We start from the raw sequence: 43,970 nt of genomic DNA, 5'->3' as shown, positions 1-43,970 counted from the left end.
CTCCCTTCTGTCCGCTCGACTTGCATGTATTAGGCACGCCGCCAGCGTTCGTCCTGAGCCAGGATCAAACTCTCCGAAAAAGTACAAAACCGAAGTTTTGTTTTTCGTCAGCGTTTGACTGACTACCTATGATGTATCATAGGATTTTTTTATAAAAACTCGAATTAACAGGTACGTTTTGTCTTGTTTAGTTTTCAAAGAACTTGTTTGTCACTCTCTCAAAGCGACCACTTAAATATATCATATATCTCTATCAATAGTCAACATTTTTCTTGAAAAACATTTTATTTTTTTAAGAAGTTTTTGTTATGAAAGAGATAAAAAATAGAGCCTCTTTTTGCTCCTTTGAAAGATTAACACATATCTATGAAAAAAGCATTATAAACTTCAAAAAAAATCATGTTTTTTCAAAAAAAAATAAAGCCGGTGAAAAACCGGCTTTATCTTTACTCAGATTGCTCTTGATCTGACTCTACATTTTCTACGTTTTCTTCACTATTCTCTTCATCGTCTTCCGGTGATTGTTCTACTAATGCCACTGTAGCGACATGTTCATCATCACCTAGACGGATCAGGCGGACACCTTGAGTGACTCGGCCTGTTGTGGAAATATCTGAAACGGCCATACGGATGATGACACCACTACCTGTAATAATCATCAAGTCTTCTTCAGCTTCAGCGTTAGTCGCCTTCACTGCAACAAGCGGACCGTTGTTGTCAGTGATCTTGCACGTTTTCAGACCTTTACCACCACGGCTTTGGACACGATATTCTTTTTCAGGCGTTAATTTACCATAACCTTTTTCAGTTACGATCAATACGTTTGCATCTGGCTCAAGGATTTCCATTCCAACGACGATGTCATCCTCAGAAAGTGTGATCCCTTTAACTCCAGCTGCTGTACGTCCCATTTCACGAACATCTGTCTCATCGAAACGAATGAGCATTCCTTTTTTCGTTCCGATGATGATTTGTTTTTCACCATTGGTTAAACGAACAGCCATCAATTCATCTTCATCACGCAGGCTGAGTGCAATCAAACCGTTGTTTCGGATGTTTGCAAATTGAGACAATGACGTTCGTTTCGATACACCGTGTCTTGTTGTAAAGAAGAGATACGAATCTTCATCAAATTCGCTGACTGGAATAATGGCGTTTATCCACTCTCCCTTTTCTACTTCAAGAAGGTTAATAATCGGAATCCCTTTCGCTGTTCGTCCGAACTCAGGGATCTCATAGCCCTTCGCTCGATAAACCTTCCCTTTATTAGAGAAGAAGAGAATCGTATCGTGCGTAGATGTTGAGATCAGCTGTTCAACGAAATCATCTTCGTTGGTTCCCATTCCTTGTACACCTTTACCGCCTCTTTTTTGACTGCGGTATGTTGATGCAGGCAGGCGCTTAATATAACCATTATGAGTCAGTGTGATCACAATATTTTCAACAGGAATCAAATCTTCGTCTTCGATTGTTTCTATACCCGCTGTCACAATTTCTGTGCGGCGCGTATCATTGAAGCGTTCTTTGATTTCTGTTAATTCTTCTCTAATGATTTCTAGAACTTTCTCATTGTCTGCTAGAATGGCTTTCAATTCAGCAATCAAGTCAACAAGCCCTTTGTATTCATCTTCTATTTTCTCTCTTTCTAAACCAGTCAAACGCTGGAGTCGCATATCGAGAATGGCCTGTGCTTGTTTTTCAGACAAGCTATAGTTTTCCATCAAACCATTTCTTGCAATTTCAGCAGTTTGAGAGCCTCTAATTAAGGCAATGACCTCATCTAAGTGATCAAGCGCAATTCTTAAGCCTTCTAAAATATGAGCTCTTGCTTCTGCTTTACGCAATTCATACGCCGTTCTTCGACGAATGATCACTTTCTGATGCTCAAGGTAATATTCAAGACATTGTTTGAGAGACAACACTTTCGGCTGTCCATCAACAAGTGCAAGCAAGTTAATACCGAAGGACGTTTGAAGTGTCGTTTGTTTATAAAGATTGTTTAATAGAACATGGACGTTTGCGTCTCTTCGTAGTTCAATGACAATTCTCATTCCATTACGGTCAGATTCATCACGAAGATCTGTAATGCCATCAATCTTTTTATCACGAACAAGATCAGCGATTTTTTCGATCAAACGAGCTTTATTAACCTGATAAGGAATCTCGTTGATGACAATGCGCTGCTTACCACTAGATGTTTCTTCGATGTTTGACTTTGCACGTAATGTAATAGAGCCGCGTCCTGTTTCATACGCTTTACGAATACCGCTTCGGCCAATGATTTGTCCTGCAGTTGGAAAGTCTGGACCTGGAATGATGTCCATTAGTTCCTGTGTCGTCATTTCAGGATTTTGACTAATTGCCAATACCCCATCAATCACTTCACCTAGTTGGTGTGGCGGGATATTCGTTGCCATCCCTACAGCGATTCCTGTTGCCCCGTTCACTAATAAGTTCGGGAACCTAGCAGGCATAACGACTGGCTCTCTTTCACTGCCATCGTAGTTATCTTGATAATCAATGGTGTCCTTTGTGATATCACGCAGGATCTCCATCGAAATTTTAGAAAGACGTGCCTCGGTATAACGCATGGCTGCTGCACCGTCTCCATCGACAGAACCAAAGTTCCCGTGCCCTTCAACCAGCATATTACGATAGTTGAAATCTTGCGCCATCCGAACCATCGCTTCATATACAGCGCTATCACCGTGAGGGTGGTACTTACCGATAACTTCCCCAACGATACGTGCAGATTTCTTAAATGGTTTATCACTTGTCATACCTAGGTCATTCATCGCATACAAAATTCTTCGATGCACGGGCTTCAATCCGTCTCGCACATCTGGTAATGCACGCGAAACAATAACACTCATTGCATAATCTAAAAAGGACGTACGCATTTCATGGCTAATATTCACTTCGCGTACATTTGGTGTATGTTGTTCACTCACTATAAGAACCTCCCTTTACGTATCACATGAAATAAATTATGTGGGAGTAAAATATGTATTTATCTTCACAAGACTATTCTCCATTATATCAATAATCTTGCCTTTATACACATTTATTTACTAGAAAATCAACGAAACGCAGAAAACCAGGACATTCGTTTCACGCCCCTGTTTCTTGAAAAACAACCTTATTCCAAACAAGAAATAAGGTTGCTCTCAAGGGGGATACCTATCTAAATATCAAGATTTTTTACGTATTGTGCATTTTCTTCGATAAAGTTACGTCTCGGCTCTACTTTATCTCCCATTAGCATTTCAAAAGTCTCATCAGCATCGATTGCATCCTCAAGTGTCACTTGAAGAAGTGTTCTCGCATCAGGATCCATTGTTGTTTCCCAAAGCTGAGTAGCATTCATCTCTCCAAGACCTTTATAACGCTGAAGTCCAGGTTTCGGTGTTTGAGGCAGTGTTTTTAACAGTTCATCTAGCTGTTTATCGTTATACACGTATTCAACACGTTTTCCTTGCTGCACTTTATATAAAGGCGGCTGTGCAATATACACATAACCGTTTTCAATGATTTCACGCATGTAGCGATAGAAGAATGTTAGGAGTAGCGTCCGTATATGCGCTCCATCAACATCAGCATCAGTCATGATCACAATTTTGTGATAACGTGCTTTCTCTAAAGTGAAGTCTTCTCCGATTCCAGTCCCTAGCGCTGTAATCATTGAACGAACCTCGTTGTTAGATAAAATTTTATCTAGTCGGGCTTTTTCAACGTTTAGGATCTTCCCTCTTAACGGTAAGATCGCTTGGAAATGTCGATCACGACCTTGCTTAGCAGATCCGCCCGCAGAATCTCCCTCTACGATATAAAGCTCAGAGATGGAAGGATCTTTAGAAGAACAGTCTGCCAGTTTCCCAGGCAAGCTAGAGACTTCCAGTGCACTTTTACGTCTTGTCAGCTCACGTGCCTTTTTGGCAGCCATTCTTGCACGAGCTGCCATCACACCTTTCTCCACAATTTTCTTTGCAGCATCAGGGTTCTCTAAGAGGAATTTCTCAAGTGCTTCGGAGAAGAGGGAGTCGGTAATGGTTCTTGCTTCTGAGTTACCGAGCTTTGTCTTCGTTTGTCCTTCGAATTGAGGGTCTGGATGTTTGATAGAGATAATGGCTGTTAAGCCTTCTCGTACATCTTCACCGCTCAAATTCGAGTCTCCATCTTTGAATACGCCATTTTTACGAGCATAATCATTGATGACACGCGTCAGACCGGTTTTAAAGCCAGCTTCGTGTGATCCGCCTTCATATGTGTTGATGTTATTGGCGAAAGAATAAATATTGCTTGTATAGGAATCGTTGTATTGCAGTGCAACTTCAACGGTGATTCCGTCTTTTTCACCCTCGATGTAAACTGGTTCTTCATGAACGACTTCCTTCGAGCGATTCAAATGTTCTACATAGCTCTTAATACCGCCTTCATAGCAGTATTCGTTTCTTCGCTCTTTGCCTTCACGTAAGTCTTCAATGATGATGTTGACGCCTTTTGTTAAGAAAGCTAACTCACGTACACGGTTAGCAAGTGTGTCGTAATCAAATTCAATGGTTTCAGTGAAAATTTCTGGATCTGGCACAAAATGAGTGGTTGTCCCTGTTACATCTGTTTCACCAATGATCTCTAAATCTCCAACTGGAACACCGCGTTTGAATTGTTGATAATGAATTTTTCCATCACGGTATACAGTCACGTCTAAGGTCGTAGATAACGCATTAACAACAGATGCCCCTACACCATGCAGACCGCCAGATACTTTATAACCGCTGCCGTCAAATTTACCACCAGCGTGAAGAACCGTCATAATGACTTCTACAGCAGGACGTCCCATTTTTTCGTGAATCCCAACAGGAATTCCGCGGCCGTTATCTTTCACTGTGATGCTATTATCTTTTTCAATTTGCACTGTAATGTCTGTACAATAACCAGCTAAAGCCTCATCAATACTGTTGTCGACAATTTCCCATACAAGATGGTGAAGTCCTTTTGCACTGGTTGACCCAATGTACATTCCTGGACGTTTTCTAACCGCTTCTAGTCCTTCGAGCACCTGTATCTGATTTTCATCATAACTATTATGTTGCTGTTCCATTGCCACGTACATTCACCTACACTTTTCTTAAACGATATATTTATATGAATTGAGCTTTTAGACTTCAATTTCAATCACAAATGAAGCACGTTTTTTGAGCGTGCTTGAGGAAAGAGGAGAGTAATACACGGATTCAGTTGTGACGACGATGGATTTAGGTGTCCCTTGTGACAACGAAATGATTTGTTCTTCTTGTTTTTGAAGAAATTCCTCTACAACAGAAGATGACCTCATTTTGTAATCAACAATTGCGACAATCTCTCGTGTAGAAACAACACAATCATCACCTAAATGAATATACAAGACTCACACCTCATTTATCAGTCAATTACTTTTCCACTGGCTACTCTGAAAATTTCCGCTTCTTTCAGGGTGGCGTGATCGATGCCTTCAACACTCGTAGTGGTGACAAAGGTCTGTACACGTCCCTGAATGGTATGGAGCAAATGAGACTGTCTGTAATCATCAAGTTCAGATAAAACATCATCGAGTAGAAGAATTGGGTATTCACCGATTTCTTCATGAATCAGATCAATTTCTGCCAGCTTTAGTGAAAGAGCTGTTGTTCTTTGCTGCCCTTGAGAGCCATATGTCTGAACATCCCGACCATTCACAAAGAAAAGAAGATCATCTCTGTGAGGCCCCCATAGCGTCACCCCTCGGTCTATTTCTCTGTCTCTTAGTTTCTGAAACGATTCTTCATAGCTATTTTTTATTTTCGACAAGTCTGACGCTTCTGATACCTCTATGGCCGTCTGGTATTGGAGCGTGAGCGTTTCCAGCTCTCTTGAAATCCCAAAATGCAGCGGCTGCGCCCATTTTTCGAGCTGTTTCGTAAAAGTCAGTCGTCTTTTGACAACCTTCGCTGCCGCATCAATCAACTGCTCTGTTAAAATCTCCAGCATCGCTTGATCCGTTTGCTTTCTTGTTTGCAATTGTTTCAAGTAATGATTTCGCTGAGTGAGGATTTTTTGATAGAGCGATAAATCATGCAAGTAGACAGCAGACACTTGTCCAATCTCCATGTCGAGGAATCTTCTGCGGATTTGCGGGCTACCTTTCACAAGGCTGAGATCCTCTGGTGCAAACATGATGGTGTTCAAGGCACCAACATAATGACTGAGTTTCTGTTGTTCAATGTGATTGACCTTGCCCTTTTTTCCTTTTTTTGAGATCACGAGCTGCATGGGGAGTGGACCATTTTTTTTGATGACTCTACCTTCTATTTTAGCATAGTCTTCGTCCCATCGGATAAGTTCTTTATCATTTGACGTACGATGAGACTTTGCCATCGACAATACATAGATCGCTTCCATCAGGTTCGTTTTACCTTGGGCGTTCTCACCAATCATCACATTCACCTTATTGTCGAATTGAAGCTCGGTGTGTTCATAGTTTCGGTATGAAGTTAACGCCAGACTTTGAATGTACATGTATTGTCACCCGTTTCTAATTCACAACTTGAAATGTGCCGTGACCTTCTATCTCGACAACATCACCTGGGTATAATTTGCGTCCCCGTCTATTATCTGGCTCTTGATTGATGAACACCTCATGTTCACTTAAAAACCACTTCGCCATTCCACCAGATTGAATGACTTCGGCTAATTTCAAAAACTGCCCTAATGTAATCATTTCTGTTTCAATCGTTATCAGATTAGGCATTGTATCGACCTCTTTCAATATCACTAATATCTAATTGTACTAAAAAACAAGACAAGAAGGAAAGGGGGAAAGCGAACTGGGATGAAAGAAAGCTGAGGAAACGAGGAAAAAAGCTGCTGTGCGCTCACACAGCAGCCATTTTAGACCAAATTAATACGTTCTAACTGGAAGAATCAATTGCAAAATGGAATCATCATTTGGCGTGCGTAATAGGAATGGTCTCATTGCGCCAGTGAAACTGACATGAATCTCTGTTCCCTCTAATACTTTTAAAGCATCAAGCATATATTTCGGACTGAAAGAGATTTTGAGATCCTCCCCTTTAATGTCATCTGCTTGCACCGTTTCAACTACTTTACCGATTTCAGGCGAATTAGAAGAAATTTCAAGGCTTTGCGCAGGATCAGCAGAAAGCTTCACAACGTTGTTACGCCCTTCTCTTGCTAAAAGTGACGCGCGATCAATCGCTTGAAGGAATTCTTTCGTATTCACCACTACATCCGTTTTACTTTCTTGCGGAATGAGGCGAGCTGTATCTGGGTAATTACCATCCAGCAATCTTGAGAAGAACAGCACGTTCTGTGCTTTAAAGAGAACCTGTGTCTCCGTAATGACGATGCTCACAAGATCTTGTCCATCATCAAGAATTTTACTTAGCTCTGTTAAACTCTTTCCAGGAATGACCACATTGTACGAGCTTTCCTCGTTAATATCCAACTTCGCTTTTCTTAAAGCAAGACGATGACTATCCGTTGCTGTGCATATTAATTCACCTTTTTCAACCTTCCAGTTTACACCTGTCAAGATAGGTCGTGTTTCTGAGGTGGACACTGCGAAAACCGTTTGACGGATAAGGTTTTTAAGCAAATCTGTTGGAATTTGAAAAGCATGATGCTCTTCAATTTGTGGCAGATGCGGATATTCTTCAGCATCTAAGCCGTTTAAATTAAATTCTGCTGAACCAGAGCGGATGATGGTCAGATGATTTTGTTCTACCTCAATTTCGACAGTAGACATAGGCAGTTTCTTAACGATTTCGCTAAAGAAGCGGGCTTGCAGCACAATACTTCCTGGTCGATCAATTGTAATGACTTCTAAATCTCCATCTCTTTGAGGAATAAAAGATTCGATTGAGATATCAGAATCGCTCCCTGTGAGAGAAACCCCTTCGTCAGATGCAACAATTTTAATCCCTGTCAAAATAGGAATCGTTGTTCTAGAGGATACGGCCTTTAATACATCTTGGACACTTTCAACAAGACGATCTTTTTGAATCGTGAATTTCATAGTGGTCCTCCTAATTTTTCTTAATGACATGTATATATATTTATTTAATAAAAATCGTAGAAGTACTAGTAGGGCTTGTGAATATGTGGATAAGTCAGTAGAAAGAAAGGAAAGACAGCCTATCCACATGTGGACAGACTGTGTATGACTATGCTCTAGTTATTCACATTTTCCCGTACTTATCTTATCAGCTTGATTATTTTAGTTGTTCTTTGATCTCTTTGACATGCTGCTGAAGCTGTTCATCTTCAACGATTAATTTTGAAATTTTCTCATGAGCATGAATGACGGTCGTATGATCTCGTCCGCCAAATTCTTCTCCGATTTTAGGTAGAGAGGAATCTGTCATTTCTCTAGAGAGATACATCGCAATTTGTCTTGGATAAGCAACTGATTTCGTACGTTTCTTCGCTTTGAAATCTTCTAATCGAATATTAAATTGCTGCCCTACAATTCTTTGAATATCTTTAATTGTAATCACCTTAGGTTTCGATGAAGGAATGATGTCCTTTAGGGCTTCAGCTGCTAGATCAGCATTGATGTCTTTATTGATTAAAGAAGAGTAAGCAACAACACGAATCAAAGCACCTTCCAGTTCCCGAATGTTGCTGTCGATTTGATTGGCAATATAAAGCATGACTTCATTCGGAATGTCTAAACCTTCTGCTTTTGCTTTTTTACGTAAGATCGCAATACGCGTTTCTAGATCTGGCGGGGTAATGTCTGTAATTAAGCCCCATTCGAATCGAGAGCGTAATCTGTCTTCAAGTGTCGGAATTTCCTTTGGCGGACGGTCACTAGAAATGACGATTTGCTTACTTTCTTCGTGAAGTGTGTTGAATGTATGGAAAAACTCTTCTTGTGTTTGTTCTTTTCCTGCTAAAAATTGAATATCATCTATCAAAAGCACATCTACATTCCGATAGCGATTACGGAAATCGACTGCTTTGTTGTCCCGGATTGAGTTGATAAATTCATTTGTGAATTTTTCAGATGATAGATAGACCACTTTGGCTGATGGATTATGGTCGATGACGTAATGACCGATCGCATGCATTAAGTGAGTCTTTCCTAAACCAACGCCCCCATAAATAAAAAGCGGGTTATATGCTTTTGCTGGTGCTTCTGCGACTGCAAGTGAAGCGGCATGAGCAAAACGGTTGCCTGAACCAATAACAAAAGTATCAAATGTATATTTTGGATTCAGCATATTTTGTGGAATTTCAACGGGTTCTTCTTTCGACATTTTTTTGATTGGAGATTTTGGCATGGCTTCCTCTTCGTCCTGATTTTGAGGAATAATAAATTTGATGCTGAGCTCTTCGCCTGTCAGTTCATAGATGGTATCTGCAATTAAGTGAAGGTATCTTGACTCGAGCCAGTCTCTTGCAAATTCATTAGGTGCAGTAATAGTCAGCGTATCTCCTTGAAGAGAATGGGCTTTAGTGGACTTCATCCATGTTTCAAAACTAGGTTTGCTCAATTTTGTCTCTATTTTTTGAAGTGCTTTATTCCACAGATCCAAAATATTTTCCATAAGGCTTCTCCCCCCTCCTTTTCTTTTTAAAATGACCAGTATCAAACTGTTATAGAACACGAAAAAGAGCAAATGGTCATCACCATTCGTGCACATACTTTGTTGAAAACAATTAATATAGTAGAAAAACGTCTTTTCGACAAATTACACAGGTTGTGGATAAACAATTCAACAAGCTGTGTAATAACTTTCCACAGGTTATCCACAAATTGTGGATAAGATAAATAGGCCAGATAAGTAATTAAGAGTTAAAACACAAATATAATATCAAAATAAACAAGATGGTGCAATGGGTGTCACAAACTTATCCACACACTTTACATCCTGTTGAAAAATAATTATCCACATAGGTTATTTGTGTGAAAAAAATGTCGATAATGGATGTGGATAGTCAAAATATGCCGGAAAAATATCCACAACCTTGTTTTGAAGGTTTTTTTGAAGGAAAAAAAGAATAAAATGCTGGAAACTAAAAAAGAAGGTTTCTTCACTTGATAACTTGTGTTATGCTTATAAGGTTGATAATAAGAGTTTTATCATTGATATTGACAATCGATGGGTTACACAAATATAATGAGTTAGACTGTCTTAAACAGCTATTCCTCAGGGAGGTGTCATAAATGAAAAGAACGTTTCAACCAAATAACCGTAAGCGTAGTAAAGTTCATGGCTTCCGCAGCCGTATGAGTTCTAAAAACGGACGTCTAGTTTTAAAGCGACGCCGCAGCAAAGGTAGAAAAAAATTATCAGCTTAGGCCACTGAATAATGTCAGTGGTCTTTTTTACATAAAATCGTAAATGAACTGTCAGTTTTTATCGGAGTGGAAGAAAACATGAAGAAGCGAAACAGGCTAAAAAAAAATGAAGAGTTTCAAACAGTGTTCAAAAAAGGTCAATCAATGGCTAATCGCCAATTCGTCATTTATCAGCTGGACCAACCAAATCAAGAAGAACTGCGTTTAGGATTGTCTGTCAGTAAGAAGATAGGTAATGCAGTGATAAGAAACCGGATTAAACGACTAATCCGTCAGGTGTTCTTAGAGGAAGGTCATAAGCTAAAGCAAGAAAAAGACTACATTGTTATCGCACGAAAACCAGCAAGCGAATTGACCTTTGAAGAAACAAAGAAGTCTCTCCAGCATTTATTTAGAAAATCCGCTGTTTATCAACAACAACCGAAAAAGTCTTCGTAATAGAAACTTTCGTTGAATCAATTTTTAAAAGCGCTTCCTTCATCTAGTGAATTAAAATGAAACCACCACTTTGTAATGAAAAAATGTTACCATACTGATTAGGTGAGTCACTTTCGTAATCAATTCCAACTTAAATAAAGTTTGAAGTAATGGGAGGAATCTTGTTGAAAAGGCGATTATTACTAATATTTAGCTTGATTGGCGTGTTGGTTCTATTGGCAGGATGTACACAAATCAATGAACCAATCACATCAGATAGTAAGGGATTCTGGAATTCTTACATTGTATACCCGCTATCTCAATTAATCACTTATATGGCAAACTTAACTGGTGAAAACTATGGTGTAGCGATTATTATTGTAACTCTTTTGATTCGTTTGCTCATTTTACCATTAATGATTAAACAGTTAAGAAGTACAAAAGCAATGCAAGCACTTCAGCCAGAACTAAAGAAGCTTCGTGAAAAATATAGCTCAAAAGACCAGAAAACACAGCAGCAGCTTCAACAGGAAACAATGGCTCTTTTCCAAAAGAATGGTGTAAATCCATTAGCAGGGTGTTTCCCAATCTTAATTCAAATGCCAATCTTAATTGGTTTTTATCATGCGATCATGAGAACAGCTGAAATCAAGAAGCATACTTTCTTATGGTTTGACTTAGGCAGTCCAGATCCATTATTCCTGCTACCGATTATTGCAGGTGTAGCTACTTTTATCCAGCAGAAGCTAATGATGGCTGGAAATCCTTCGGACAACCCTCAAATGGCGATTATGCTTTGGGTGATGCCAATTATGATCATTGTATTTGCAATCAGTTTCCCAGCGGCACTTTCACTGTACTGGGTTGTAGGTAACATTTTCATGATCATTCAAACTTTGGTCATTAAAACACCTCAAGTAAAAGTTGATACAAAAGAAAAAGCTGGCGGGAACAAAAAATGAAGGAAATAACTGCTGTCGGTCGCACAGTCGAAGAAGCAGTAGATTCCGGACTGAAACAAATTCAACTACTACAAGAAGAAGTAGATATCACAATAGTAGATGAAGGAAACAAAGGGTTTTTAGGATTATTTGGTAAAAGACAAGCTGTTGTCAAGTTAGTAGAAAAGCGAGATGCGCTCAAATTAGCAACACAGTATTTAGATAAAATTGTTAAATCAATTGATCCTAAAGCAAATATTGTTTCGAAAAAAGAAACGAAAAAGATTTCTTTTCACATTAATGGAGACAAAACTTCATTAATGATTGGAAAAAGAGGACAAACACTGTACTCTTTAGAAACCTTGGTGCAGTTAGTGTTTAATCGTTATTCTGATCAGTATCATCATATTACAATTGATATTGGAGATTATAGGAAGAAACGACAAGAAGCACTTGAACAATATGCAATCAAAACGGCAAACCGTGTTTTAAAAACGAAGAGAAAGGTTCATTTAGAACCGATGCCTTCGAATGAACGAAAAGTCGTTCATGATACGATTGCAGCATTTTCTAAAGAACTTGCCACGGCATCCGAAGATACAGGCAGCAAGCGTCATGTTGTGGTGATGTATAAAAAATAGCAGAAAGGCTAAGATTCAGCAAAGCTGGATTTTAGTCTTTTTTTATTGAAAAATTACCTTTTAATAGTAGATTCCTCCTTTATTTCTAAAAAGTTAGTGTGTTATTTAGATCGAAAACGTCATTTTCCCTTAGTTGCAAAGGGAGAAGGGCGTTTTAATTTATTGGATTTAGGTGTAAGATGTGAAGACAAGTTTAGAACGTCGTTATTCACATGTGGATAAGTTAAGTGTTAAAATAGACAGGGTGCAAAACTGTGGATAATTAAATGTGGGCTACTTTCGCTTCGCATGCATTTATGGTATCTTTAAATTTTGGATTAAGCGTTTTTGATATAGAGATGGACAACGTCCATTTAATTGATATAAGACTGTCTATTGAATAGAGAAAGAGGTGAATGAGCGGTGGATACAATTGCAGCAATTTCTACACCAATGGGTGAAGGGGCAATTGCCATTATACGTTTAAGCGGGCCTGATGCAGTTCAGATTGCTGATCGCATGTATAAGGGGCCTAAGGAGAAAAAACTTGTATCAGTGGATTCTCATACCATTCATTATGGTCATATTGTAGATTCAAGTACCGAGCAAGTGATAGAAGAGGTCATGGTGTCTGTATTAAGAGCGCCAAAAACATTTACGAGAGAAGACGTTATTGAGATCAACTGCCATGGCGGAATTGTCACGGTCAATAAAGTCTTGCAGCTTGCTTTAAAAGAAGGAGCGAGATTAGCGGAGCCAGGTGAGTTTACAAAACGTGCTTTCCTAAATGGAAGAATCGACTTGTCACAAGCAGAAGCCGTAATGGACTTGATTCGTGCAAAGACTGACCGTGCGATGAATGTCGCAATGACTCAAATGGAGGGACGTCTCTCCGGTTTGATTAAACGTCTTCGTGGTGAGATATTGGAGACACTTGCCCATGTAGAAGTGAATATTGATTATCCAGAGTATGACGATGTGGAAGAAATGACACATCGAGTCTTAGTTGAAAAGGCGACATCTGTGAAAAAGGAAATTGAATCGCTTCTAACGACTTCACAGCAGGGGAAAATCCTACGTGAGGGTTTATCTACTGTTATTATTGGAAGGCCAAATGTTGGGAAGTCTTCCTTATTAAATAGTCTTGTTCAGGAAACAAAGGCGATTGTGACCGATATTCCTGGAACAACCAGAGATGTCATCGAGGAATATGTGAATGTAAGAGGAGTACCGCTCCGTTTAGTAGATACTGCGGGTATACGTGAGACTGAAGACATTGTTGAGCGTATTGGGGTCGAACGATCAAGACAGGTCTTAAAAGAAGCTGACCTGATTTTACTTGTGCTCAATTATAGTGAAGAGTTATCTGAGGAAGATATTAAGCTATTTGAAGCTGTCTCGGGTATGGATATTATTGTGATTGTCAATAAGACTGATCTTGAGCCTAAACTTGATGTAGAAAAAGTAAAAGAGTTAGCGAAAGATCGTCCAGTCGTGACAACATCTTTATTACAAGAAAAAGGGATTGATGAGCTTGAAATGGCCATTCAATCTTTATTCTTCACTGGCTCAATTGAAAGTGGAGATTTAACGTATGTAAGCAATACTAGGCATATTGCGCTCCTTCAAGAAGCAAAACAATCGATTGAGGATGCTCTAGAAGGAATTGAAATGGATGTACCGATCGACATTGTTCAAATAGATTTAACACGCTGCTGGGAGCAGCTAGGTGAAATTATTGGGGATGCTGTTCATGAAAGCTTAATCGATCAGTTATTCTCTCAATTCTGTTTAGGAAAGTAAAGGGAGGAACAAAAGAAATGGGTTATGAAGCTGGCCAATATGATGTAATCGTCGTCGGTGCCGGTCATGCTGGTGTTGAGGCTGCTCTTGCTTCTGCAAGACAGGGCGCCAAAACACTTGTATTGACCATCAATCTCGATATGGTTGCTTTTATGCCATGTAATCCGTCCGTAGGAGGTCCCGCTAAAGGGATTGTCGTCAGAGAAATTGATGCGCTAGGCGGAGAAATGGCACGAAATATAGATAAGACGCATATTCAAATGCGTATGCTGAATACTGGGAAAGGACCTGCTGTCCGTGCGTTAAGAGCGCAAGCAGATAAGTTTCAATATCAGCACGAAATGAAAAAAACAATGGAAAATGAACCAAACCTAACAATGTTGCAAGGGATGGTAGACCATTTAATTGTAGAAGATGATGAATGTAAAGGTGTTGTGACTCAAACAGGTGCAAATTATCGCGCGAAGTCTGTTGTTCTAACGACTGGTACTTTCTTAAAAGGCCGCATTATTTTAGGGGATCTTTCTTATTCAAGCGGTCCTAATAATCAGCAGCCTTCCATTAAATTGTCGGATCATCTAGCAGAATTAGGATTCGATTTGGTTCGCTTTAAAACTGGGACACCACCTCGAGTAAACAGCCACTCGATTGATTATAGTAAGACGGAAATTCAACCAGGTGACGATGTGCCACGTGCGTTTTCTTATGAAACTGTGGAATATATTACAGATCAATTACCATGCTGGTTAACATACACGAGTTTAGAAACTCATCAAATTATTGATGAGAATCTTCACCGTTCTCCTATGTATTCAGGTATGATTAAAGGAACAGGTCCTAGATACTGCCCGTCCATTGAGGATAAGGTGGTTCGTTTTAATGATAAACCGAGACATCAAATTTTCTTAGAGCCAGAAGGCCGTAATACGCAAGAAGTGTATGTTCAAGGTTTATCTACAAGTCTGCCAGAGGATGTACAGCAGCGAATGCTGTCAACCATTCCAGGGCTTGAAAATGTACAAATGATGCGAGCGGGTTATGCCATTGAGTATGATGCGATTGTGCCTACACAATTGTGGCCGACACTTGAGACGAAGAAAATTTCTGGATTATATACAGCTGGCCAAATTAATGGTACCTCTGGTTATGAGGAAGCTGCAGGTCAAGGAATTATGGCAGGTATCAATGCAGGAAGAAAAGCATTGGGTAAAGAAGAAGTCATTTTAAGCCGATCTGATGCATATATCGGTGTTCTCATTGATGATCTTGTCACGAAGGGTACAAATGAACCTTACCGTCTTTTAACTTCTCGTGCAGAGTACCGCTTACTTCTGCGTCATGACAATGCTGATTTAAGATTAACGGAACTTGGATATAACATTGGTCTAATTTCTGAAGAGAGATTCCAAGCATTCACACAGAAAAAAGAGGCTATTGAAGCAGAGAAAAAACGTTTATATTCTGTCATTATTAAACCTACAGCAGAGACACAGGAATATATCCGTTCTCTTGGTGGAAGTGAATTGAAGGACGGTATTCGCGCTAGTGATCTGATGAAGCGTCCAGAGATGAACTATGAATCTGTTGTGAAACTAGCTCCTGCTGACACACCGCTTCCTGCTGATGTGTGTGAACAGGTAGAGATTCAAATTAAATATGAAGGTTATATTGAAAAGTCGCTCCAACAAGTTGAAAAGCTGAAAAAGATGGAAAACAAAAAGATTCCGGATCGAATCGATTATGATGCCATCAAAGGGATTGCAACTGAAGCGAAGCAAAAGCTAAAAGAAGTCCGACCGCTTTCTGTTGCACAGGCTTCTCGTATTTCAGGCGTTAACCCTGCTGATATTTCTATCCTTTTAGTATATTTGGAGCAGGGACGTATTGCGAAGATAGCAGAGTAGAAAGGATGTCGGCATGAACATTGAACAATTTACAGCAGCACTAGAGGAGAAAGGGATCACTCTTTCTCCAGTGCAGCTTGAACAATTTGAAACTTACTTCCATATGCTTGTAGAATGGAACGAGAAGATGAATTTAACGTCCATTACAGAAAAGGAAGAAGTATATTTAAAGCATTTTTATGACTCGATATCAGCAGCATTTTTTATTGATTTTCACAATGTGACAACAATTTGTGATATTGGAGCTGGTGCTGGTTTTCCAAGCATTCCTCTTAAAATTTGTTTCCCTCATCTACATGTGACCATTGTTGATTCTCTCCAGAAACGCATTACGTTTCTCAATGAGTTAGCAAAAGGGTTAAACTTACAAGATACTACTTTTTATCATGATCGTGCGGAGACCTTTGGACAACGTAAAGATCAACGTGAAAGCTATGACCTTGTCACCGCTAGAGCAGTTGCGCGCTTATCTGTCTTGAGCGAACTATGCCTGCCTCTTGTGAAAAAGGAAGGTTTGTTTGTTGCATTAAAAGCATCTGCTGCAGATGAAGAGATGCAAGCAGGAAAAAAAGCCGTTACTGTCCTCGGAGGAGAGGTTGTTGAAAAGCATTCCTTTGTTCTTCCTTTAGAAGAAAGCGAACGGAACATCATTGTCATTGAAAAGAAAAAACAAACACCAAAAAAATATCCTAGAAAACCAGGAACACCTAATAAATCACCAATAGAGGGTTGATCATGTAAAAGGTCGGTTTTTCTTCAATATTTATGATTTTACAGAAGGAAAAAACATGAGAAAATAGAATTATAAAAAGGTAGTTTTTAAAGGTGGTGTAGGTTCATGAAGCATTCACTCTCACGCTTCTTCGGGCTTGGTGACAAAGAACATCCTGAGCGTGATACCGAAATAGAGGCAGAGATTGCTGAGCATGAAACATTAAAGGAAGAGATACAGGAGCTCCCGGTCGACACAATTATGCCTAACCGTTTTCAGCCACGCACCATTTTTTCAGAAGAAAAGATACAAGAGCTGGCCACAACCATTCATACCCATGGCATTATTCAACCGATTGTTGTTAGACCAACAGAAGAAGAAGGAAAATATGAACTGATCGCCGGCGAAAGACGTTGGAGAGCGGTACAAACTCTTCAATGGGAGAAGATCCCCGCTATTATAAAAGATTTTACTGATACGGAAACGGCATCTGTGGCATTGATTGAAAATTTGCAAAGAGAAGAGCTGTCTGCAATTGAAGAGGCTCATGCTTATGCACGTCTTTTAGAGCTTCATGATTTAACGCAAGAAGCGCTTGCTCAGCGTTTAGGTAAGGGACAATCGACTGTTGCAAACAAACTAAGACTTTTAAAGTTGCCTGAAGAGGTACAGCAAGCCATTTTGGAGAAAAAAATCTCAGAGAGACATGCCCGTTCACTTGTACCTCTAAAGCTGCCAGAATTACAGATCACGTTGTTGCAGGAAATCATCGAAAAGCAGCTGAATGTGAAACAGACTGAAGAGCGTGTAGTGAAGATGCTTGAACAAAAAACAGATCGCAAACCGAAGCCGAAACGTAAGGCGTTTAGCCGAGATACGCGAATTGCGATGAATACCATTCGTCAGTCTCTCCACATGGTAGAAGACAGCGGACTTAAAATAAATACCGAGGAAGAAGAATTTGAGGAATATATCCAATTAACGATTCGAATTCCTAAATAGAAAGAAGCTGATGAGCATTACTCGTCAGCTTTTTTGTCTTTCTCTCCCTTCAATTCATGATATTTACTTATTATTAATTAATTGGTAAAATATGATTTTCATAGTAGAAGGGAGGTGACATATAACTGATGAAAATGAAAAAGACTGTTTTTGCTATTATCTGTTATTTACTAATCTCTTTTTCTCTTTTTTCAAATGAAACGACTGTGTTTGCTGTGAGCACGTCAACAAATCATGATACTCATTCAGCGGAAGAAACGATTACGAAAGAAGAACTGAGTACTCTGAAGAAACAAGGTGTGGTTTCGACAGATGTAACGGTTCAACAATTAAATCAAGAGCAAGCGTCTCAGGACGATGCGATCGATGTGATCACAGCTGATGATGATTTGGAGAACTATGGTTTAAGGCAAAACAAACAGGATGAAATGGTAACGGATGAAAGGCCGAATACCATTCGCCATCTTTTTGGTAAACCGTATCCTGGAACCGATATTATGCCTCAAAAAGGGGATATATTGGTGACGAGCACTGGTGCTTTGAATGGTTTAATTGGTCATGCAGGCATCGTCATTAATGAGAAAAGCTATGCATCCATTCCTGGGTTCCGGCAGCATCCAAATATTGATTCGATTCAAAGCTGGTTTCGCTATAGTGCCAATACAAAGGTGATTCGGATTAATCATCAGGAAAAGGCAGATTTAGCAGGGGATTGGGCGCATGATTACGTGAAAGACCATCCGAAGGCTCGATATTCGATCACTATGTCTATTCAATCCTTGGACCCTACTTATTGTTCAAAGATTGTATGGCAGGCTTATGCGAAAACCGGGGACGCTGTTGGACATGCCACATTTACCATTAAAGCACCCTATGGGTTTTTGAAAAAGAAGAACTATAAAACAGTGACACCTAAAGTCATTGTAAGTGAAGGCCGAAAAATTGGCGGGCTAAACTTTTGATTGTATCTCCCTCACTTTTATGAAAGTGGGGGTTTTTTGTCTCGTTATTTTCTTCAAAAGATTTATTAATATATCTTTAAAGCGTATTTTTATGCATCTATTCATGTACGGAAACACAGATTCATTCACGAATTTATAATGGGGGAACAAAAAAAGCAAACGTTTCATACTTTTTTTGATAGAATAGGAAGTATGAATGAATGAGAAACTTGTTAAGTTGAAAGTGGGTGACATCGTGGGGAAAATCATAGCGATTACCAACCAGAAGGGCGGCGTTGGGAAGACGACAACTTCTGTTAATTTGGGTGCGTGTTTAGCATACATAGGAAAACGAGTGTTGTTAGTTGATATTGATCCGCAGGGAAATGCCACGAGTGGTATTGGGATTGAGAAGGCCGACGTAGAGAAGTGCGTGTACGATATTTTAGTAGACGATGCAGATGTACTTGATGTGATTAAGACGACAGAGGTCGAAAATCTTGATGTCATTCCTGCGACGATACAGCTTGCAGGGGCGGAAATTGAGCTTGTGCCTACGATCTCACGTGAAGTGAGGCTGAAAAGAGCACTTGAATCTGTGAAGCAAAATTATGATTATATGATTATTGACTGCCCGCCATCGCTTGGATTACTGACGATTAATGCGTTAACTGCATCCGATTCTGTTTTAATACCGGTTCAGTGTGAATATTATGCGCTTGAAGGATTGAGTCAATTGTTGAATACGGTTCGTCTTGTGCAGAAACATCTAAATACCGACCTTGCCATTGAAGGTGTCTTACTGACAATGCTGGATGCAAGAACAAACCTTGGAATCCAAGTCATCGAAGAAGTAAAAAAATACTTTAGAGATAAAGTCTATCAGACCGTGATTCCGAGAAATGTGAGACTAAGTGAAGCGCCTAGTCATGGGAAACCTATTATCTTGTATGATCCACGTTCAAGAGGTGCAGATGTCTATTTAGACTTAGCAAAGGAAGTGGATGCGAATGGCTAAAGGTCTTGGGAAGGGTATTAATGCGCTATTTAACAATGTGGATGCCAATGAAGAAACTGTCGAAGAAATTAAGTTGAAGGATTTGCGTCCGAACCCTTATCAGCCGAGGAAAACGTTTGATGATGATGCATTGTCTGATCTCAAGGAATCGATTCAGCAGCACGGTGTTTTACAGCCGATTATTGTTCGCAAATCGATTAAAGGATATGACATTGTCGCAGGAGAACGCCGTTTCCGTGCAGCACAACAAGCTGGTTTGACAACGATTCCTGCGATCGTCAGAGAATTTTCAGAAACACTGATGAGGGAGATCGCTCTTTTAGAAAACTTACAGCGCGAGGATTTATCTCCATTAGAGGAAGCGGAAGCCTATGCCTCCTTACTAGATCACTTAAGTGTGACTCAGGAGGAATTAGCCAAGCGATTAGGCAAAAGCAGACCGCATATTGCGAACCACCTTCGTTTATTAACATTACCGGATGAAGTACAGAAGCTGATTGCAGATGGAACATTATCCATGGGACATGGACGCACGCTGCTTAGTTTGAAAAACAAAAAGAAGCTGGCGCCATTGGTAAAGAAGGTCGTGGACGAAGGATTAAATGTCCGTCAGGTTGAGAAACTTGTTCAGCAATTAAATGAAAATGTTCCACGTGAAACAAAGAAAAAAGAAGCACCAAAGGATCGCATGTTGAAAGAAAGAGAATCTTTCTTACAAAATTACTTTGGTACTTCAGTGACGATCAAGAAACAGAAGAAAAAAGGGAAAATTGAGATTGAATTTCTCTCAAATGAAGATTTAGAAAGAATCCTTGAATTGCTTTCTACGAGAGAATCATCGGAATGACCATCTTGATATGAGATGGTCTTTTTTATATTCTTCCCGTGATATTTTGAATAGGGGTAAAGAGAGAACGGCTTTTTTCTCTCGTCCAATCCATTTGATCAATGTGGGATAGACTTTCAGAAAGTGTATTGGCCATAGACATTACAAGATGAAGACGTGTGTTTTGGAGAACGAAGTATTCCATAAAACCGCTCACGTTGACGATTCCATTAATATGAATATTGCCTACTTCTGGCAGCTCTTTTTGCACACCTGCACCGGGCTTTAACGGTCCTTCTCCAATTTGAAACGATCCTACACTTTTCACTCTACCTAAACAGGCATCAACGGCTACGATAAATGGATGTTTATGAGCTTGTTCAATTTCAGCGAGCTTTTCCTTTAAATTGACCGCATGCACTGGGTCAGAGAGAGTGCCGTATACATGCAGCTTTTTTAAATCAAGGCTTGAAAGCTTTGTTCCTACAAGTGGACCTAGAGAGTCACCGGTTGAGCGGTCTGTTCCTATGCAGACGATGGCAACGGGTCTTTTTCCTGCTTTCTGAAGATGCGAGAATAAAATACTTTTAAGCTGCTGAATGGCATTTGTATCCGTATGGGACACGTATTCTTTCACCCTATTTCTTAAAAAAAGACCGTTCTTGCTATTCATAGGTCTCACTTCCTTGTCATAGTAGTTAGTAACAGTATACGGAAACAAGCTTAATTCTATACCTATGAGGTGATGATTGTGTGGAAGGCTGGTTCAAGGTGGACGCTTTTAATTTTAGGAAGCTTGATAGGAGCGGGATATGCCTCCGGTCAAGAAATTTGGCAGTTTTTTGGCCTTGATAGCGGACTAGCCATTCTACTGTTTACGCTCATGTTTATGCTGTCTACCTATGTGGTGTTAAAAATCAGTTATGAGGTGCGTGCCGATCATTTTGTGCCGGTGTTAGAGCGTCTTGTAGGTCCTTGGCTGGCCAAGGTGTATGATATTTTAATTGTTCTTTATCTATTCACGACAACAACAGTCATGATTGCCGGTGGCGGGGTGACACTTGAGATGTATCATGTGCCATTTTGGGTTGGAATCGGTGCATTTTGTTTATTCTCATTTATGATTTTTTTCTGGGATGTGAAAGGGCTCTTATCTGTGAATGCCTTCATTATACCAATTTTGGTGGCGGGGCTCATCTATGCGTTTGTTTTTTATTATATGAATCATGATCATATGTGGAGAATTGATTTTGGCCAGCAATACAATTGGCCTGCTAGTATCGTCTTTGCTTCTTTGAATATATTATCTGTTGTGGCGGTGCTATCTTCAGTGGGGAAAGAAATGAAGGGGCTTGGAGAGGCCAAAGTTGCGAGTATATTAAGCGGTTTGATTTTTGGTGTCATTTCTTATGTGTATAACGAAATACTAGTTGATATTTCTGGGAGTCTTTCAGCAGAAGGGATTCCTTTGTTTACAGTATTAGAGGGGGCACCAACATCATTGTTTGTGTTTATGACCATTGTTCTTTGTTTAGCGATTTATACAACAACCGCTGCGGGATTATTTGGTTTATCCAGCCGCATGCTCTCTTTTGTACGAATGCCCCGCTGGTTCATTGTATTCATCATGCTTCTTTTGATGGCACCTTTAACCTCTCTTGGATTTGCTGATTTAATTGCTTTCTTGTATCCGATTTACAGCTTGCTCAATCTTTATTTGCTTGTCTGTTTAATGCTGTATCCGATTTTAAGTAAAAAGATATTTTTCCGTTCTAAAAATTATACTGATAAAATAAAATAAACACCTCTCTTTCAAAGAGAAGTGCTTATTTTATCCGAATGGAATCAATCGCTTCCTTGATATCGTCATATACAGGCATGTGCTGAAGACGCTGCATGCGTTCCTCTATTTCTGAGATGGCTTGTCCCTTTAAATGCTGGGATACGTGTTGTTTGACAATGGTTGTCTGGTTCATCATGTCTTCTGTTTTGGATAATTGGTACTCCAAGTGCATGCGTGTGTTTGCCAATTCATCGTGAAGCCGCATTTTCAGCAATCGCTTTAAATCTTTTCGTTGTCCTTCTCTGCGCATGGCCTGAATAGCGGCAATTTCTTCAGGTGATTGCGATTGTGTTTGTGGTGCAGATTGACTTTCGAATACAGACATGGAGCGGCGGGCACTCACATTTTGCAAGAAACGCTGGGCGTCACTAGGAGGTTTATTTTGATTGATCATATGTCGACTCCTTTCTTAACGAATACCCATTTGCATCGCAAGGCGTCTATCTGCCTTTGCATAGTCATCACCCATTGTGTACATATGTCTTGAAAGGGTGGAAAGTTCTTGTTCGTAGTCTCTCAAGGTGTACAAGGCATTCAGTTGTTTTTCATGAGAATAAAAGGATGATTGCGGCTGCTCCATCCTTACCTCCTCTAATAGTGCTTCTACATCGCTATGGGTTAATAAATCATAGTGACCAAAGCCGACAAGTCCTTTCAGCTCTTGTTTTACATGATGGACGGCATCTTTGACACTATCATCAATTCCATCTATTTTCTCAAATACAGTGTGTACTTCATGTTCAATAATACTTTGTAGATCATAAGATGAATTTTTTAGTAAATGGGATTTTATGATAATTTCAAGCCCGTTTTGTGCATATGCACGGCCTGAATGGATTTCTTGTAAAAGCATCGCTGTAAAACTTGTATTGTGATCAAGCTGTTCATCTAAAATACGAGCGGTTCCATTAGAATGGAATGAATACCCATTTACTTTAAATTCTCCTGAAACGAGAGCTAAAAATGCATTTGTATCAAACGATTCGTTCCACTCTATATTCATTGATGCAAAAGCTGATCTTAAAAAGGTGTCAATTTCTCTTGGTTTATATTTTATGGATTCTTGGACCGATCCCTGCTCCCGGGGCGGTACGGTGTACTTGACTTGTCCAACTCCATGATCATGGCGATTGAGTAAACCTACATAATGATTGGGTTGAATATATTCCGTGAGAACATGGGTATATTTTCCTTCTACTGCTTTTTGCTGAATGGAAGGTGCAAGGCTGCTCCATATATTTGGGCTATCGAATGTGATGGCTTTTTTGACAGCTGGCTGTTCTGTCGCTATGTAAGCACAAACAGCACCGGCAAGCGCTTGTCCAGTGAGATAGATGGCTGCATTTGGGTGCTTCTGACAGATGTCCTCGATGTATTCCTTCCCTTTAAAAAAGACATGATCTTGCTTTCCGGCTAAGGATTTTCTTTCAATGGGGTAGGCATAATCCGTTTTTAACAAGGATTGGGTAGCCGTTTGAACATCTTGTGCCGATGTCACCGTCATTTGTTTTGGCAGAGGACAGTGAAACGCGACAATGAACTCATCTGACTGTTCCTGCTGCATCGTTAAACCATATAATTGATGATCTATTTTTAGAAAATCGTTGACAGTGAGCGTATGCTGACCTACTTCTATCGTATGGTTCTGCTGGTAATTCTCTGCGTTTCCAGCGTGATCGGATATGATTTTATAATCTTTGTCGGTTAATCTATCCTTTCGATTGACCATCGTACCTGCTCCCTCACATAACATTTATGCAGATATCATAAATCAAAAAATATGGAAAAACCACAGCGTTCTACCAATAAAAACCTTTTGACCTACAGTGTTTGTGACAATATTGAAAAAAAGTGGAGTTTAAGTAACTATTGGTCACAAATAAAATGATCTAAAAGAAGGGTTTTTTCTATAAAAAAGAACGGGATTGATACATGACTGCGGCTCTTTATTTTGTGCATTGCTCTCTATCGTCGTTTTTTTGTACAATAGATTTAATGAAGTGAGCAAGAGAGGTGAATGCTGATGGCAGACAAAGCATTTGGGTTACATGACGTCGTTGAAATGAAAAAACCCCATCCATGTGGCGCCAATCGGTGGAAAGTCATTCGTTTGGGCATGGATATTCGTATTAAATGCGAAGGGTGTGGGCACAGCGTGATGATCCCAAGAAGAGATTTTGAACGAAAAATGAAGAAAATTCTCGTCAAGCATGAGGAGCCAACTGCTTAAGTAGGCCTCATGCTTTTTTGATGAAATTTGTCTTTTGTTCAGAGAAACAGATGCAATTTCTCATTTTAAAGCTCCGATTTAGTCTTTTTGGTAATGTTTCTTCTATTGAAAATGCATGATGGTTAGCTTGTCTTTTCATGTAAACCTACTTATAATTGCTCTAGGTTCATATTACGCAGTATAACGAGCACGTTTCATATAGAGGAGATGAAAGAATGGCTTTAACAGCTGGTATTGTTGGCTTACCTAACGTCGGGAAGTCAACGCTATTTAATGCAATTACACAGGCTGGAGCGGAGTCTGCTAACTATCCGTTCTGTACCATTGATCCAAACGTCGGAATTGTAGAAGTTCCAGACGAGCGTTTGCAAAAACTGACAGAATTAGTGCAGCCAAAAAAGACAGTTCCGACTGCTTTCGAATTCACTGATATTGCTGGTATTGTGAAAGGTGCATCTAAAGGAGAAGGTTTAGGAAATAAATTCCTTTCTCACATTCGTCAAGTAGATGCGATCTGTCACGTGGTGAGAGCTTTTGCTGATGATAACATTACACATGTGTCAGGTAAGGTTGACCCAGTGTCAGATATTGAAACGATTAATTTAGAATTGATTTTGGCTGATCTAGAAACGGTTGAAAAGCGTTTAACTCGTGTGAGTAAGCTTGCGAAACAAAAAGATAAGGAAGCGGTAGCTGAATTTGATATTTTGGAAAAGCTGAAGGACGCATTTGAAGCTGGAAAATCTGCAAGATCGGTTGAATTTACAGATGAGCAGCAGAAGCTTGTGAAGCAGCTTCATTTACTCACGTCAAAACCTATTCTGTATGTAGCAAATGTGAGTGAGGACGAAGTAGCAGATCAGGACGGAAACGAATATGTACAGCAAATTCGTGAGTTTGCATCTGGCGAAAACGCTGAAGTCATCGTCGTTTGTGCGAAGATTGAGTCTGAAATTGCAGAGCTTGAAGGAGAAGAAAAGCAAATGTTCCTTGAAGAGCTTGGCATTAAAGAATCAGGTCTAGATCAGCTGATTAAAGCGTCTTATTCACTTCTAGGTTTAGCTACGTATTTCACAGCAGGTGAGCAAGAAGTACGTGCTTGGACATTTAAAAAAGGAATGAAGGCGCCGGAATGTGCTGGAATCATTCATACGGACTTCGAGCGAGGGTTTATTCGTGCTGAAACGGTGGCTTATGAAGATTTACTAGCTGGCGGAAGTATGTCTGCTGCAAAAGAAGCAGGAAAAGTTCGTTTAGAAGGTAAAGAATATATAGTGAAAGATGGAGACGTCATTCATTTCCGTTTTAACGTATAGGTTCTTGTCATAGGCCAAGTAATTTGTTATAATATACAATTGTGAGTAATATAATTTATTGCTCCTTGCCCGTATAGGGCCGCTTAGACCAAAAGGAGGTGCAATCAGATGAGAAAGTACGAAGTTATGTACATCATCCGCCCAACAGTTGACGATGAGGCTAAAAAAGCAGTTATCGACCGTTTTAATAACGTGTTAACTTCTAACGGTGCGGAGATCACTGGAACAAAGGATTGGGGTAAACGTCGTCTTGCATACGAAATCAACGATTTCCGTGAAGGCTTCTACCAAATCGTAAACGTTCAATCTGACGCTGCAGCAGTTCAAGAATTTGACCGCTTAGCTAAGATCAGTGACGATATCATTCGCCACATTGTTGTTAAAGAAGAAGAATAAATCATTGAAATATATATTTAAAGGTGGTCTTTCAATATGCTAAACCGTGTTGTATTGGTCGGAAGACTAACAAAAGACCCTGAGCTTCGCTACACGCCTAATGGTGCGGCTGTAGCCACGTTTACTCTAGCTGTGAATCGTACGTTTACGAATCAATCTGGAGAGCGTGAAGCCGATTTCATTAACTGTGTTACTTGGAGAAGACAAGCCGAGAACGTGGCTAATTTCTTGAAAAAAGGAAGTCTTGCCGGTGTAGACGGTCGCTTGCAGACAAGAAACTATGAAAACCAGCAAGGACAGCGTGTCTTCGTGACAGAAGTTCAAGCTGAAAGTGTTCAATTTCTTGAGCCTAAAAGCGGCGGTGCTGGTTCAGGTGGATACAGCGGCGGTGGCAATAGCGGAGGCCAGTATTATGGCGGTAGCCAAAATGATCAGAATCCATTTGGAAATGAACCAAGTCAAAATCCATATGGCAATCAAAACAACCAAAATCGTAATCAGGGAAATAGCTTCAATGATGACCCATTTGCGAATGATGGTAAACCGATTGACATCTCCGATGATGATTTGCCATTCTAATTGATCTGAAAAAAATGACCAAAGGAAAGGTGTGAAAACAAATGGCAGGTGGACGCAGAGGCGGTCGTGCGAAACGTCGTAAAGTATGTTTCTTTACTTCTAACGGAATCACGCACATCGATTACAAAGATGTTGATCTTCTTAGAAAGTTTGTTTCTGAGCGTGGTAAAATTTTACCTCGTCGTGTAACAGGAACTAGCGCTAAGTATCAACGTAAATTGACATTAGCGATTAAAAAATCACGTCAAATGGCATTACTTCCATACGTTACTGGTGAGTAAGTCGTTGACTTAAAAGCGAAGGGCCTTGAGCTCTTCGCTTTTTTTATTTGTCTCACTTTTATGAGAAAGCCGTTTCTGGCAGTCTAACTAGGGGAAGTATGTAAAAAGAGAGTCAACGTGACAGTTTGTTCTATACAAATACTAGGTCAATCTGTCATATTGGTATTTTAAAATATACTTGCAGTCAGGGCGTGGGAAGATGATTGAATTTAAGAATGTATCGATGCAATTTTCTGATGACCGCTATGCCGTTCAATCTGTTGATTTGGAGATTCAAAAAGGTGAATTTTTTGTATTGATTGGACCTAGTGGAAGCGGGAAAACGACGACTTTGAAAATGATCAATCGTCTCATCTCTTCTACAGAAGGTGAGATTTACATAAAGGGTCGAACCATCAGCGATTATGATATTTATGAGCTGCGCTGGGATATTGGTTATGTGCTTCAGCAAATTGCGCTGTTCCCTCATATGACCATAGAAGAGAATATTGCTATAGTGCCAGAGCTGAAACAATGGAAGCGGACTGAGACGAATCAGCGTGTTGATGAGTTGATGTTCATGGTGGGGCTTGAGCCTTCTACCTATCGACATCGAAAGCCAGCAGAGCTTTCAGGAGGACAGCAGCAGCGAGTCGGCGTAGCACGGGCACTTGCTGCTGATCCTGAGATTGTCCTGATGGATGAACCTTTTAGTGCGTTAGATCCACTGACGAGAGAGAAATTACAAGATGATCTGCTTGAGTTACAGCGCCGTATTCAAAAGACCATCGTTTTTGTGACACATGATATGCAGGAAGCCATGAAGCTTGGAGATCGGATATGTGTGATGAATGAAGGAAAAGTGGTGCAGGTTGGACGCCCAGAGGAATTGATTCAGCATCCAGTTAATCCATTTGTGCGGGAGTTTGTTTCAGGAGCTGCCCGTCATGTAGACCATCAAGCATTTGAGCTGACAACTATTTCTCAGCCCATGCCTCAAGAAGATCTGTTAGGCGATGAGGTGGTCTCCATCCATGCGACGCTAGAAGAGGTTCTATCTCGACTGGTAGAGCATGAAGAGCTTGTTGTTGAGAAGGATGGGGAACGGATCGGGCTCATCACTCGTCAAGCGGTGATTCAGTATTTAGCCGGTACTTCTGCTGAGAGGGGCGAGACACATGAATGAATGGATCAGTGTGCTATGGGCTCGAAAAGATCAGCTCGGACACGCCTTACTTGAGCATATTCAAATTTCCTTCATTGCGTTATTTCTAGCGATTTTGATTGCCATTCCTTTAGGGATTTATTTAACGAGAGTCCCTAAGATAGCAGAGTGGATCATTGGGGTGACGGCTGTCTTGCAGACAATTCCGTCTTTGGCGCTGCTTGGACTGCTGATTCCTCTCGTTGGGATTGGTCAAGTGCCCGCAATTATCGCTCTTGTCGTCTATGCTCTTCTTCCTATTTTAAGAAACACATATACAGGCATTCGTGAGGTCGATCCGTCGCTCCGAGAAGCGGCGCTCGCTATGGGGATGAATCACCGCAAACGCTTATTAAAAGTAGAACTCCCTCTTGCTATGCCTGTGATCATGGCAGGTATCCGAACAGGGATGGTTCTTATTGTAGGGACAGCCACTCTTGCAGCTCTTATTGGGGCAGGTGGATTAGGGAGTCTGATTCTGCTTGGAATTGATCGAAATGATATGTCTTTGATCATCATTGGTGCTATTCCAGCTGCATTACTTGCGCTCTTATTTGATGTGGTCTTGCGGACACTTGAGAAAATCTCCTTTAAAAAAACCGTGATCTCTGTAACGGTCTTTGCTGTAATAGCAGGAGCAGTTGTCGCTGCCCCATTGCTGTTTCAACAAGAAAAGAAAGAGATCACCATTGGAGGGAAGCTGGGGTCAGAGCCTGAAATTTTGATCTCTATGTATAAGCTTTTAATTGAGCAGGATACAGATATCCAAGTCAATCTTAAGCCTGGTCTTGGTAAGACGTCCTTTGTTTTTCAGGCACTGCGGTCTGGTGATATTGACATCTATCCTGAATTTACAGGGACAGCGATTTCTGAATTTCTGAAAGAAACAGCGAAAAGCACGGATAAGGAAAAAGTGTATGAGCAAGCGCGCCAAGGTTTGGCGTCATCCTTTCAGCTTCAGCTTCTTCAGCCGATGGCTTATAACAATACATATGCTTTAGCCGTGCCTCAATCACTAGCGGATCAATATGATTTATCAAAGATTTCAGATCTGGGTCAAATCAAGAATCGTATACGTGCTGGCTTTACTTTAGAGTTTTCTGATCGTCAGGATGGATATTTAGGCATTCAAAAAGCTTATCAGTTTTCTTTTGACGATGTGGTCACGATGGAACCGAAACTTCGATATCGAGCCATTCAAAAAGGGAATATTCAGTTGGTCGATGCGTATTCGACAGACAGTGAATTGAGACAATACAAGTTGAAAGTGCTGGATGACGACAAGCATGTTTTCCCGCCCTATCAAGGAGCGCCCTTGCTAAGACAGGAGACATTAAAAGAGTATCCTGAGATTGAGGCCTCTCTCAACAAGCTCGCTGGTCAAATCACAGATGATGAGATGAGAGAAATGAATTACGAAGTCAATGTGAAGGGGAAAGATGCATTTCAAGTAGCCGAAGCCTATTTAAAAAAGAAAAAATTGCTTCAATAATCAAGGGAAAGCAGGTCTGCTATAACAAAGCGGCCTGCTTTTGAAAAGAAAAAAACAAAAATCATTGACATCTATTTCAAAAAAGAATATCCTTAATTCGAGATAAATATATTTTTTGGTCATATATCTCGAATTCGAGATAATATAAAAGCGTCAGTCAAGACATAATGAGTAGGGACATGTTACGTCATGAAGAGGAGGTCATTAGAAGTGAAGAAAACAGAAGGAATTCACCATATCACAGCAATTGTTGGTCATCCTCAGGAGAACGTTGATTTTTATGCAGGTGTTTTAGGTCTTCGTCTCGTGAAAAAGACCGTCAATTTTGATGATCCCGGCACATACCATTTATATTTTGGAAATGAAGGAGGTTCTCCAGGTACCATTATTACGTTTTTCCCTTGGCCAGGTGCACAAAAGGGACAAATTGGAGCAGGTCAAGTAGGTGTGACAACATATGTCGTACCGACCGGTGCCTTCTCTTTTTGGAAGGAACGCCTTGAGCAGTTTGACGTTTCTTATGAAATGATTGAACGCTTTGGTGAGGCCTTTCTCTCATTTGAAGATCCGCACGGTTTATTGATAGAACTTGTAGAGCGTGAAGAAGGAAAACAGAATGACTGGACATTTAATGGGGTGACACCAGAAGTAGCAATTAAAGGGTTTGGCGGAGCTGTTTTATTAACTTCACAGCCTGAGCAAACGATGCAGCTGCTAGAGCAAACGATGGGACTTGAAAAAGTCGGCACGGAAGGAGATTATGTGAGATTCCGTTCGTTTGGAGAAATCGGCAATGTCATTGATGTGAACAAGACACCTGTTGCACGAGGACGTATGGGCGTGGGTGTTGTACATCATATTGCGTGGAGAGCAACAGATGATCAGGATCAATTGGATTGGCAAAGACATGTTGCGCAAAGCGGATATCAAGTGACGCCTGTGCAAGATCGAAATTATTTCAATGCGATTTATTTTAGAGAGCTTGGCGGCATATTATTTGAGATTGCGACCGATCCTCCAGGGTTTGCACATGATGAATCTGTGGAAACGATGGGTGAAGCGTTGAAACTGCCACCGCAATATGAGGCTCAGCGTAGTCAAATTGAACAAATCGTGCTGCCGATTGAGGTAAGAGAAATCAAAGGGAAAGGAGATTCATGATGAAGCATCTTTTTCAAAAAGGAAAGAATGAACAAAAACCTGTCCTTCTCATGCTGCATGGAACTGGCGGGACAGAGCAAGACTTATTGCCGCTTGCAGAAGTGGTAGACCCTGAAGCATCTGTTCTTAGTGTGAGAGGAAATGTATCAGAAAACGGCATGCCGCGTTTTTTCAGGCGTTTGGCAGAGGGTGTTTTTGATGAGCAAGATTTAATTGAGCGTACAGAGGAATTATATACATTTATCGGGGAAGCAGCAGATAAGTATGGATTTGATCGTCACAATGTGGTAGCCATCGGCTATTCAAACGGGGCGAATATTGCTGGAAGTCTGTTATTCCATTACGGAGATGCGCTGAAAGGAGCGATCCTGCATCATCCTATGGTCCCAAGACGAGGGGTTTTATTACCTTCATTAGCGGGGAAACAAGTCTTTATAGCAGCTGGTGAAAATGATCCAATGTGCCGTCCTGAGGAATCTCAGGAACTGGAGCAACTGCTTCAGGAGGCGGGAGCATCCGTAACGCTTCATTGGGAAAATCGTGGACATCAGCTAACAAGAGAAGAAGTCGATGCTGCGGCATTGTGGTATCGTCGTCAATTTAAATAAGGTGGGGAATACAGGTGGGATTTTTACAAAAGCTTTTTGGGCAAACCAAACAAAAGGAGATGGAACAAGTGGAAAACGTAAAACTAGCGATTATTTATTATAGTTCAACAGGTACAAACTATCAGATGGCGAAATGGGCGGAGGCTGGAGCGAAAGAAGCTGGTGCTGAAGTCAAAATTTTAAAGGTTCCTGAATTGGCACCAGAAGCAGTTGTTGCATCAAATCCAGCATGGAAAGCACATTTAGATGAAACAAAAGATGTCCCTGAGGTTCAGTTAAGTGACTTAGAGTGGGCGGATGCCATTATTTTCAGCATGCCGACACGTTTCGGTAACTTACCGGCTCAAATGAAACAATTCTTAGACACAACAGGCGGTTTATGGTTCCAAGGGAAACTAGCAAACAAAGCAGTGAGTGCGATGACATCTGCACAAAACCCAAATGGCGGACAGGAGCAGACGGTTCTGAGCCTGTATACAACGATGTTCCACTGGGGAGCCATTATTGCCGCTCCTGGCTACACGGATGATTCCCTATACGGCGCAGGGGGTAACCCTTATGGTGTGAGTGTGACTGTTGACCAAAATGGAAAGATCCAAGAGGATGCAGAAGCAGCCGCAAAACATCAGGCGAAACGTACAGTGAATGTAGCAGAATGGATCAAAAAAGGTCAAAACGCTTAATAGATGTATACAAAAAGAATGCAGCCACTCCGCTGCATTCTTTTTTCATTAATAAGGATCTGAAGGGGTGCTGTTGTTGATCGCATCGTTGACAGCCTGTGCCGCGCCTGTTGATCCAATTGGTCCGCTTGGCTCCTCTTGTTTGAAGGCTTTTAAGCCATCGGCCACACGTTTTCCATAGTCAGGATCAGCTTTTGTAAAGTTTTCGATCATTTGGTCTTGGATGTCTTTTTGGCAGGTAGCTAAGGTGTTGACTAAGTTTTTAATCAGTTCCTCACGTTCCCAATCATTGAAGCGGCGATAGGTTTCTCCCGCTTGTCCGAAATTGTTCGGGCGGTCAATGGCTTCTCGTTTGACTTCACCCTCTACAAAAGGCGTATGATCCTTTCCATCTTGCTGCGCTTCTTTTAATCCCCCTAGAATGGACGGTTCATAATTCACATGGGGGTTTTGTCCTTTTCCTTGATCCACATGATATTCCATTTGCCCATCTCGCTGATTGGTGGCAACATGCTTTTTCGGTGCATTGATCGGCAGCTGTAAATAATTTGGCCCGACTCGATATCGCTGCGTATCAGAGTATGAGAAGGTACGTCCTTGCAGCAATTTATCATCTGAGAAATCTAATCCGTCTACAAGAACCCCCGTCCCAAAGGCAACCTGTTCCACTTCTGCAAAATAATTTTCTGGATTTTTGTTTAGCACCATTCGTCCGATCGGTTTCCATGGATAGTCATCCTTGTACCAGAGCTTTGTCGGATCGAGTGGATCAAAGTCTAGATGGGGGTGGGTGTCATCTTCCATGATTTGAGCGTATACTTCCCATTCAGGATGATCCCCTTGTTCAATGGCTTCATATAAATCCTGTGTGGCATGATTAAAGTTTTCCCCTTGAATGGCTTGGGCTTGTTCTTGTGTCAGGTTGCGAATCCCTTGCTTCGGTTCAAAGTGATATTTGACCAGTACTGCTTTTCCTTCATGATTCACCCATTTATAGGCATGGACGCCAGAGCCTTGCATGTGCCGGTATGTGGCGGGAATGCCCCATGGTGAGAAGAGAAATGTCACCATATGTGTTGCTTCAGGTGATTGTGAAACGAAATCAAAAATGCGCTCGCCATCCTGACGATTGGTGACAGGATCAGGCTTAAAGGCATGAACCAAATCAGGGAATTTCAAAGCATCTCGAATAAAGAAAATTTTGAGGTTGTTCCCAACGAGATCCCAGTTGCCGTCTTCTGTATAAAATTTGATCGCAAATCCCCGCGGATCGCGTAAAGTTTCTGGTGAATGTCCGCCGTGAATAACAGAAGAGAATCGAACGAAGACAGGGGTCTTTTTTCCTTTCTCCTGAAATAATTTGGCTCTTGTATAAGTGGAAATGGGTTCGTCACCGAATGTACCGTAGGCTTCAAAGTATCCGTGTGCGCCGGCACCTCGTGCGTGAACGACACGTTCAGGGATGCGTTCACGATCAAAATGACTGATTTTCTCTAGGAAATCGTAGTTTTCAAGTGTAGTCGGTCCTCGATTCCCAACGGTTCTTATGTTTTGATTATCTGTTACCGGGTGACCTTGTCGATTCGTCAAGGTTTCTTCTGACTCTGAAGATGATGTAGGCTGTTGATCTTCTTTCAAGGTAGAATCCCTCCTTCAATATCTCCCTAACAATATGGTCATGTTGCTCCCTATTTCATACAAGGATTGATATAATGAGTGAAAACTTTTATGAGGAGCGGACCTAATGATTCGATTACACTGCCTTCACGCACATCCATCTAATATTTCTTACATTGACGACGCTTTCTATGACACAGGATTTGATCTGCATCACATCGTCGATTCAACCTTTATGGAACGAGCCAAACAAGATCCCGCATTTGATCTTGAGCAGCAGCAAACCTATGCCATCAACAGACTCATGCAAGAAGGAGAGGCTGATCTTGTTTTATTAACGTGTACACAATACATTGCGGCTTTGGGGGAGCAGCAGCACCTGTTCAAACAACCAATTGTTCCGATAGATGAGCCGTTATTTGAGCAGATTTGTGAGCGAGAGGGTCCGCTTCAGCTGGTGTTTTCAAACCCAGATACAGTAGAAGGAACGATGAAGCGACTGTCTTCATATGTAAAAGAGCGGGGAAAGCAGTTGAAGGCAGAAGTGGTTGTGCTAGAGGATGTCTTTCATCTTTGCTTGAACGGTGATATACAAGCCTACCATGAGCGAATCATGGAACAGTTAAGGCAATCTGTGAAGCAGCAGCATGGAGATATTTGTGTGATGCAGCTCTCGATGGTTCACGCTGCAAAGCAGGTGGAGCAGGAAACAGGAGTGTCCATCATTCATCCGCTATCACCACTCAAACCATTTGTTTATCAAAAAATAACGGCTTTAAAAGAGTGAACCCGTCAGGTTCGCTCTTTTTGTATAGAAACGTAAATGGGATGACATGTTAAAAAAATAATGGAGCGCAAACTATTTTTAACAGGTGTGCGTCTATCCAATGTAAGAAATAACAGATGCGCATTTAAGATAAAGGAGCTCTTTGTAAAATGAAGAAACGAAAGATTGATGATCAATTTGCGGATTACGTAATGGAGCATAAACACAGTTTTTATCGATTGTCCTATAGCTATGTCAAAAACCCAGAAGATGCGATGGATGTCGTTCAAGAGGCGATTCATAAAGCACTCAAATCTGTTCACCGATTAGAGGATGCGACCAAGATGCATAGCTGGTTTTATAAAATCGTCGTAAACGCTGCCCTCGACTTTTTACGAAAGAAGAAGCGTGTGCAAGTGACAGACGATGACACGCTGGAATTTTTATCACAGGGTGAATCGGATGTCTATGAGGATCAAGATGTCAGACGGGCGATAGAAGATTTGCCGGAGATGTATCGGGTCATCATTATATTAAGATTCTTTGAGGATTTAAAGCTAGAGGACATTGCTCATATTCTTGGAGAAAATGAAAACACCATTAAAACAAGATTATATAAGGCGTTGCGGCTTTTAAAAGTAGAATTATCGCAGGAGGAAATATAAATGGATAAGCATTTGGAACAGTTAAAAGAGGAATATTTAGAAATCCCTATTCCCCCGGAATACGATGCTATGGTTGAACGGACATTAAAACGAAAAAACAAGAAACCTCATTTTCAGAAATGGACGATCGGACTGGTTGCTGCGGCTGCTTTATTTGTCACCACTGTAAATGTCAGTCCGCAGGCAGCAAGAGCGATTTCAGAAGTACCCGTCATTGGAGAGCTTGTGAAAGTCGTGACGTTCACAGAATTTAAAAAGAGCGATCAGGGAACAAATATTGATCTCAAAACACCACACGTTTCAGGGCTTGGGGACGGAAAATTACAAGACAGCCTGAATCAAAAATATTTAGCTGAAAACAAAAAGCTGTATCAAGATTTTGAAAAGGAAACAAAGGGCTATAAAAATGGTCATTTGAGTGTAGAGAGCGGATATGAAGTAAGAACAAATAATGATCAAATTCTTTCACTAGGTCGATACAAGGTGACGACTCAGGCTTCTGCGGCAGAGGAAATGACATATGATACGGTGGATAAGAAAAACCATGTACTCATTACATTACCAAGTCTGTTTAAAGATGACCGTTATATTGATGTGATTAGTGAAAATATTAAAGAACAAATGAAGAAACAGATGAAAGAGGATTCAAATAAGATTTACTGGATGACGAAGCAAGATACGGTTGATCCGTTTAAGAAGATTCAGCCAGATCAAAGCTTCTATATCAATTCAAAAGGCAAACTGGTGATTTCCTTCAACGAATATGATGTGGCGCCTGGTTACATGGGTGTAGTTGAATTCACGATTCCAACAAGCGTGCTAAAGGATGTTCTTGTCAGCGATATGTACATTCATTAAAAGAAGAAAAAAGACTGCTGAAGATGTCAGCAGTCTTTTTATGTTTATGAAGAAAGTGCGTCTGTTAGTGCAGGCACGACTTGTTTCTTTCTTGATACGACACCTTTGAGTAAAGCAGTGTTGTTTTCAAGTGTGACATTAAATGCTTTTTCTACTTTTGCTGCTTCAGCACCAAGGGCAAGCGCAAGAGAGTCATTTTCTAGAATGTCTGTGATCACTAAAACAAATAGATCAAGACCTTTCGCTGCGATAACTTCATTGATTTTTGCTTCGATGTCAGCTTGTCTTGCTGTTACTTCAGCGATATCAACTGTATTAACTTGTGCAATTTCGACTTTGCTGTTACCTAGTGCAAATTCTTTTGCATCCAGTGTGATTAATTCTTGAACTGTTTTTTGGCTTAGGTCAGCTCCTGCTTTCAGCATATCTAAACCATATACTTCAGGGTCTACTCCTGCGATTTTTGCCAGCTCATGCGCAGCATCAACATCCTGCTGTGTGCATGTTGGGGATTTGAATAGCAAGGAATCAGAAATGATCGCAGACAAAAGCAAACCAGCGATTTCTTTTTCAATTGTGACTTGGTGCTCTTTGTACATTTTGTTTAAGATCGTTGCTGTGCAGCCAACTGGCTCAGCACGATAGTAAAGAGGTTCACTTGTTTCAAAGTTGGCAATACGGTGATGGTCAATGACCTCTGTCACTTGTACTTGATCAATATCGCTTACACTTTGTTGGAATTCGTTATGATCGACAAGAATGACTTGTTTTGTTTCGTTTGCAGCCGTTTCAATGAAACGAGGTGCTTCTTGTTTAAAGAAATCTAATGCGTATTGTGTTTCTCCATTGATTTCTCCAAGTCTGACAGCTTCTGCTTGAACGCCAATTTTGTTTTTCAGATCAGCGTAAGCGATAGCAGAGCAAATCGTGTCTGTGTCAGGGTTTTTGTGTCCGAATACGAGTGTTTTTCCCATGTGAATTCTCCTTCTTACTTTTATTGATGATGTTTCTATTCTAACAGCTTTTGACCTTGAATTCAGGGTTTATAGCTAAGAATAATCTAAAAAATTGTAACATGTCGTCTGGAAAGTTGCATGTACAAGACGATCTAAGTTGTTCCACGTGAAACGCTCTTGGGATAGCCTGCATTTTACTTGCGATTTACGGCTATGGTAAAATAAAGGTTGGGTCAAGATATGCCGGAGCGTACATCGTACGTATACATAGAAGTACACATTGAGCAAGATATAGAAAAATGATTGGATTGAGGTGAAGGTGTGAAACAAACAAAAGCGTTAGTAGAAGGCGCTATCATGATCAGTATTTTTGCGGTAATGACGCTGTTTTATTTGTATGTTCCACTTTTATCCATTATTTTCTTCATGGCTGCTCCGATTCCGATCATTCTCTATACAATCAGGCATGGCTTGAAAAAAGGAATTGCGGCTGGCGCTATTGGCATAGTGATCAGCTTTTTAATTGGGTCTATTAATGGGCTGTTAAGTGCGCCAATGTTGATTGCTGTTGGAATAGGTATGGGTGTTTTCTACAGCAGGAGGCAGCCAGGTCAGGCTATCATTATGGGTGCGCTGATCTACTTATTCAGTTTTCTGATTTACTTTGTTGTCAGTGTCCAGCTGTTTCAAGTAGATATACTGGGTGTCGCAAAGGAATCAATTGACCAAATCATGCCGATGGTAGAGAGTACCTTAAAACAATCTGGCGCTTCTGATCAGGACATAGCAAAACAACTCAAGCAGTTTAGAGAGATGCAGGATACGGCATTAAATTCTTTACCTGTAGCGCTTTTGATTTTTGTCACGCTGATGTCTTTCGTCAATCATTGGTTTGTGCGGCCGTTGATCAAACGGTTTGTTCCAGACATGCCAGCTCTTAAGAAATTTAAGGATATGCGACTGCCAAAAAGCATGGTATGGTATTATTTACTCACACTGCTTTTGATGCTGATTCAGCCGGAGAAAGGCAGCTTTTTATCGCTCGTGCAAACGAGTGCTTTTCAAATTTTATTTATACTGGTGCTTATTCAGGGCTTTTCTTTTATCTTCTATTATTGCCACGAAAAAAACATCTCAAAAGTGGTACCCATTTTTGCCGTCGTATTGACGATTCTCTTTCCGCCAATCGGTGTGATTGTGCGTATTATAGGGATTGCTGACATAGGCTTTGATTTAAGAGAAAAAGTAAAAACAAATAATTCACTCTGAATGTTGAGGAGTTGATATCAGTGCCAAGCTTCTATCGAAAACCTGTCATCAAGTATCCGATCTTCGCGTTAATTGTTCTTGCGGTGATCACAGTCCTCCTCAACCTTTATTTTAATTGGATCATAGGAGCGGTTGGTCTTTTAGTCCTTGCGGGTGTGCTCTACTTTTTAAAGTGGGCAGATACGCAGGTGCAAAAAGAGATTGATTCATATATTTCAACATTATCCTATCGAGTCAAAAAGGTTGGAGAAGAAGCATTAATGGAGATGCCAATTGGTATTATGCTGTTTAATGACCAGTATTATATCGAATGGACCAATCCATTTCTCGCTTCGTGCTTCCATGAAAGCACACTTGTCGGCAGATCCTTGTATGATACATTTGAATCCATTGTGCCTCTTATTAAACAAGAGGTTGAGACAGAAAATGTGACGCTGAATGACCGGAAATTCAAAGTCATTATTAAACGGTCAGAGCGCCTTTTATATTTCTTTGATGTCACGGAACAAGTGCAGATTGAAAGACAGTATGAAAATGAACGAACGGTGTTATCTTATATCTTTTTAGACAATTATGATGATGTCACACAAGGTCTCGATGATCAGGTGCGCAGCGCGATAAATAGTGAAGTCACATCGCTGTTAAACAATTGGGCACAAGAATACGGCATTTTCTTAAAAAGAATTTCATCTGAACGATTTATGGCGGTATTAAACGAGAGCATCTTAGCAGAGCTTGAAGCGTCGAAGTTTTCCATTTTAGACGAGGTTCGTGAGAAAACAGGGGCACATAGCGCCACGCTTACCCTTAGTATTGGAATCGGTGCGTCTGTTCCTTCTTTAAAAGAACTTGGCGCACTTGCGCAGTCAAGTCTTGACCTTGCCCTCGGACGAGGCGGGGATCAGGTAGCGATTAAACAGCCGAATGGGAAAGTGAAATTCTACGGCGGAAAAACCAATCCAATGGAAAAACGGACACGAGTACGCGCACGGGTCATTTCACATGCTTTAAAAGAAATTGTATCTGAAAGCGGTAATGTCATGATCATGGGGCATAAGTTCCCCGACATGGACTCTATCGGTGCCTCGATCGGGATTTTAAAGGTTGCTCAGGCGAATGGAAAAGAAGGTTACATCGTCATTGATGCCAACCAGATTGGGGACAGCGTTCAACGCTTAATTAGTGAAATTAAAAATTATGAAGAACTTTGGTCCCGTTTTATCACGCCTGAGGAAGCGATGGAGCTTGCAAAGGATGACACATTGCTTGTGGTCGTAGATACACATAAACCGTCCCTTGTGATGGAAGAACGACTGCTAAATAAGATCGAAAACGTCGTTGTCATTGACCACCATAGACGTGGTGAGGAATTTATCCGTGATCCTTTACTTGTCTATATGGAGCCGTATGCTTCATCTACAGCAGAACTTGTGACAGAGCTGTTAGAGTATCAGCCGAAGAAATTGCGGATTAACATGATTGAGGCCACAGCACTTCTTGCTGGGATCATCGTGGATACGAAGAGTTTCTCCCTCAGAACGGGGTCAAGAACGTTCGATGCAGCATCCTATCTTCGTGCAAAAGGGGCAGATCCTGTCCTTGTGCAAAAGTTTTTGAAAGAGACAGTCGATCATTACATCAAACGGGCAAAGCTCATTCAGCATACAGAGCTGTATCAAAATCAGGTAGCGATTGCTTCCTTGCCGTCTGACAGGTCTGAGTATTATGATCAAATTACGATCGCACAAACGGCTGATTCTCTCTTGTCGATGAGTGAGGTTGAAGCATCATTTGCTGTCGCAAGGCGAGATGACGATACGGTTTGTATTAGTGCAAGATCGTTAGGGGATATCAACGTTCAAATTATTATGGAAGCATTAGATGGTGGCGGTCATTTAACTAACGCTGCGACCCAGATTTATGGTATAACCATTGAAGAAGCGGTAGAGAAGTTAAAAGCTGCCATAGACGAATATTTCGAAGGAGGGGTTCAAAGATGAAAGTCATCTTTCTAAAAGACGTAAAAGGCAAAGGGAAAAAAGGCGAAGTCAAAAATGTAGCTGACGGATACGCTCACAACTTTCTCATCAAACAAGGGTTAGCTGTTGAAGCAACTCCAACGAACCTAAGTGCATTGGAAGGGCAGAAAAACAAAGAGAAAAAGAATGCCATCCAAGAGCTTGAGCAAGCGAAACAATTAAAAGAAACACTTGAGGCGCTGACAGTGGAACTCACTGCTAAATCAGGTGAAGGCGGTCGTCTATTTGGTTCGATTACAAGCAAACAGATCGCTGATAAATTGCAAAAAGAACATCAAATCAAACTCGATAAGCGTAAAATCGAGTTGAATGATGCCATTCGTGCGTTAGGATACACAAATGTACCGGTGAAGCTTCACCCAGAAGTACAAGCAACATTAAAAGTGCACGTCACAGAACAAGCATAAACAGAAAAGAACCCGTCTCCTCGTGAGACGGGTTCTTAGCGTGTAGACAAACCCTAGCATTCGGTGTCAGTCCTGCGCGCTGGTGCTCACGAATGTCAAATTCGCTCCGCGCCAGTACTCGCCCTTCCTAGACTGCAAAGGTTTTCTATCACGCTGAAAAGAAGACAAAGGGCTAAAATAAAGTTCATTTTACCCCTTTGTTTATGACGGATCTGAAATATAGACGCTTCGTCCAGCACGCATACCGGATATAAACATGAAAAATAGGACGATGATAAAGATGATAATGGCTGGTGTCCATGTATGTGTCACATCAAAAAGGATACCGATCATGAATGGACCAACAGCGGCTAATAAATAACCGAGTGACTGCGCCATTCCAGAGAGGGCAGCTGCTTGTTCCATATTGGTTGTTCTTAATCCGATAAATGTGAGAGCAAGACTGATACTGGCCCCCTGTCCGACGCCGATGAATAGCACAGAGATGACAAGAATAGGCGTCGACCCTCCGAGAAGGAGACCAATCATGCCGAGTAAATACACAAGGACAAGGCCGACGACAAGCGGTCTTTGCGTTTTTAATTTTTCTGCAAAGACGGGCGTTAAGAAGGTGGATGGCAGACCAGTGAACTGCATAATAGAGAGCATCCATCCCGCTGTCGCCAGGTTCATGCCATGTGATGTCAAAATATCAGGAAACCATGCGATACTGCTGTAGAAAAGGAATGATTGCAAGCCCATAAAAAAGGTCACCTGCCATGCGACACGTGAACGCCATATTGGCTGTTCTTTGAGTGAAATGCTTTTGACAGCCGCTGTGTTCTGATGAAGAAGCTGCGGCGCCCACACCATCATCGCAAGAAGGGCAAGTCCGGCCCAGACAAGGAATGATGTATTCCAGCCCCCAGGCATTGCATGACTGAGCGGAACGCTGACACCAGATGCAAGTGCAGCAAAAACGGACATCGATGTCGTATACACGCTTGTCATTAATCCAGCATGTGCAGGGAATTTATGTTTCACAAGTCCAGGTAAAAGCACATTACAAATCGCAATCCCGACGCCGACTAGCGCCGTTCCCATCATTAAAAAGGTGATGCTACCAAATGAACGAATGACAATCCCAAAGAGCAGGACAGCAAGCCCAAGCCAAAGTGTTCGTTCATTCCCAAGACGTTTTCCGATTTTAGGTGCAATGGGAGATAGCAATGCGAATGAGAGCAGTGGTAATGTCGTGAGGAAACCAGCCAGTCCATTTGAAAGCTGTAAATCAGAACGAATGGCACCGATCACAGGACCAACAGACGTAATGGCTGGCCTCAGGTTAAAGGCAATGAGTAAAATCCCAGCAATCAGCAAAATGGTTTGCCCTGTACTGCGAGGATGAAATGTTGATTTTTCTAGTTGTTGTTCCATGAATGTAAACTCCTTTATTTCTTTAAGAACGATCTTTCTTCTGTTCAAGCTCCGCTAATTTAGCTAATAAGATGTGCTGCGGCATATGCATGATTTGCTCTAACGGTACATTGAGTGATGCAGCAAGCTTTTGTGCGGTATCGGCTGAGATTTGTAAAGGTCTCATGCGCAAATCCCTCCTCTTTCAATCTATACGTTCCAATATACCATATCGACTTTGTGACTTGCTGATAAAAAATTTGGGTTTTCTTTTATAAAACCACTTGATGGCCGATAAGAAATTTTTTTGAAATTGTTTCAGATGGTGGCCCTCTCCTTGTTCAATGTGAAAGTGAAGCTTTCGTTCCTGCATCCCTTTCTGTAATAAAAGATCATGGAGTTGTTTGTTGAATAAAGGCATGTGCTGTTGGGCAGATGTTTTGCCTTTCCCTTCTTCACTGCCTACAGACAAATAGACAAGGTGGTCCACAGACTGAATGCTTTGTTGTTTAGCAAACGATAGAAAATCTGGATACCAAAATGACCCGGAGAGGGACGCGATGTTTTTAAAAAGGTCAGGGTACATGAATAAGGTATAAATAGCAAAGAGTCCACCTAATGAAGCACCTACGTGGCTATGTTCATGACCGGTCTGTTTAACTGGGTATTCTCTTTTGATATATGGAAGCAAGTCATTTGCTAAAAATGACACATATGTCTGTGCCTCACCTTTAAAGTCAGGGAATCCAGAATGCAGTGCTGATGCCTTCCATGGTGTATATTCGTCAAGTCGGTTGAAGGGGTGTATACCGACGATGATGATTGGCGAGATGGTTTTGGCTTCAATCATGCTTTCGATCTCTAGCAGGTGGGTTCTAAACAAAGAAGAGCCATCTTGTACAAAGACAGCTGGAACATCAATAGAGGTGTCCGGTGGAAGGTAAATATCAAGCTGACGCCCGTTCAATTCGTCATATAGAAACGTTCCGTTCATGTGTATTCTCTCCTTCAAGTTTTCAAGCTCCGCTGAAAAGAAGAACAAAGGGCTAAAATGTTTAGCCCTTTGTCAAGATGCTCATCTTTTTAGTTGGTTTGATCTAGCCATTTGACAGCCTGATCAAGGAAGGTGGTTTTGCTTAGTGCTGTTCCTCCCTGAAGCATAGGATCAACGACATTTTCATTGATGTGTCCATTTTTCACAGCTTTTAGGCTGTTCCAAATTTTATTTCCCTCTAAGTCCTTCAATGCATTTGGATTCGATGAGTTTTCCTCTTGGGAGAATTGAACAAAGATATAATCAGGATTGAGTTCACCTAGGCGTTCCAATGAAATCATTGCTTGTGCTTTGGCTTTTTTGATATCACTTGGTGTTGTAAATCCTAAGTCCCCATATAAAGTAGAGTTGAAGTATACGTCTTCAGGGTACACGTACAGGTCGCCCTGTCTAATGCGTAAAATGACAGCTGTTTTGTTGTTGCTTTTGTCTTTCAGGGTTTCTTTCGCTTGTTTGAGATCTTTCTGATAATCAGAAATGATGCTTTTCGCTTCTTCACTTTTTCCAGTCAGTTCACCGAGTAATAAAAGGTTGCTTTCCCAGTCGGAAGAGACATGTGATACTGGGATCGTCGTTTGAACTTTATCTAGTTTTTTAATTGTTGCAGGCGGAAACTTGGTTGATCCGAGTATCACGTCTGGTT

The 43,970-nt window shown here is 40.9% G+C and carries 44 protein-coding genes and 1 rRNA gene (1 of these 45 cut by a window edge); 28 read left to right on the top strand and 17 right to left on the bottom strand.

Annotated elements, in window-relative coordinates:
• The 8 genes from FXF70_RS04900 to dnaA form a co-directional block, all read right to left on the bottom strand.
• A 16S ribosomal RNA gene (locus FXF70_RS04900) occupies positions 1–80 on the bottom strand; the annotation flags it as partial.
• A gap of 366 nt (positions 81–446) precedes the next feature.
• On the bottom strand, positions 447–2,951 hold the full coding sequence (gene gyrA, locus FXF70_RS04895) for a DNA gyrase subunit A (protein WP_046526899.1): 2,505 nt from the start codon (positions 2,949–2,951) through the stop codon (positions 447–449).
• A gap of 233 nt (positions 2,952–3,184) precedes the next feature.
• On the bottom strand, positions 3,185–5,101 hold the full coding sequence (gene gyrB / locus FXF70_RS04890; protein ID WP_025206585.1) for a DNA topoisomerase (ATP-hydrolyzing) subunit B: 1,917 nt from the start codon (positions 5,099–5,101) through the stop codon (positions 3,185–3,187).
• Positions 5,102–5,158: 57 nt separating this feature from the next.
• Complete coding sequence (gene remB, locus FXF70_RS04885) at positions 5,159–5,404, bottom strand: extracellular matrix regulator RemB (RefSeq protein ID WP_008360920.1); 246 nt, start codon at positions 5,402–5,404, stop codon at positions 5,159–5,161.
• A gap of 17 nt (positions 5,405–5,421) precedes the next feature.
• Positions 5,422–6,534, bottom strand: a complete 1,113-nt coding sequence (recF, locus tag FXF70_RS04880) for a DNA replication/repair protein RecF (RefSeq protein WP_007497487.1) — start codon at positions 6,532–6,534, stop codon at positions 5,422–5,424.
• Positions 6,535–6,550: 16 nt separating this feature from the next.
• Positions 6,551–6,766 carry a S4 domain-containing protein YaaA gene (gene yaaA / locus FXF70_RS04875; RefSeq protein ID WP_008347598.1) on the bottom strand — a complete coding sequence of 72 codons (216 nt, stop codon included), beginning with the start codon at positions 6,764–6,766 and terminating at the stop codon, positions 6,551–6,553.
• Between the two features lie 150 nt (positions 6,767–6,916).
• Positions 6,917–8,053 (bottom strand): DNA polymerase III subunit beta, encoded by a 1,137-nt coding sequence (gene dnaN, locus FXF70_RS04870; protein ID WP_008347596.1) that lies wholly within the window; start codon positions 8,051–8,053, stop codon positions 6,917–6,919.
• 196 nt (positions 8,054–8,249) lie between these two features.
• Positions 8,250–9,590 (bottom strand): chromosomal replication initiator protein DnaA, encoded by a 1,341-nt coding sequence (gene dnaA / locus FXF70_RS04865; protein WP_008347594.1) that lies wholly within the window; start codon positions 9,588–9,590, stop codon positions 8,250–8,252.
• Between the two features lie 620 nt (positions 9,591–10,210).
• On the opposite strand from dnaA, the gene rpmH reads away from it, so the two are divergent.
• The 11 genes from rpmH (at position 10,211) to FXF70_RS04810 (ending at position 20,550) form a co-directional block, all read left to right on the top strand.
• Positions 10,211–10,345 carry a 50S ribosomal protein L34 gene (gene rpmH / locus FXF70_RS04860; protein WP_008360908.1) on the top strand — a complete coding sequence of 45 codons (135 nt, stop codon included), beginning with the start codon at positions 10,211–10,213 and terminating at the stop codon, positions 10,343–10,345.
• Positions 10,346–10,423: 78 nt separating this feature from the next.
• Positions 10,424–10,783 (top strand): ribonuclease P protein component, encoded by a 360-nt coding sequence (gene rnpA / locus FXF70_RS04855; RefSeq protein WP_008347592.1) that lies wholly within the window; start codon positions 10,424–10,426, stop codon positions 10,781–10,783.
• 158 nt (positions 10,784–10,941) lie between these two features.
• Positions 10,942–11,724 carry a YidC family membrane integrase SpoIIIJ gene (spoIIIJ, locus tag FXF70_RS04850; protein WP_089374159.1) on the top strand — a complete coding sequence of 261 codons (783 nt, stop codon included), beginning with the start codon at positions 10,942–10,944 and terminating at the stop codon, positions 11,722–11,724.
• Entirely contained in the window at positions 11,721–12,344 is a 624-nt protein-coding gene (gene jag / locus FXF70_RS04845) for an RNA-binding cell elongation regulator Jag/EloR (RefSeq protein WP_057078773.1), read from the top strand. The genes spoIIIJ and jag overlap by 4 nt, the downstream gene beginning before the upstream one ends.
• Positions 12,345–12,746: 402 nt before the next feature.
• Positions 12,747–14,126: a tRNA uridine-5-carboxymethylaminomethyl(34) synthesis GTPase MnmE gene (gene mnmE, locus FXF70_RS04840; RefSeq protein ID WP_017359868.1), complete on the top strand. Its 1,380-nt coding sequence runs from the start codon at positions 12,747–12,749 to the stop codon at positions 14,124–14,126.
• A gap of 17 nt (positions 14,127–14,143) precedes the next feature.
• The gene (gene mnmG, locus FXF70_RS04835) at positions 14,144–16,030 is read left to right on the top strand and encodes a tRNA uridine-5-carboxymethylaminomethyl(34) synthesis enzyme MnmG (protein WP_039169033.1); all 1,887 of its coding nucleotides are present in this window, start codon (positions 14,144–14,146) and stop codon (positions 16,028–16,030) included.
• A 13-nt stretch (positions 16,031–16,043) separates the two neighbouring features.
• The gene (rsmG, locus tag FXF70_RS04830) at positions 16,044–16,763 is read left to right on the top strand and encodes a 16S rRNA (guanine(527)-N(7))-methyltransferase RsmG (RefSeq protein WP_007497477.1); all 720 of its coding nucleotides are present in this window, start codon (positions 16,044–16,046) and stop codon (positions 16,761–16,763) included.
• Positions 16,764–16,868: 105 nt separating this feature from the next.
• Entirely contained in the window at positions 16,869–17,744 is an 876-nt protein-coding gene (gene noc, locus FXF70_RS04825; RefSeq protein WP_024718432.1) for a nucleoid occlusion protein, read from the top strand.
• A gap of 128 nt (positions 17,745–17,872) precedes the next feature.
• Positions 17,873–18,706 (top strand): YiiX/YebB-like N1pC/P60 family cysteine hydrolase, encoded by an 834-nt coding sequence (locus FXF70_RS04820; RefSeq protein ID WP_048001990.1) that lies wholly within the window; start codon positions 17,873–17,875, stop codon positions 18,704–18,706.
• Between the two features lie 235 nt (positions 18,707–18,941).
• Entirely contained in the window at positions 18,942–19,703 is a 762-nt protein-coding gene (gene soj, locus FXF70_RS04815) for a sporulation initiation inhibitor protein Soj (RefSeq protein ID WP_008360890.1), read from the top strand.
• Entirely contained in the window at positions 19,696–20,550 is an 855-nt protein-coding gene (locus tag FXF70_RS04810; RefSeq protein ID WP_035390144.1) for a ParB/RepB/Spo0J family partition protein, read from the top strand. Before soj ends, FXF70_RS04810 begins: the two co-directional genes overlap by 8 nt.
• 25 nt (positions 20,551–20,575) lie before the next feature.
• Here the strand turns inward: FXF70_RS04810 and yyaC are convergent, their stop codons facing one another.
• A complete protein-coding gene (yyaC, locus tag FXF70_RS04805) occupies positions 20,576–21,202 on the bottom strand; it encodes a spore protease YyaC (protein WP_025208343.1) in 627 nt (208 codons plus the stop codon).
• Positions 21,203–21,274: 72 nt separating this feature from the next.
• On the opposite strand from yyaC, the gene FXF70_RS04800 reads away from it, so the two are divergent.
• Complete coding sequence (locus FXF70_RS04800; RefSeq protein WP_079919768.1) at positions 21,275–22,330, top strand: YkvI family membrane protein; 1,056 nt, start codon at positions 21,275–21,277, stop codon at positions 22,328–22,330.
• Between the two features lie 25 nt (positions 22,331–22,355).
• On the opposite strand, the gene FXF70_RS04795 is transcribed toward FXF70_RS04800, so the two are convergent.
• Positions 22,356–22,766: a hypothetical protein gene (locus FXF70_RS04795; protein ID WP_007497462.1), complete on the bottom strand. Its 411-nt coding sequence runs from the start codon at positions 22,764–22,766 to the stop codon at positions 22,356–22,358.
• A 15-nt stretch (positions 22,767–22,781) separates the two neighbouring features.
• Positions 22,782–24,101 (bottom strand): hydrolase, encoded by a 1,320-nt coding sequence (locus FXF70_RS04790; protein ID WP_148779920.1) that lies wholly within the window; start codon positions 24,099–24,101, stop codon positions 22,782–22,784.
• Between the two features lie 294 nt (positions 24,102–24,395).
• Between FXF70_RS04790 and FXF70_RS04785 the strand changes: the two genes are divergently transcribed.
• The 10 genes from FXF70_RS04785 to wrbA all read left to right on the top strand — a co-directional run bounded on the left by FXF70_RS04785 (position 24,396) and on the right by wrbA (position 32,301).
• Entirely contained in the window at positions 24,396–24,602 is a 207-nt protein-coding gene (locus FXF70_RS04785) for a DUF951 domain-containing protein (protein ID WP_008347561.1), read from the top strand.
• Between the two features lie 215 nt (positions 24,603–24,817).
• Positions 24,818–25,918 (top strand): redox-regulated ATPase YchF, encoded by a 1,101-nt coding sequence (gene ychF, locus FXF70_RS04780; protein ID WP_007497458.1) that lies wholly within the window; start codon positions 24,818–24,820, stop codon positions 25,916–25,918.
• 108 nt (positions 25,919–26,026) lie between these two features.
• Positions 26,027–26,314 (top strand): 30S ribosomal protein S6, encoded by a 288-nt coding sequence (rpsF, locus tag FXF70_RS04775; protein WP_008347557.1) that lies wholly within the window; start codon positions 26,027–26,029, stop codon positions 26,312–26,314.
• Between the two features lie 36 nt (positions 26,315–26,350).
• On the top strand, positions 26,351–26,893 hold the full coding sequence (gene ssbA / locus FXF70_RS04770) for a single-stranded DNA-binding protein SsbA (RefSeq protein WP_007497456.1): 543 nt from the start codon (positions 26,351–26,353) through the stop codon (positions 26,891–26,893).
• A gap of 41 nt (positions 26,894–26,934) precedes the next feature.
• The gene (gene rpsR / locus FXF70_RS04765) at positions 26,935–27,174 is read left to right on the top strand and encodes a 30S ribosomal protein S18 (RefSeq protein ID WP_008347556.1); all 240 of its coding nucleotides are present in this window, start codon (positions 26,935–26,937) and stop codon (positions 27,172–27,174) included.
• Between the two features lie 199 nt (positions 27,175–27,373).
• Entirely contained in the window at positions 27,374–28,339 is a 966-nt protein-coding gene (locus FXF70_RS04760) for an ABC transporter ATP-binding protein (RefSeq protein ID WP_148779919.1), read from the top strand.
• Entirely contained in the window at positions 28,332–29,849 is a 1,518-nt protein-coding gene (locus tag FXF70_RS04755; RefSeq protein WP_046344916.1) for an ABC transporter permease/substrate-binding protein, read from the top strand. The genes FXF70_RS04760 and FXF70_RS04755 overlap by 8 nt, the downstream gene beginning before the upstream one ends.
• A gap of 189 nt (positions 29,850–30,038) precedes the next feature.
• Positions 30,039–31,010: a ring-cleaving dioxygenase gene (locus tag FXF70_RS04750; RefSeq protein ID WP_007497450.1), complete on the top strand. Its 972-nt coding sequence runs from the start codon at positions 30,039–30,041 to the stop codon at positions 31,008–31,010.
• The gene (locus FXF70_RS04745; protein ID WP_148779918.1) at positions 31,007–31,618 is read left to right on the top strand and encodes an alpha/beta hydrolase; all 612 of its coding nucleotides are present in this window, start codon (positions 31,007–31,009) and stop codon (positions 31,616–31,618) included. The genes FXF70_RS04750 and FXF70_RS04745 overlap by 4 nt, the downstream gene beginning before the upstream one ends.
• 59 nt (positions 31,619–31,677) lie before the next feature.
• Positions 31,678–32,301 (top strand): NAD(P)H:quinone oxidoreductase, encoded by a 624-nt coding sequence (gene wrbA, locus FXF70_RS04740; RefSeq protein ID WP_045034926.1) that lies wholly within the window; start codon positions 31,678–31,680, stop codon positions 32,299–32,301.
• A gap of 48 nt (positions 32,302–32,349) precedes the next feature.
• On the opposite strand, the gene katX is transcribed toward wrbA, so the two are convergent.
• Complete coding sequence (katX, locus tag FXF70_RS04735) at positions 32,350–33,939, bottom strand: catalase KatX (RefSeq protein WP_148779917.1); 1,590 nt, start codon at positions 33,937–33,939, stop codon at positions 32,350–32,352.
• Between the two features lie 106 nt (positions 33,940–34,045).
• Here katX and FXF70_RS04730 point away from each other — a divergent pair, with 106 nt between their 5' ends.
• The 3 genes from FXF70_RS04730 (at position 34,046) to rsiV (ending at position 36,207) form a co-directional block, all read left to right on the top strand.
• Positions 34,046–34,705, top strand: coding sequence for a hypothetical protein (locus tag FXF70_RS04730; RefSeq protein ID WP_148779916.1), 660 nt, complete (start codon positions 34,046–34,048; stop codon positions 34,703–34,705).
• A 149-nt stretch (positions 34,706–34,854) separates the two neighbouring features.
• On the top strand, positions 34,855–35,349 hold the full coding sequence (locus FXF70_RS04725) for an RNA polymerase sigma factor SigV (RefSeq protein ID WP_007497431.1): 495 nt from the start codon (positions 34,855–34,857) through the stop codon (positions 35,347–35,349).
• Positions 35,350–36,207: an anti-sigma-V factor RsiV gene (gene rsiV / locus FXF70_RS04720; RefSeq protein WP_048001995.1), complete on the top strand. Its 858-nt coding sequence runs from the start codon at positions 35,350–35,352 to the stop codon at positions 36,205–36,207. It abuts the gene before it with no gap.
• A 44-nt stretch (positions 36,208–36,251) separates the two neighbouring features.
• Here rsiV and FXF70_RS04715 read toward each other — a convergent pair whose 3' ends face one another.
• A complete protein-coding gene (locus FXF70_RS04715; RefSeq protein ID WP_008347534.1) occupies positions 36,252–37,181 on the bottom strand; it encodes a manganese-dependent inorganic pyrophosphatase in 930 nt (309 codons plus the stop codon).
• Positions 37,182–37,484: 303 nt separating this feature from the next.
• On the opposite strand from FXF70_RS04715, the gene FXF70_RS04710 reads away from it, so the two are divergent.
• Genes FXF70_RS04710 through rplI form a run of 3 tightly spaced genes read left to right on the top strand, consistent with a single transcriptional unit; the run spans position 37,485 to position 40,878 of the window.
• A complete protein-coding gene (locus tag FXF70_RS04710; RefSeq protein ID WP_148779915.1) occupies positions 37,485–38,432 on the top strand; it encodes a YybS family protein in 948 nt (315 codons plus the stop codon).
• A 20-nt stretch (positions 38,433–38,452) separates the two neighbouring features.
• The gene (locus tag FXF70_RS04705; RefSeq protein WP_017359884.1) at positions 38,453–40,432 is read left to right on the top strand and encodes a DHH family phosphoesterase; all 1,980 of its coding nucleotides are present in this window, start codon (positions 38,453–38,455) and stop codon (positions 40,430–40,432) included.
• A complete protein-coding gene (gene rplI, locus FXF70_RS04700) occupies positions 40,429–40,878 on the top strand; it encodes a 50S ribosomal protein L9 (protein WP_007497423.1) in 450 nt (149 codons plus the stop codon). Before FXF70_RS04705 ends, rplI begins: the two co-directional genes overlap by 4 nt.
• 201 nt (positions 40,879–41,079) lie before the next feature.
• On the opposite strand, the gene FXF70_RS04695 is transcribed toward rplI, so the two are convergent.
• The 4 genes from FXF70_RS04695 to FXF70_RS04680 form a co-directional block, all read right to left on the bottom strand.
• A complete protein-coding gene (locus FXF70_RS04695) occupies positions 41,080–42,294 on the bottom strand; it encodes a CynX/NimT family MFS transporter (RefSeq protein WP_017368453.1) in 1,215 nt (404 codons plus the stop codon).
• Between the two features lie 22 nt (positions 42,295–42,316).
• A complete protein-coding gene (locus FXF70_RS04690; RefSeq protein WP_008347524.1) occupies positions 42,317–42,460 on the bottom strand; it encodes a YycC family protein in 144 nt (47 codons plus the stop codon).
• An 18-nt stretch (positions 42,461–42,478) separates the two neighbouring features.
• A complete protein-coding gene (locus FXF70_RS04685; protein ID WP_148779914.1) occupies positions 42,479–43,267 on the bottom strand; it encodes an alpha/beta hydrolase in 789 nt (262 codons plus the stop codon).
• Between the two features lie 89 nt (positions 43,268–43,356).
• Positions 43,357–43,970: the 3' portion of an iron-hydroxamate ABC transporter substrate-binding protein gene (locus tag FXF70_RS04680; protein WP_148779913.1), read on the bottom strand. It continues 352 nt past the right edge of the window; 614 of the gene's 966 nt are visible here — the last part of the coding sequence; its start codon lies beyond the right edge, outside the window — the gene reads right to left on this strand; the stop codon is at positions 43,357–43,359.

This window comes from Bacillus sp. Y3 (genome assembly GCF_008123875.1).
GTDB classification, from domain to species: Bacteria; Bacillota; Bacilli; order Bacillales; family Bacillaceae; genus Bacillus; species Bacillus altitudinis.
This window is presented reverse-complemented; position numbering and strand designations above follow the sequence as displayed.

Bases quoted from the DNA above. Each gene is read 5' to 3' on its own strand.
- FXF70_RS04690 (WP_008347524.1), bottom strand. From the start codon at position 42,460: ATGAGACCTTTACAAATCTCAGCCGATACCGCACAAAAGCTTGCTGCA.
- dnaN (WP_008347596.1), bottom strand. From the start codon at position 8,053: ATGAAATTCACGATTCAAAAAGATCGTCTTGTTGAAAGTGTCCAAGAT.
- FXF70_RS04695 (WP_017368453.1), bottom strand. From the start codon at position 42,294: ATGGAACAACAACTAGAAAAATCAACATTTCATCCTCGCAGTACAGGG.
- FXF70_RS04755 (WP_046344916.1), top strand. From the start codon at position 28,332: ATGAATGAATGGATCAGTGTGCTATGGGCTCGAAAAGATCAGCTCGGA.
- FXF70_RS04795 (WP_007497462.1), bottom strand. From the start codon at position 22,766: ATGATCAATCAAAATAAACCTCCTAGTGACGCCCAGCGTTTCTTGCAA.
- dnaA (WP_008347594.1), bottom strand. From the start codon at position 9,590: ATGGAAAATATTTTGGATCTGTGGAATAAAGCACTTCAAAAAATAGAG.
- FXF70_RS04725 (WP_007497431.1), top strand. From the start codon at position 34,855: ATGAAGAAACGAAAGATTGATGATCAATTTGCGGATTACGTAATGGAG.
- FXF70_RS04730 (WP_148779916.1), top strand. From the start codon at position 34,046: ATGATTCGATTACACTGCCTTCACGCACATCCATCTAATATTTCTTAC.
- rsiV (WP_048001995.1), top strand. From the start codon at position 35,350: ATGGATAAGCATTTGGAACAGTTAAAAGAGGAATATTTAGAAATCCCT.
- gyrB (WP_025206585.1), bottom strand. From the start codon at position 5,101: ATGGAACAGCAACATAATAGTTATGATGAAAATCAGATACAGGTGCTC.
- FXF70_RS04715 (WP_008347534.1), bottom strand. From the start codon at position 37,181: ATGGGAAAAACACTCGTATTCGGACACAAAAACCCTGACACAGACACG.
- rnpA (WP_008347592.1), top strand. From the start codon at position 10,424: ATGAAGAAGCGAAACAGGCTAAAAAAAAATGAAGAGTTTCAAACAGTG.
- FXF70_RS04820 (WP_048001990.1), top strand. From the start codon at position 17,873: ATGAAAATGAAAAAGACTGTTTTTGCTATTATCTGTTATTTACTAATC.
- yyaC (WP_025208343.1), bottom strand. From the start codon at position 21,202: ATGAATAGCAAGAACGGTCTTTTTTTAAGAAATAGGGTGAAAGAATAC.
- FXF70_RS04800 (WP_079919768.1), top strand. From the start codon at position 21,275: ATGATTGTGTGGAAGGCTGGTTCAAGGTGGACGCTTTTAATTTTAGGA.
- rpmH (WP_008360908.1), top strand. From the start codon at position 10,211: ATGAAAAGAACGTTTCAACCAAATAACCGTAAGCGTAGTAAAGTTCAT.
- FXF70_RS04810 (WP_035390144.1), top strand. From the start codon at position 19,696: ATGGCTAAAGGTCTTGGGAAGGGTATTAATGCGCTATTTAACAATGTG.
- yaaA (WP_008347598.1), bottom strand. From the start codon at position 6,766: ATGCCTAATCTGATAACGATTGAAACAGAAATGATTACATTAGGGCAG.
- FXF70_RS04750 (WP_007497450.1), top strand. From the start codon at position 30,039: ATGAAGAGGAGGTCATTAGAAGTGAAGAAAACAGAAGGAATTCACCAT.
- rpsR (WP_008347556.1), top strand. From the start codon at position 26,935: ATGGCAGGTGGACGCAGAGGCGGTCGTGCGAAACGTCGTAAAGTATGT.
- recF (WP_007497487.1), bottom strand. From the start codon at position 6,534: ATGTACATTCAAAGTCTGGCGTTAACTTCATACCGAAACTATGAACAC.
- rplI (WP_007497423.1), top strand. From the start codon at position 40,429: ATGAAAGTCATCTTTCTAAAAGACGTAAAAGGCAAAGGGAAAAAAGGC.
- FXF70_RS04685 (WP_148779914.1), bottom strand. From the start codon at position 43,267: ATGAACGGAACGTTTCTATATGACGAATTGAACGGGCGTCAGCTTGAT.
- ssbA (WP_007497456.1), top strand. From the start codon at position 26,351: ATGCTAAACCGTGTTGTATTGGTCGGAAGACTAACAAAAGACCCTGAG.
- rpsF (WP_008347557.1), top strand. From the start codon at position 26,027: ATGAGAAAGTACGAAGTTATGTACATCATCCGCCCAACAGTTGACGAT.
- FXF70_RS04785 (WP_008347561.1), top strand. From the start codon at position 24,396: ATGGCAGACAAAGCATTTGGGTTACATGACGTCGTTGAAATGAAAAAA.
- wrbA (WP_045034926.1), top strand. From the start codon at position 31,678: ATGGAACAAGTGGAAAACGTAAAACTAGCGATTATTTATTATAGTTCA.
- FXF70_RS04790 (WP_148779920.1), bottom strand. From the start codon at position 24,101: ATGGTCAATCGAAAGGATAGATTAACCGACAAAGATTATAAAATCATA.
- noc (WP_024718432.1), top strand. From the start codon at position 16,869: ATGAAGCATTCACTCTCACGCTTCTTCGGGCTTGGTGACAAAGAACAT.
- FXF70_RS04745 (WP_148779918.1), top strand. From the start codon at position 31,007: ATGATGAAGCATCTTTTTCAAAAAGGAAAGAATGAACAAAAACCTGTC.
- ychF (WP_007497458.1), top strand. From the start codon at position 24,818: ATGGCTTTAACAGCTGGTATTGTTGGCTTACCTAACGTCGGGAAGTCA.
- jag (WP_057078773.1), top strand. From the start codon at position 11,721: ATGAAGGAAATAACTGCTGTCGGTCGCACAGTCGAAGAAGCAGTAGAT.
- rsmG (WP_007497477.1), top strand. From the start codon at position 16,044: ATGAACATTGAACAATTTACAGCAGCACTAGAGGAGAAAGGGATCACT.
- FXF70_RS04760 (WP_148779919.1), top strand. From the start codon at position 27,374: ATGATTGAATTTAAGAATGTATCGATGCAATTTTCTGATGACCGCTAT.
- mnmG (WP_039169033.1), top strand. From the start codon at position 14,144: ATGGGTTATGAAGCTGGCCAATATGATGTAATCGTCGTCGGTGCCGGT.